General features: G+C 43.1%; 57 protein-coding genes and 1 tRNA gene (2 of these 58 cut by a window edge). 36 read left to right on the top strand and 22 right to left on the bottom strand.

Annotated elements, in window-relative coordinates; translation table 11 throughout:
- Positions 1-564: the beginning of a pyruvate kinase PykF gene (gene pykF, locus L4C32_RS03165; protein WP_428195398.1), read on the bottom strand. The gene continues 849 nt to the left of window position 1, outside the view; the window shows 564 of its 1,413 coding nt (coding positions 1-564); it begins with the start codon at positions 562-564; its stop codon lies beyond the left edge, outside the window.
- A 475-nt stretch (positions 565-1,039) separates the two neighbouring features.
- Here pykF and L4C32_RS03160 point away from each other — a divergent pair, with 475 nt between their 5' ends.
- Together L4C32_RS03160 and glmS are read left to right on the top strand one after the other, a co-directional pair.
- On the top strand, positions 1,040-1,807 hold the full coding sequence (locus L4C32_RS03160; protein ID WP_428195397.1) for a DeoR/GlpR family DNA-binding transcription regulator: 768 nt from the start codon (positions 1,040-1,042) through the stop codon (positions 1,805-1,807).
- A 43-nt stretch (positions 1,808-1,850) separates the two neighbouring features.
- The gene (glmS, locus tag L4C32_RS03155; RefSeq protein ID WP_428195396.1) at positions 1,851-3,686 is read left to right on the top strand and encodes a glutamine--fructose-6-phosphate transaminase (isomerizing); all 1,836 of its coding nucleotides are present in this window, start codon (positions 1,851-1,853) and stop codon (positions 3,684-3,686) included.
- 39 nt (positions 3,687-3,725) lie between these two features.
- Here the strand turns inward: glmS and L4C32_RS03150 are convergent, their stop codons facing one another.
- Positions 3,726-4,472: a 4'-phosphopantetheinyl transferase family protein gene (locus L4C32_RS03150; protein ID WP_428195395.1), complete on the bottom strand. Its 747-nt coding sequence runs from the start codon at positions 4,470-4,472 to the stop codon at positions 3,726-3,728.
- A gap of 83 nt (positions 4,473-4,555) precedes the next feature.
- The gene (locus L4C32_RS03145) at positions 4,556-4,954 is read right to left on the bottom strand and encodes a hypothetical protein (RefSeq protein ID WP_428195394.1); all 399 of its coding nucleotides are present in this window, start codon (positions 4,952-4,954) and stop codon (positions 4,556-4,558) included.
- A 302-nt stretch (positions 4,955-5,256) separates the two neighbouring features.
- Here L4C32_RS03145 and coxB point away from each other — a divergent pair, with 302 nt between their 5' ends.
- From coxB to L4C32_RS03125, 4 genes are read left to right on the top strand one after another with little or no spacing between them, the layout of a single operon-like run.
- The gene (gene coxB / locus L4C32_RS03140; protein ID WP_428195488.1) at positions 5,257-6,357 is read left to right on the top strand and encodes a cytochrome c oxidase subunit II; all 1,101 of its coding nucleotides are present in this window, start codon (positions 5,257-5,259) and stop codon (positions 6,355-6,357) included.
- A 9-nt stretch (positions 6,358-6,366) separates the two neighbouring features.
- Entirely contained in the window at positions 6,367-7,971 is a 1,605-nt protein-coding gene (ctaD, locus tag L4C32_RS03135) for a cytochrome c oxidase subunit I (protein ID WP_428195393.1), read from the top strand.
- A 2-nt stretch (positions 7,972-7,973) separates the two neighbouring features.
- Positions 7,974-8,552, top strand: coding sequence for a cytochrome c oxidase assembly protein (locus L4C32_RS03130; protein WP_428195392.1), 579 nt, complete (start codon positions 7,974-7,976; stop codon positions 8,550-8,552).
- The gene (locus L4C32_RS03125) at positions 8,536-9,411 is read left to right on the top strand and encodes a cytochrome c oxidase subunit 3 (protein WP_428195391.1); all 876 of its coding nucleotides are present in this window, start codon (positions 8,536-8,538) and stop codon (positions 9,409-9,411) included. Before L4C32_RS03130 ends, L4C32_RS03125 begins: the two co-directional genes overlap by 17 nt.
- A 2-nt stretch (positions 9,412-9,413) precedes the next feature.
- On the opposite strand, the gene L4C32_RS03120 is transcribed toward L4C32_RS03125, so the two are convergent.
- A complete protein-coding gene (locus L4C32_RS03120) occupies positions 9,414-9,647 on the bottom strand; it encodes a DUF2909 domain-containing protein (protein WP_428195390.1) in 234 nt (77 codons plus the stop codon).
- Between the two features lie 30 nt (positions 9,648-9,677).
- Here L4C32_RS03120 and L4C32_RS03115 point away from each other — a divergent pair, with 30 nt between their 5' ends.
- The 4 genes from L4C32_RS03115 to cyoE are packed head-to-tail and all read left to right on the top strand — an operon-like array spanning position 9,678 to position 12,922.
- Positions 9,678-10,433, top strand: a complete 756-nt coding sequence (locus tag L4C32_RS03115) for an SURF1 family protein (RefSeq protein WP_428195389.1) — start codon at positions 9,678-9,680, stop codon at positions 10,431-10,433.
- A 13-nt stretch (positions 10,434-10,446) separates the two neighbouring features.
- The gene (locus L4C32_RS03110; RefSeq protein ID WP_428195388.1) at positions 10,447-10,992 is read left to right on the top strand and encodes a hypothetical protein; all 546 of its coding nucleotides are present in this window, start codon (positions 10,447-10,449) and stop codon (positions 10,990-10,992) included.
- Positions 10,992-12,011, top strand: a complete 1,020-nt coding sequence (locus tag L4C32_RS03105) for a COX15/CtaA family protein (protein ID WP_428195387.1) — start codon at positions 10,992-10,994, stop codon at positions 12,009-12,011. The genes L4C32_RS03110 and L4C32_RS03105 overlap by 1 nt, the downstream gene beginning before the upstream one ends.
- Entirely contained in the window at positions 12,011-12,922 is a 912-nt protein-coding gene (gene cyoE, locus L4C32_RS03100; protein ID WP_428195386.1) for a heme o synthase, read from the top strand. Before L4C32_RS03105 ends, cyoE begins: the two co-directional genes overlap by 1 nt.
- 51 nt (positions 12,923-12,973) lie before the next feature.
- Here cyoE and L4C32_RS03095 read toward each other — a convergent pair whose 3' ends face one another.
- Entirely contained in the window at positions 12,974-14,521 is a 1,548-nt protein-coding gene (locus tag L4C32_RS03095) for a long-chain-fatty-acid--CoA ligase (RefSeq protein WP_428195385.1), read from the bottom strand.
- Positions 14,522-14,719: 198 nt separating this feature from the next.
- Between L4C32_RS03095 and L4C32_RS03090 the strand changes: the two genes are divergently transcribed.
- On the top strand, positions 14,720-14,863 hold the full coding sequence (locus tag L4C32_RS03090; protein WP_428195384.1) for a hypothetical protein: 144 nt from the start codon (positions 14,720-14,722) through the stop codon (positions 14,861-14,863).
- On the opposite strand, the gene L4C32_RS03085 is transcribed toward L4C32_RS03090, so the two are convergent.
- Positions 14,860-15,792 (bottom strand): YeiH family protein, encoded by a 933-nt coding sequence (locus L4C32_RS03085; RefSeq protein WP_428195383.1) that lies wholly within the window; start codon positions 15,790-15,792, stop codon positions 14,860-14,862. The two genes, L4C32_RS03090 and L4C32_RS03085, sit on opposite strands and share 4 nt — an antisense overlap.
- A 195-nt stretch (positions 15,793-15,987) precedes the next feature.
- On the opposite strand from L4C32_RS03085, the gene nsrR reads away from it, so the two are divergent.
- Entirely contained in the window at positions 15,988-16,428 is a 441-nt protein-coding gene (nsrR, locus tag L4C32_RS03080) for a nitric oxide-sensing transcriptional repressor NsrR (RefSeq protein WP_428195382.1), read from the top strand.
- A 66-nt stretch (positions 16,429-16,494) separates the two neighbouring features.
- On the opposite strand, the gene L4C32_RS03075 is transcribed toward nsrR, so the two are convergent.
- The 5 genes from L4C32_RS03075 to rpsU form a co-directional block, all read right to left on the bottom strand.
- Positions 16,495-16,571 (bottom strand) — tRNA-Ile (locus L4C32_RS03075).
- A gap of 164 nt (positions 16,572-16,735) precedes the next feature.
- The gene (gene rpoD, locus L4C32_RS03070) at positions 16,736-18,568 is read right to left on the bottom strand and encodes an RNA polymerase sigma factor RpoD (RefSeq protein ID WP_428195381.1); all 1,833 of its coding nucleotides are present in this window, start codon (positions 18,566-18,568) and stop codon (positions 16,736-16,738) included.
- Between the two features lie 152 nt (positions 18,569-18,720).
- Positions 18,721-20,481: a DNA primase gene (gene dnaG / locus L4C32_RS03065; protein WP_428195380.1), complete on the bottom strand. Its 1,761-nt coding sequence runs from the start codon at positions 20,479-20,481 to the stop codon at positions 18,721-18,723.
- A 107-nt stretch (positions 20,482-20,588) separates the two neighbouring features.
- Positions 20,589-21,032, bottom strand: coding sequence for a GatB/YqeY domain-containing protein (locus L4C32_RS03060; RefSeq protein WP_428195379.1), 444 nt, complete (start codon positions 21,030-21,032; stop codon positions 20,589-20,591).
- A gap of 25 nt (positions 21,033-21,057) precedes the next feature.
- Positions 21,058-21,273: a 30S ribosomal protein S21 gene (gene rpsU, locus L4C32_RS03055; RefSeq protein WP_428195378.1), complete on the bottom strand. Its 216-nt coding sequence runs from the start codon at positions 21,271-21,273 to the stop codon at positions 21,058-21,060.
- A 178-nt stretch (positions 21,274-21,451) separates the two neighbouring features.
- On the opposite strand from rpsU, the gene tsaD reads away from it, so the two are divergent.
- The gene (gene tsaD, locus L4C32_RS03050) at positions 21,452-22,471 is read left to right on the top strand and encodes a tRNA (adenosine(37)-N6)-threonylcarbamoyltransferase complex transferase subunit TsaD (RefSeq protein ID WP_428195377.1); all 1,020 of its coding nucleotides are present in this window, start codon (positions 21,452-21,454) and stop codon (positions 22,469-22,471) included.
- Between the two features lie 59 nt (positions 22,472-22,530).
- Here tsaD and plsY read toward each other — a convergent pair whose 3' ends face one another.
- On the bottom strand, positions 22,531-23,124 hold the full coding sequence (plsY, locus tag L4C32_RS03045) for a glycerol-3-phosphate 1-O-acyltransferase PlsY (RefSeq protein WP_428195376.1): 594 nt from the start codon (positions 23,122-23,124) through the stop codon (positions 22,531-22,533).
- A gap of 140 nt (positions 23,125-23,264) precedes the next feature.
- Here plsY and folB point away from each other — a divergent pair, with 140 nt between their 5' ends.
- Genes folB through L4C32_RS03030 form a run of 3 tightly spaced genes read left to right on the top strand, consistent with a single transcriptional unit; the run spans position 23,265 to position 24,909 of the window.
- Positions 23,265-23,618 carry a dihydroneopterin aldolase gene (gene folB, locus L4C32_RS03040; RefSeq protein ID WP_428195375.1) on the top strand — a complete coding sequence of 118 codons (354 nt, stop codon included), beginning with the start codon at positions 23,265-23,267 and terminating at the stop codon, positions 23,616-23,618.
- Positions 23,615-24,097, top strand: coding sequence for a 2-amino-4-hydroxy-6-hydroxymethyldihydropteridine diphosphokinase (folK, locus tag L4C32_RS03035; RefSeq protein WP_428195374.1), 483 nt, complete (start codon positions 23,615-23,617; stop codon positions 24,095-24,097). The genes folB and folK overlap by 4 nt, the downstream gene beginning before the upstream one ends.
- A gap of 8 nt (positions 24,098-24,105) precedes the next feature.
- On the top strand, positions 24,106-24,909 hold the full coding sequence (locus L4C32_RS03030; protein WP_428195373.1) for an undecaprenyl-diphosphate phosphatase: 804 nt from the start codon (positions 24,106-24,108) through the stop codon (positions 24,907-24,909).
- Between the two features lie 50 nt (positions 24,910-24,959).
- Here the strand turns inward: L4C32_RS03030 and L4C32_RS03025 are convergent, their stop codons facing one another.
- Positions 24,960-26,186, bottom strand: a complete 1,227-nt coding sequence (locus L4C32_RS03025) for a multifunctional CCA addition/repair protein (protein ID WP_428195372.1) — start codon at positions 26,184-26,186, stop codon at positions 24,960-24,962.
- A gap of 149 nt (positions 26,187-26,335) precedes the next feature.
- On the opposite strand from L4C32_RS03025, the gene L4C32_RS03020 reads away from it, so the two are divergent.
- On the top strand, positions 26,336-27,934 hold the full coding sequence (locus L4C32_RS03020; RefSeq protein ID WP_428195371.1) for an ExeA family protein: 1,599 nt from the start codon (positions 26,336-26,338) through the stop codon (positions 27,932-27,934).
- Positions 27,934-28,761 carry a general secretion pathway protein GspB gene (locus tag L4C32_RS03015; RefSeq protein WP_428195370.1) on the top strand — a complete coding sequence of 276 codons (828 nt, stop codon included), beginning with the start codon at positions 27,934-27,936 and terminating at the stop codon, positions 28,759-28,761. Before L4C32_RS03020 ends, L4C32_RS03015 begins: the two co-directional genes overlap by 1 nt.
- An 82-nt stretch (positions 28,762-28,843) precedes the next feature.
- Here L4C32_RS03015 and L4C32_RS03010 read toward each other — a convergent pair whose 3' ends face one another.
- The 3 genes from L4C32_RS03010 to L4C32_RS03000 all read right to left on the bottom strand — a co-directional run bounded on the left by L4C32_RS03010 (position 28,844) and on the right by L4C32_RS03000 (position 31,577).
- A complete protein-coding gene (locus L4C32_RS03010; RefSeq protein WP_428195369.1) occupies positions 28,844-29,455 on the bottom strand; it encodes a TIGR04211 family SH3 domain-containing protein in 612 nt (203 codons plus the stop codon).
- Between the two features lie 139 nt (positions 29,456-29,594).
- Positions 29,595-30,869 (bottom strand): inorganic phosphate transporter, encoded by a 1,275-nt coding sequence (locus L4C32_RS03005; RefSeq protein ID WP_428195368.1) that lies wholly within the window; start codon positions 30,867-30,869, stop codon positions 29,595-29,597.
- A gap of 27 nt (positions 30,870-30,896) precedes the next feature.
- Positions 30,897-31,577: a TIGR00153 family protein gene (locus L4C32_RS03000; protein WP_428195367.1), complete on the bottom strand. Its 681-nt coding sequence runs from the start codon at positions 31,575-31,577 to the stop codon at positions 30,897-30,899.
- Between the two features lie 188 nt (positions 31,578-31,765).
- Here L4C32_RS03000 and L4C32_RS02995 point away from each other — a divergent pair, with 188 nt between their 5' ends.
- The gene (locus L4C32_RS02995) at positions 31,766-33,280 is read left to right on the top strand and encodes a CYTH and CHAD domain-containing protein (protein ID WP_428195366.1); all 1,515 of its coding nucleotides are present in this window, start codon (positions 31,766-31,768) and stop codon (positions 33,278-33,280) included.
- A 60-nt stretch (positions 33,281-33,340) separates the two neighbouring features.
- Here L4C32_RS02995 and L4C32_RS02990 read toward each other — a convergent pair whose 3' ends face one another.
- A complete protein-coding gene (locus L4C32_RS02990; protein ID WP_428195365.1) occupies positions 33,341-34,120 on the bottom strand; it encodes a potassium channel family protein in 780 nt (259 codons plus the stop codon).
- A 129-nt stretch (positions 34,121-34,249) separates the two neighbouring features.
- Here L4C32_RS02990 and glnE point away from each other — a divergent pair, with 129 nt between their 5' ends.
- Together glnE and hldE are read left to right on the top strand one after the other, a co-directional pair.
- Positions 34,250-37,105, top strand: coding sequence for a bifunctional [glutamate--ammonia ligase]-adenylyl-L-tyrosine phosphorylase/[glutamate--ammonia-ligase] adenylyltransferase (glnE, locus tag L4C32_RS02985; protein ID WP_428195364.1), 2,856 nt, complete (start codon positions 34,250-34,252; stop codon positions 37,103-37,105).
- 65 nt (positions 37,106-37,170) lie between these two features.
- Positions 37,171-38,601 carry a bifunctional D-glycero-beta-D-manno-heptose-7-phosphate kinase/D-glycero-beta-D-manno-heptose 1-phosphate adenylyltransferase HldE gene (gene hldE / locus L4C32_RS02980; protein ID WP_428195363.1) on the top strand — a complete coding sequence of 477 codons (1,431 nt, stop codon included), beginning with the start codon at positions 37,171-37,173 and terminating at the stop codon, positions 38,599-38,601.
- Between the two features lie 70 nt (positions 38,602-38,671).
- Here the strand turns inward: hldE and L4C32_RS02975 are convergent, their stop codons facing one another.
- Complete coding sequence (locus tag L4C32_RS02975; RefSeq protein ID WP_428195362.1) at positions 38,672-38,821, bottom strand: hypothetical protein; 150 nt, start codon at positions 38,819-38,821, stop codon at positions 38,672-38,674.
- A gap of 173 nt (positions 38,822-38,994) precedes the next feature.
- Here L4C32_RS02975 and L4C32_RS02970 point away from each other — a divergent pair, with 173 nt between their 5' ends.
- Complete coding sequence (locus L4C32_RS02970) at positions 38,995-39,435, top strand: TetR/AcrR family transcriptional regulator (protein WP_428195361.1); 441 nt, start codon at positions 38,995-38,997, stop codon at positions 39,433-39,435.
- Positions 39,436-39,631: 196 nt separating this feature from the next.
- On the opposite strand, the gene tolC is transcribed toward L4C32_RS02970, so the two are convergent.
- A complete protein-coding gene (gene tolC, locus L4C32_RS02965) occupies positions 39,632-40,945 on the bottom strand; it encodes an outer membrane channel protein TolC (protein ID WP_428195360.1) in 1,314 nt (437 codons plus the stop codon).
- A 225-nt stretch (positions 40,946-41,170) separates the two neighbouring features.
- Here tolC and nudF point away from each other — a divergent pair, with 225 nt between their 5' ends.
- The 6 genes from nudF to parC all read left to right on the top strand — a co-directional run bounded on the left by nudF (position 41,171) and on the right by parC (position 48,021).
- Positions 41,171-41,815: an ADP-ribose diphosphatase gene (gene nudF, locus L4C32_RS02960; RefSeq protein WP_428195359.1), complete on the top strand. Its 645-nt coding sequence runs from the start codon at positions 41,171-41,173 to the stop codon at positions 41,813-41,815.
- Positions 41,808-42,233, top strand: coding sequence for a DUF1249 family protein (locus L4C32_RS02955; RefSeq protein ID WP_428195358.1), 426 nt, complete (start codon positions 41,808-41,810; stop codon positions 42,231-42,233). Before nudF ends, L4C32_RS02955 begins: the two co-directional genes overlap by 8 nt.
- 25 nt (positions 42,234-42,258) lie before the next feature.
- On the top strand, positions 42,259-43,083 hold the full coding sequence (gene cpdA / locus L4C32_RS02950; RefSeq protein ID WP_428195357.1) for a 3',5'-cyclic-AMP phosphodiesterase: 825 nt from the start codon (positions 42,259-42,261) through the stop codon (positions 43,081-43,083).
- A gap of 5 nt (positions 43,084-43,088) precedes the next feature.
- Positions 43,089-43,679 (top strand): esterase YqiA, encoded by a 591-nt coding sequence (yqiA, locus tag L4C32_RS02945; protein WP_428195356.1) that lies wholly within the window; start codon positions 43,089-43,091, stop codon positions 43,677-43,679.
- Positions 43,680-43,776: 97 nt separating this feature from the next.
- Positions 43,777-45,657 carry a DNA topoisomerase IV subunit B gene (parE, locus tag L4C32_RS02940; RefSeq protein WP_428195355.1) on the top strand — a complete coding sequence of 627 codons (1,881 nt, stop codon included), beginning with the start codon at positions 43,777-43,779 and terminating at the stop codon, positions 45,655-45,657.
- Between the two features lie 90 nt (positions 45,658-45,747).
- On the top strand, positions 45,748-48,021 hold the full coding sequence (gene parC, locus L4C32_RS02935; RefSeq protein ID WP_428195487.1) for a DNA topoisomerase IV subunit A: 2,274 nt from the start codon (positions 45,748-45,750) through the stop codon (positions 48,019-48,021).
- A gap of 91 nt (positions 48,022-48,112) precedes the next feature.
- Here parC and degS read toward each other — a convergent pair whose 3' ends face one another.
- The 3 genes from degS to zapG form a co-directional block, all read right to left on the bottom strand.
- The gene (gene degS / locus L4C32_RS02930) at positions 48,113-49,207 is read right to left on the bottom strand and encodes an outer membrane-stress sensor serine endopeptidase DegS (protein ID WP_428195354.1); all 1,095 of its coding nucleotides are present in this window, start codon (positions 49,205-49,207) and stop codon (positions 48,113-48,115) included.
- A 76-nt stretch (positions 49,208-49,283) separates the two neighbouring features.
- Entirely contained in the window at positions 49,284-50,651 is a 1,368-nt protein-coding gene (locus L4C32_RS02925) for a Do family serine endopeptidase (RefSeq protein WP_428195353.1), read from the bottom strand.
- An 81-nt stretch (positions 50,652-50,732) separates the two neighbouring features.
- Positions 50,733-51,179: a Z-ring associated protein ZapG gene (zapG, locus tag L4C32_RS02920; RefSeq protein WP_428195352.1), complete on the bottom strand. Its 447-nt coding sequence runs from the start codon at positions 51,177-51,179 to the stop codon at positions 50,733-50,735.
- Positions 51,180-51,317: 138 nt separating this feature from the next.
- Between zapG and zapE the strand changes: the two genes are divergently transcribed.
- The 8 genes from zapE to sspA form a co-directional block, all read left to right on the top strand.
- Positions 51,318-52,442 carry a cell division protein ZapE gene (gene zapE, locus L4C32_RS02915; protein ID WP_428195351.1) on the top strand — a complete coding sequence of 375 codons (1,125 nt, stop codon included), beginning with the start codon at positions 51,318-51,320 and terminating at the stop codon, positions 52,440-52,442.
- Positions 52,411-52,659, top strand: coding sequence for a hypothetical protein (locus L4C32_RS02910; protein WP_428195495.1), 249 nt, complete (start codon positions 52,411-52,413; stop codon positions 52,657-52,659). Before zapE ends, L4C32_RS02910 begins: the two co-directional genes overlap by 32 nt.
- A 42-nt stretch (positions 52,660-52,701) precedes the next feature.
- On the top strand, positions 52,702-53,130 hold the full coding sequence (gene rplM / locus L4C32_RS02905) for a 50S ribosomal protein L13 (RefSeq protein ID WP_428195350.1): 429 nt from the start codon (positions 52,702-52,704) through the stop codon (positions 53,128-53,130).
- Positions 53,131-53,143: 13 nt separating this feature from the next.
- Positions 53,144-53,536 (top strand): 30S ribosomal protein S9, encoded by a 393-nt coding sequence (gene rpsI, locus L4C32_RS02900; protein ID WP_428195349.1) that lies wholly within the window; start codon positions 53,144-53,146, stop codon positions 53,534-53,536.
- 403 nt (positions 53,537-53,939) lie between these two features.
- The gene (gene petA, locus L4C32_RS02895; RefSeq protein WP_428195348.1) at positions 53,940-54,530 is read left to right on the top strand and encodes a ubiquinol-cytochrome c reductase iron-sulfur subunit; all 591 of its coding nucleotides are present in this window, start codon (positions 53,940-53,942) and stop codon (positions 54,528-54,530) included.
- On the top strand, positions 54,530-55,795 hold the full coding sequence (locus tag L4C32_RS02890; protein ID WP_428195347.1) for a cytochrome b: 1,266 nt from the start codon (positions 54,530-54,532) through the stop codon (positions 55,793-55,795). Before petA ends, L4C32_RS02890 begins: the two co-directional genes overlap by 1 nt.
- Positions 55,792-56,529, top strand: coding sequence for a cytochrome c1 (locus L4C32_RS02885; protein ID WP_428195346.1), 738 nt, complete (start codon positions 55,792-55,794; stop codon positions 56,527-56,529). Before L4C32_RS02890 ends, L4C32_RS02885 begins: the two co-directional genes overlap by 4 nt.
- A gap of 89 nt (positions 56,530-56,618) precedes the next feature.
- A protein-coding gene (sspA, locus tag L4C32_RS02880) for a stringent starvation protein SspA (RefSeq protein ID WP_428195345.1) crosses the window boundary here: on the top strand, positions 56,619-57,020 show its 5' portion. Its footprint extends 237 nt past the window's final position; the window shows 402 of its 639 coding nt (coding positions 1-402); it begins with the start codon at positions 56,619-56,621; the stop codon falls past the right edge of the window.

Raw genomic sequence — 57,020 nt, 5'->3', positions numbered from 1 at the left:
AAAGTCTACGTTTTGCTCACAACCGAACTTAAGGTCAGCTTTATCTTTTTCAGCGAGTGCAGGCAGTTTAACTGCAACACCTGGAAGGTTAACGCCTTTGTTCTCACCAAGGTCGCCAGTGTTTAAGACTTTACACTTCACTTCTGTGTCTGTGGTTGAAATGACTTCCATCTCAATTAGGCCATCATCCACAAGGATGGTATTGCCAACAGACAGGTCATTGGCAAATCCAGGGTAAGTAACCGCAACGGTATTCACATTACCAACAACCGATACATCGGTGGTGAAGGTGAACTCTTGACCAGCGGTAAGAGTGACATCATCGCCATTATCCAATTTAATGGTGCGAATTTCAGGACCTTTCGTATCAAGTAGAACAGCAAGCTCTTTGCCTGTATTCTTCATTACGGTACGTAAGTTATTAATACGATTACCGTGCTCTTCAAAGTTACCGTGTGAGAAGTTCAGGCGCATTACATTCATGCCTGCATTAGCAAGTTCAGTTAGCTTCTCTACAGATTCAGTTTTAGGGCCAATCGTACATACGATTTTGGTCTTTTTCATGTCAGGACTCTCTCCGAGTAAAGTAATAATATTTGGGTATCAGTATATTGAGCAACGTTGATTAAAATTCGGTTAAATGTTGAAAAAAGACAACAAATTAAATCTTCAACATTTTTACCGTTTGCCGGTTCATCGTTCAATATTGGGTAAGTAAACTCTTGCAAGCATTGATTATATTGAGCTTATTCAGATTTATGCTGCTGAAAATATTACGTTAGAGTGAAAGTTACCATTCAAATTCTCTTCTATTGATAGTGCTTGATCACTCTAATTGCTCTCAATCTTGTAAAGTTCCGTTTTTTTGTAACAACTTAACATTCTAGCAGTAATTAGTGTCAATATCACGATCAGGATCAATCGAAAGTAAGTCAGTTATAAAGTTGAGAAATAATCAAAGAGGTAAAAAAGTAGACAGCATCGGTAATTTTGTTACTATACTTTCGAAACGAAACATAACAGCAGTCAAATGAAACTTATGATCAAAAGAAATACCCAACAGCGTCGTCATACTATCATCGCCCTTATCAATGAGATTGGGACGGTAAGCGTAGAAGAACTTTCAAAAAAATTTGAAACCTCTGAAGTGACAATACGCAAAGATCTCTCTGCTTTAGAGAAAAATGGTCTATTATTACGTCGATATGGCGGTGCTATTTCGATGCCTAAAGAGATATTGATCGCTGACGATGATGAAAAAGTTTCACTTCGTAAGTTAGCGATTGGTTCTGAAGCAGCAAAACATATTCGCGATCATAATAGAATTATCATCGACAGTGGCAGCACAACGGCAGCATTAATCACTAAGTTAGCCGACAAGCAGGGCCTGATTGTGATGACCAATTCACTCAATGTTGCGAGTGCATTAAATGAGCTTGAAAGTGAACCGACACTGCTCATGACTGGCGGAACGTGGGATGTTCATTCTGAGTCATTTCAAGGTCAGGTTGCTGAATCTGTATTACGTTCCTATGATTTTGATCAGCTCTTTATTGGAGCGGATGGTATTGATATAGAGAGAGGAACCACGACGTTTAACGAACTAGTTGGTTTAAGCAGAGTGATGGCTGACGTCTCTAGAGAAGTCGTTGTCATGATTGAATCAGAGAAAATCGGAAGAAAAATCCCCAACTTAGAATTGGCGTGGCAAGAGATTCATACATTGATCACTGATCAAGGCTTGTCCGATACCGTAAAACAACAGATCGAAAAACATGGAGTGAACGTCATTGTTGCTAATGACTAGCTTTCATTTTTTAAATAAATATTAATGATACAAGGATTTAATTATGTGCGGAATTGTTGGCGCGGTAGCGCAGAGAGACGTAGCTGAAATATTACTAGAAGGATTACGTCGTTTAGAGTACCGCGGTTACGATTCAGCTGGTTTGGCAATAGTAGATAGCGAAAATAACTTACAGCGAGTTAGAAAGCTAGGTAAAGTCAAGGTGTTAGCTAATAGTGTTGACCTTGATGTGATTAATGGCGGAACCGGTATAGCTCATACGCGTTGGGCAACACATGGTGAGCCATCAGAAAGCAATGCTCATCCACATATCTCTATGGATAATATTGCAGTTGTGCATAACGGCATTATTGAAAATCATGAAGAGCTTCGTGCCGAACTGAAAGAGCGCGGTTACCATTTTGAATCTCAGACTGATACTGAAGTGATTGTCCACCTTATTGAGTGGGAGCTAAGATCTGCTAAAACATTGGTTGAAGCCGTGCAAAAAACAACCGCTCAATTAGATGGCGCTTATGGCATGGTAGCGTTAGATAAACGAGACGCAGACTGTATCGTGGTTGCTCGCTCTGGCAGCCCGATTGTGATTGGACTTGGGGTTGGTGAAAACTTTTTAGCCTCTGATCAGCTAGCACTGCTGAATGTGACTCGTCGCTTTATCTATCTTGAAGAGGGAGATGTAGCGGAGATCACTCGTCGTGATGTATCTATCTTTGATTTGGGTGGTGAGCCAGTAACACGAGTGGTTAATGAAGCGAGTAGCGAACATGATGTGGCAGATAAAGGTCAATATCGTCACTATATGCAAAAAGAGATCTATGAGCAGCCTACGGCGCTTAAAGCGACGATGGAAGGACGTATTAACGGCGACAGTGTCATTGTAGAAAGTATTGGTGCTAATGCCTTAGAGATTCTTTCTAAGGTGGATAATGTTCAAATTGTTGCTTGTGGTACCTCATACAATGCAGGTATGACGGCTAAGTATTGGTTTGAAGCGTTGGCGGGCGTGAGCTGTGATGTCGAAATTGCTTCTGAATTCCGCTATAGAAAATTTGTGACTAGAGAGAACAGTCTATTAGTGACGCTTTCTCAGTCTGGTGAAACGGCGGATACCTTAGCCGCATTAAGACTGGCAAAAGAGAAAGGTTACATGTCAGCGATGACCATCTGTAATGTCGCTGGTTCATCATTGGTTCGCGAGTCTGACTTTGCCTTTATGACGCGCGCCGGAACCGAGATTGGCGTTGCTTCAACCAAAGCATTTACCACTCAGTTAGCGGCACTGTTAATGCTAGTTACGGCTCTGGGTAAGCAAAAAGGCACGATTAAGAAAACCCTTGAGTCAGAGATTGTTCAAGCACTGCACGAGTTACCTATTCAGTTAGAAAAAGCACTCTCATTTGATAAACCTATTGAAGAGCTAGCGACTGATTTTGCCGATAAACATCATGCACTGTTCCTCGGTCGTGGTGAGTTCTATCCCATTGCCGTTGAAGGCTCTTTAAAGCTGAAAGAGATCTCCTATATTCATGCAGAAGCTTATGCTGCTGGAGAGCTTAAACATGGACCTTTAGCGTTAATTGATGCTGAGATGCCGGTTATCGTGGTAGCACCAACCAATGATCTGTTAGAGAAGCTGAAATCAAACATTGAAGAGGTGCGAGCGCGTGGTGGTTTGCTGTATGTTTTTGCCGATGAAGATGCTGGCTTTACGGCTTCTGAAGGGATGAAAATCATCACCATGCCGAAGGTGAGCGATATTATTGCGCCAATCTTCTACACCATACCGATGCAACTGCTCTCTTATCATGTGGCTATTATTAAAGGTACCGATGTGGATCAACCAAGAAACCTAGCGAAAGCAGTGACGGTTGAGTAATTAACCCATTGATAGATGGAGACCTTCGACTAAGACGACTTAGTCGGAGGTTTTTTTATGGGTGAGAAGTATAGTCGTGACATGCTTGCCTTCAATGGCGTAACTGCCGGTGAACATATCTCCCTCTTGATATTGCTCAGATAATGTTTTGGTGAGCTTTAGGCTTATTTGTTGCCGTTCGGTTGAGAGCGACACAACTTCAGCACTATGAAAATCAAAGAACTTCTTCACTTCAGGGTATAAGGCTTTATATAAGCTCTCTTTCATTGAAAAAGTGGCCGTGAATGCATGTGAAAAAACGAGCTCACAGCGGGTCAGATATAACTTCTCTGCGCTACAAAGAATGGTATTACAGGTGCTTTTGATAACATTAGTCTCGATAACCTTTTCTACATCAACCCCTAAAACCTGCAGATTATAATAACTATCAACCACTGCGGCTGCCGAATCACAAACGTGTGAGATGGAACCTACGATGCTCTCTGGCCAACAAGGTGCTCTGCCAGTGCCTATTCGCAGCTCAAAGTTAGGAAACTGCTTATTGTCGAGTAGCTTCTTGGCGCAATAACGGCCTGCAAAATATTCGGCCTTACGTTTATTAATGGCTGTGGATAGTTGTATCGGTAGCTCAATGGAAAATTGCTCAAATAACTGATCACTATAGGCATCGGTATTAAAGTTAATTCGATAGAACTGGGTTGTGGGGCTATGGGTTAAGTAACCACTCTCTTCGCTCAGGAAAAAAGGTTGCTCGGAGGTGAGAAGTTGTTCAGGAATAGAAAACATAGGATATCGCTAATTGAAGAGTCCATGAATGAACGTTATCACACTAGACCCTTCGATAATGAAAAATACGTTAATGAGCGGTTCTAGTTCTCAATTGCGACATTATTTTTGAGTTTTTGCATTCCAGTAATCATTTTTATGAGCCAAGTCCCAATTGCAGCGAGTGAAATCACCAAACCAATAATGGGGATGAAGGAGTGCAGAGACTCTAAAAGTGAATTATGAACCCAGTATTCAAGGCCTGCGACCATACCACTCATCGTGGCAGATGTGACAGCAACCACCACAAAAAAAGTAAGGAATAAGAAGAAGTTTTTGATTAATGCATAGTAGTGACTCTGAATCACTTCATCCTCAGTTCCTTGATTCATTTTATAGCCCGCATAAATAATGGCGATTATGCCTGAAAGTAACAGGGTAAAAGGGGTGAGTAAGCTTGCAAAGTAGGCAAACCAAATCCCGTTTTTATTTTTTATCGCCATGATTAGATTCCGCAGGTTGGTGAACTCGCATCAATTATAGCACTTATCTATCTATTGTAAGAACTTGAAAAAAAAGAGATGTAACACTAATGTTAAATTTCAATAACAACGATATCTCTAAGATAGATTTTCTGTGCCATTGAGACGTTTTCAATTGAACTTTGAGTGTGTCGTTGCTTTTTTGGGAACTGAGAAGTTTGCATAGAGCGGAGATCTACTGTGTGACTTTTCTTTGTAGTTGCTAAAGCAATTAACAGAGGATGTGTCTTGTGAAGCAAAAGTTGGTTGATAAATTACTATTAATGTTGGTGCCTTGGGTTGCCTTTGAATCGTCAGCAGAAGAGATGCGATTCAATATGACCAAAGGGGTCACGGATATTAGCGGGCAGGTGTATGACCTACACATGACGATCCTCTATATCTGTATTGCGATTGCTGTGGTTGTGTTTGGTTTAATGATCATTGCAATGGTCAAGTTTCGTAAATCAAAAGGAGCGGTCGCTTCTACCTTTCATGAAAGTACCAAAGTTGAGATCGCATGGACGATCGTCCCTTTCATTATTCTGATCTTAATGGCGATACCGGCCACCAAAACCTTAATTGCGATGGAAGACACAAGCAGTGCCGATCTCACGATTAAAGTGACGGGTTCGCAGTGGAAATGGCACTACAGTTATTTTGACCAAGGTGTCGAATTTTATAGCTTTCTGGCAACGCCAACTAAGCAGATAGAGGGTAGTGAGAATAAAGGGGAAAACTACCTGTTAGAAGTCGATAAACCTTTAGTGATTCCTACCAATAGAAAAGTCCGTTTTTTAATGACCTCCGATGATGTTATCCACTCTTGGTGGGTTCCAGCTTTTGCGATTAAAAAGGATGCCAACCCCGGCTTCATTAATGAGACGTGGACCCGAGTTGATAAACCCGGCGTTTATCGTGGCCAGTGCGCCGAGCTCTGTGGTAAAGACCATGGTTTTATGCCGATCGTCGTTAAGGTATTAGAAGAGAGTGAGTTTGATGCATGGCTGGCAGAGCAAAAAGTGATAGCCAAAGCAGAAGCGAAAAAAGCGCAGGCTGCACTGGCGGTGACATTGACTTTAGATGAACTAATGAAAAAAGGAAAACCGCTTTATGAGAGTCGATGTGGAGCTTGCCATCAAGCGAATGGAGAGGGGATCCCCAATGTATTCCCTGGGCTGAAAGATAGCCCAATTGTAAAAGGTGCTATTTCAGATCATATAGAGATTGTGCTGAACGGTATGTCGGGTACTGCCATGCAAGCTTTTGCCAATCAGCTAACCGCTGAAGAGTTGGCTGCTGTTATTACCTATGAACGAAACGCATGGGGTAACAACACAGGCGATGCGGTTCAAGCATCTGATATTTATAGCCATGGCGAGTAGGGAAGAGAGATGAATTCAATAACTCAACAAGAGAAAGGAAATCAACACAATGAGCATGATCACCATGGCGATCATAAACCTGCTGGGATTATGCGTTGGCTGTTAACCACCAACCATAAAGACATTGGTACGCTCTACCTGTGGTTTAGCTTTATCATGTTTTTAACCGGTGGCGCGATGGCAATGGTGATTCGTGCTGAGCTGTTCCAGCCAGGGTTACAATTAGTCGATCCTAACTTTTTTAACCAGATGACCACTGTTCATGGCTTGGTAATGGTCTTTGGTGCGGTTATGCCAGCCTTTACAGGATTGGCGAACTGGTTAATCCCTATGATGATCGGCGCGCCCGATATGGCACTGCCAAGAATGAATAATTGGAGCTTCTGGATACTGCCTTTTGCTTTTTTCATTTTACTCAGTTCTCTATTTATGGAAGGTGGGGCGCCTAATTTTGGTTGGACCTTTTACGCGCCACTTTCGACCACTTATAGCCCAGACAGTACCGCTCTGTTTGTCTTTTCAGTTCATATAATGGGGATCAGCTCGATCATGGGGGCGATCAACGTCATTGTGACTATCGTTAACATGCGTGCACCAGGAATGAACTGGATGAAGCTGCCACTGTTTGTGTGGACTTGGTTAATTACCGCCTTCTTGCTGATAGCGGTGATGCCAGTGTTAGCGGGAGTTGTCACCATGGTATTAACCGATAAATATTTTGGTACCAGCTTCTTTGATGCTGCTGGTGGTGGTGATCCCGTGATGTTTCAACACATTTTCTGGTTTTTCGGTCACCCGGAAGTCTACATTATGATCTTGCCATCATTCGGTATTATTTCCGCCATTGTGCCGACCTTCAGCCGGAAAAGACTGTTTGGTTACTCCTCGATGGTTTACGCCACCGCCAGTATTGCTCTCTTATCCTTTGTGGTTTGGGCACACCATATGTTTACCACGGGTATGCCAGTCTTTGCGGAACTGTTTTTTATGTACTGCACCATGTTGATCGCCGTACCCACCGGGGTGAAAGTGTTCAACTGGGTAGCGACAATGTGGCGGGGTTCCATCAGTTTTGAAATGCCGATGATGTTTGCTATCGCCTTTATCATTCTGTTTAGCATCGGCGGTTTTTCAGGTTTGATGTTGGCCATTACTCCAGCGGATTTCCAATACCATGATACCTATTTTGTGGTGGCACACTTTCATTATGTATTAGTGACAGGAGCTGTGTTCTCTATTATGGCTGCGGCGTACTACTGGCTGCCAAAATGGACAGGCCATATGTATAACGAACGTTTAGCGTCTTGGCACTTTTGGACCTCCATCGTCTCAGTGAATGTCCTATTTTTTCCGATGCACTTTTTAGGGCTTGCAGGTATGCCACGTCGAATCCCTGACTATGCGATTCAATTTGCAGATGTGAATCAGATTGTTTCGATTGGTGGTTTCGCCTTTGGGTTGTCGCAACTGATTTTCTTAGCGCTAGTGATTAAGTGCATCAGAGGTGGAGAGAAAGCTGAAGCAAAACCGTGGGAAGGTGCAGAAGGGCTTGAGTGGAACATTCCAAGCCCAGCTCCGTACCATACCTTTAGTACACCACCAAAGGTGGATTGATTATGAGTGTTCAACAAAGCAATCGAAAACTGATTCGGCTCTTAGTGTTTGGCGCCGTAGGGATGTTTGGCTTTGGTTACGCCTTAGTGCCTCTGTACGACATTTTGTGTGAGCAATTAGGCATCAATGGTAAAACCAGCAATATCGCCAGCACCTATCAAGCGGTTACCGTCGATAAGAGTCGACTTATCACGGTGGAGTTCATTTCCAATGTGAGAAGTGATATGCCGTGGAAGTTTGAGCCGAAAGTGACCCAGATAGAGGTGAATCCTGGTGAGGTCGTTAGAACGCAGTTTCTTGCTACTAACCTCTCTTCTAAAGCGATGGTAGGTCAAGCTGTGCCATCAGTATCTCCGGGACAAGGCGCCACCTATTTTAATAAAATTGAGTGTTTCTGTTTTAATAATCAACCTCTCGGTGCACAAGCAGATGCCGAATTACCACTTATCTTCTATGTGGATCCTGCGTTACCGGAATCTATTTCAACACTGACCCTCTCTTATACTCTTTACAATATTACCGCGAGTGAGTCAGCGATAAACGTGGCTCAAGGAGCAGAAAACAATGACAACCAAACATGAAGCGTATTACGTACCTGAACAGAGTGCATGGCCTATTGTCGGGGCGATTGGTCTTTTCCTGATCGCTTTTGGCGCCGGTAATTTTGTGGTGCAACTGGACAGTGAAGATACCAGCGGAGGTTACACCCTGTTAGCGGGAATAGCGGTTATTCTGTTTATGCTAACTGGCTGGTTTCGGAACATCATTAGAGAGTCAGATTTAGGGCTTTATTCCGCACAGATGGACCGTTCTTTTCGTCAAGGCATGAGCTGGTTTATCTTCTCTGAGGTGATGTTCTTTGCCGTTTTCTTTGGAGCGCTGTTTTATGCACGCATGATCTCGGTACCGTGGCTGGGTGGCGCTTCTAATAACGCGATGACTCATATGGTGTTGTGGCCTGATTTTCAAGCCATGTGGCCACTTACGGTAACGCCAGATGGAACAACAACTCAGGCGATGGGTTGGGGGGGATTACCCTTGATTAATACTATGATTCTGCTGACTTCATCGGTCACGCTGCACAACGCACATGTCAGTTTAGAGCGTAATAAGCGTAACCCTCTTATTGCGTGGCTTGCGGTTACTGTGTTTCTTGGATGCGCTTTTTTATTGTTGCAAGTTCAAGAGTATGTTCATGCTTATCAAGGGATGGGGTTAACCTTAGAGTCTGGCGTTTATGGTAATACCTTTTTCTTATTAACGGGCTTTCATGGCATGCATGTCACCCTAGGCACCGTATTTTTATTGGTGTTGTTGTTTCGAGCTGCGAATGACCATTTTACCCCAGAGCGTCATTTTGCTTTTCAAGCGGGCAGTTGGTATTGGCACTTTGTCGATGTGGTTTGGCTCTGTTTGTTTGTGCTTGTTTATATCTTATAGCGTTAATAAGGTCGGTTGTTTGGATCAATGAAGCCGGATGTTAAGGCAATAACTAACACGATAACAACCAGCGCGGAGATAAGAACTCGACGACCAAGGAAGTGACTCATGGGCTTTTTTCCCGCTTCGGTTGGGTCGCCCCCCTTAACCAGTAGCAACAGAGCTCGACCTAAATTGAACACAATAAGCAGTAACAGCAGGACTAACGCAATCTTAAAAATAGTAGTGAGTTCCATAATCGTCCTTGACATAGGTAGGTGAAATCAGTGGTAAACCGATCTTGGTTGTTGGTAGCTATCTTTACTGTGGGTCTTTTTTTACTCATGGTCAAGTTAGGATTTTGGCAGTTATCTCGTGCCTCTGAAAAGGCGAGTTGGCAGCAAGAACTGCAGTTTCGGCAACAAAGAGCAGCGTTAACGTTTGAAGAGCTTCTCGCAACCAGAGAGGGAGATGTTATTACAGGGTTCCGTTCTGAGTTATCGATTGGTGCTGTCAATGCTGAGCTATCGGAGCAGCAGATTATTTTGATGGATAATCAAACGTTTGAAGGGACCGTTGGTTATCTTGCCTATCAAGCGGTAGAGGTTGCAGCGAATAAGCCTTGGATTCTCGTTGAGCTAGGGTTTGTTAAAGCGCCGACGAGACGAGATGAGTTACCTAACGTGGTTGGACTGCAGGGAGAACAGACGTTAATGGGGCGGTTGTACCAAAAAGAGGTCAATAGACTAAGTTCAGAGTTAATGGCTGAAGCAGGTTGGCCAAAACGAATTCAGAACCTGAACATGAGTGAACTTTCAGCACTATTGAAACAACCTCTGTTACCAATGGTATTTCAGCCAGACAGTATCAATCAGCAGATAGAGGGGTACCAGAATTTACCTCATCCGTGGAAACCGATACCTCTGTCAGCTCAGAAGCATCAAGGTTATGCGGTTCAGTGGTTCTCTATGGCGTTGGTATTAGCGCTAATCATGGTTGCGATAGCGATCAAAGAGTGGAAAAACAAACGGATCAACTCATGAACATGGAGTGGTTATGACGAGAAAAGCAGCCAAATCAAAAAAAGCCCTATTTGTACTTATTACTCTCTTTGCTCTGCCTGTTGTGGCTGCGAAGGTAATCCTATCTTTTAACCTGTATCAGGGCGGTGTGACTAACCAAGGTGATCTGCTTGAGCCCACGGTTAATTATCGTGAATTAGCGATGCAGAACCCACAGCCTAAAGAGTGGCAGTTAATCTATTTGTTACCTGCTGTTTGCAGCACAGAGTGTCAGAGCCGCCTCTATGTACTCAATCAAAGCCATATTGCCTTAGGTAAAGATCAATACCGAGTTCATCCCATTATTATGGTGAAAGCGGACAGTGATATTCAAGCATTAAAACCCTATACGTTTGCAACCACCTCTTCGACGACTGAGCTTGATGATTTTATGAAAGATCAGCAGATAGTGGTCGTAGACCCATTAGGTAATCTAGTCATGAGTTACCAACAGGTCATAGGAGAAAAAGCGCAATTTAAACAGGGAAAAGCGTTAGTGGTTGATGTGAGAAAGCTACTTAAGCTGTCGAGGATCGGTTAATGAAATTGACACTGTTACTCAAACTTAGCCTTGTGTTAGCAACTGTGGTGATTTTGATGGGAGCCTATACTCGGCTCTCTAATGCAGGTCTTGGCTGCCCAGATTGGCCTGGTTGCTACGGTACATTGACCGTTCCGTCGGAACATAATAGTGCGGCGCAATTGGCATTTCCTGAGAGAAAAATTGAGCCTAAAAAGGCGTGGTTAGAGATGATTCATCGTTATGTAGCAGGCTGCCTAGGCCTTTTAGTCGCTCTACTACTGATTGTTTCAATTAGAAATAACCGAGCTAATTGTGATGGGCCCAGAACCCCACAAAAACTCCCTCTTTTGATTGCCGCATTGATCTTCTTTCAGGCTCTTTTAGGGATGTGGACAGTCACCATGAAACTGATGCCAGTGGTCGTGATGGCACACTTGATTGGTGGCTATAGCTTAATCTCAATGCTCTTGATTCTCTACCTTCGCATTACCACTCAACGAGAGGGGGGGAAGCACAACGCATTATTATCACTATCCCCATTGGCGATGTTGGGTATTGGGGTTCTGATATTGCAGATTATGCTAGGCGGTTGGACCTCATCAAATTACGCGGCATTATCCTGTAGTCAGCTGCCTATCTGTGAAGGTGACTGGAGCAATAATTTAAACTTTACTCAAGCATTTTCCATTTTCCAAGGTGAACACAGCAGTTATGAGTTTGGGGTGTTGGACTACTACTCAAGAGTCACCATTCATGTCACTCACCGTATCGGTGCGCTGGTGACCGCTGCGGTTTTACTGTGGCTCGCTTGGAAGCTTATTCATCAGGAGGCGTCGAGTAAATTAAGGGTAAGTGGCATTGTGTTAATTGGTTTAATCATTTTACAAATCAGTTTAGGCATTTCAAATGTGGTGCTGCATCTTCCTTTAGGTGTTGCGGTTTCACACAATGGTGGAGCGCTACTATTACTGTTGATGATGGTTTTTATTAACTACCATCTCTACGGCATAAATAGAGAGAAAAAGAGGGATATATAATGGCAAAACTACTCACAGTAACGGAGTTTAAGGACAATCCACTCTCTCAGTGGCACGATTATTACGAGCTAACCAAACCTAAGGTTGTCGCCTTAATGTTATTAACCGTGTTAGTTGGGATGTGCCTTGCTCTTCCGGGAGCGCTGCCTCTACAAGCACTGATATTAGGGCTATTAGGCATCGGCTTGATGGCAGGATCTGCCGCAGCACTTAATCATGTGATAGATAGAAAAATTGATCATGAGATGGCGAGAACACATAGAAGGCCACTGCCCGAAGGAAAATTATCTCCTAAAAAGGCACTAATATTTGCCTTTTCGATCGGCATTATCGGCTTTGTTTTACTGTTTACCTGGGTCAACCCTCTCACTGCTTGGCTCACTTTTGCTAGCTTGATCGGTTATGCGGTGGTTTATACACTCTACTTAAAACGAGCCACGCCGCAAAATATTACCATTGGTGGGTTGGCTGGAGCCATGCCCCCACTGCTTGGCTGGACAGCGGTTACCAATGAGTTTCACGGCCATGCACTTCTGTTGGTGATCATTATTTTTGCTTGGACTCCTCCTCATTTTTGGGCTCTGGCGATTCACCGAAAGGAGGATTACGCTAAGGTAAACATTCCAATGCTTCCCGTCACACATGGTGTTGAGTTTACCAAAACGTGTATTTTGCTCTACACTCTGCTGCTTGCGGTCGCGACACTTTTCCCTGTGGTGGTCGGAATGAGTGGTTTTATCTATCTGCTTGGTTCAAGTGCGTTAAGCATGGGGTTTATTTATAAAGCTTGGCAGCTGAAGTATAGAGAGAGAGCGGGAATGGCGATGGGACTGTTTCGCTTTTCAATTTACCACTTGATGGTGTTGTTCGTACTTCTTCTGGTGGATCACTATTGGCTGATTACGCTGTAGAACGTGTGGCGTCAGATGATGCCACACATGATTAGGTGTTAGAAAGGCTCCTTACTTTAAGAGTCTTTTTAATATCTTACCAGTGGCTGTCATGGGCAGCTCAGTGACTATCTCTAAATACTTTGGACACTTATAGTCAGCCAGTCGTTCATGAGACCATTGAATCAGCTCTTTACTGCTCTCTTCTGCTCCCTCTTTAAGCATCACAAACGCTTTTACTTGCTCGCCAAATCTTGGGTGTTCGACACCAATAACCGCCACTAGATGAACGGAAGGGTGTGACATGTAAGTCTCTTCAATATCTCTAGGGTAGATGTTATAACCGCCACTAATGATCACCTCTTTTAAGCGATCGACAACAAAGAGGTAGTTATCTTCATCGGCACGAACGATATCGCCGGTGTGTAACCAGCCATCAACAACGGTCTTGGCGGTCTCTTCATGTTTTTTATAGTACCCTTTCATGACATTATGTCCGCGAATGAGTAGCTCCCCATTTTTGCCTGGTTCAACCTCTTTTCCCTGTTCATCCACAATTTTCATGGTGACACCGGGAAGGGGCTGACCAATGCTGCCGGGCTTTCTTTGGTATTCAAGGTGATTAAATGCCGCTACCGGAGAGGATTCTGACAATCCATAACCTTCAATGACCGGCACTTGAAGCTTCTCTTCAAATTGGCGAATAATCTCAACGGGCATGGATGCCCCACCAGAAATAGCCACTTTAAGATTTGCGGCAATCTCTTTCAAATACTCCCCTGGATGCTTTTCAGCAAAGGCAAGAAGGCCAATAAACATCGTAGGGACACCTGCTAAATGAGTGACGCCATGTTGGTGAATTTGTTGTAATACCGTTTTAGGAACAAAGCGGGGAATCAATACCAGTGCGCTGCCAGCTAGAATGGAGGTATTCATAATTAACGACTGACCAAAGGTATGGAATAGAGGCAATATCGCAATGCTGATATCGGTTCCCTTTTGGTTTGTTAACGCTTGGCAAGCTTGAGCATTACACAGCATATTACTTTGACTTAACTCTGCACCTTTTGCGGCGCCAGTGGTGCCAGAGGTATATAGAATGACACAGCTCTCTTCAGCACTACGGTAAATGGTAGAGAATTCCTTTTTATCGCTGGCTAACCATTGGTTAAAAAGCAGAGCGTCTTGAGGTGTCTCTTGATCCGGAGCTCCGGTTTCGATAAGAATAAAGTGCTGGCAGCTATTGGTTTGGTTAAACCCATCGTAACCATAAGTGCCAATAGGCATGGTGCTGTTGCCTTGATAGCAGATAAGTGTTTTCGCATCGGAGTCGTCTAAATGGTAGGCAATTTCACTGCCTTTGAGCATGACATTTAAAGGAACCACCACGGCTCCGACCTTTTGTATCGCATAATAGGCAATCACAAAATCAGGGGTATTGGGGCATGAGAGCGCGACTTTATCATTGGGTTTGGTACCAATAGCAACAAGATGATTGGCGATCTTGTTGACGGCTTGATTCAGTTCGGAATAACTCATTCGTTGCTCTTGAAAGATAAGCGCTATGTTATTAGGACGGTAGGTGGCATTGCGTTCCAAATTGGTAGCTAAGTTATACATTCAGGACCTTTCACTTAAATTTTATAGATGAGATTTGAAAAGTGAATATATCATTACTGTAAATAGCAGAGTAGATAAAGGGCTTCAAAATGAAGGCTTAGGCGATTTTGTTCTTTAATAGAGGCAAAGGGTATTTTATATACTTATAACAAACAGGAATAATAATCACATCAAGTACTCATAAAAGGAATAGAGTAAATGAATCGTTGGTTAGTGATTGCAATCGTAGCCGTGTTGGTCACGGCATCAGTGCTTACTACAGGTTTGGTTAGCGCGATGATTGATCTATCGGCATTTCTGTTACTGTTATGGACCGTACTGAAACTCAAAAAAGCAGGTTAAGAGAGTATCACTAATAACGAACCTGTGCCGATGATTAGCCATAATGTAATGCCTAGTAACAGAGGCTTAGGACCTGCCGCTTTTAATTTTTGAACGGTAATACCAGAGCCGATTAAAAAGAGACACACCACTAAACTTCGTTTTGAAATAGTAAAAATCCAGTCATAAATCTCGGCACCTTGTGGAATAAAGTGAGCCACTAATATGGCGAGACAGTAAAAGCCGATGAAGTAGGGAATAGAGATTTTTTTACTGTGGCTTTTAAACATCAATGCGCTGATAAAGGCGACGGGAATGATCCATAATGCTCTTGCCAGTTTGACTGTGGTCGCGGTTTTTAACGCTTCATCACCATAGGCAGAAGCGGCACCCACCACCGATGAAGTATCGTGAATCGCGATAGCACTCCATAAGCCAAAGTTATGCTGGCTCATTTCAAGCAGGTGACCAATGGCCGGAAAGACGAAAAGTGCGACAGAGTTGAGTAGAAAAACCGTGGCTAGCGCCAGAGTGGTTTGATCCTCTTTGGCATTGATGGCTGGAGCTACTGCGGCAATAGCGCTACCACCACAAATCGCGGTCCCTGCCGAAATTAGATGTCCGGTCTTATGTTCAACGTTAAACAGACGCGTCAGTAAGTAACCCACCACCATAGTGACGAAAATGGAACCGACAATAAGAGTGAAACTGCCGGTACTTGCCTCAATAGCCGAATCTAAGTTGATACCAAAACCAAGCCCGATGATTGAGTAAGAGAGCATTTTTTTCGTTAATGCTGCAATATTAATTCCTTTAGGTGTAATTCCCAAAGAAGCCAACAGTAGACCTAAAATAAGCGCAATCGGTGAAGAGATAATCGGAGTAAGGCAAATAATGGCAGTTAATGAGAATAGAATGGTAATCGTTCGTTGAGACAGGGTCGATGACATAGTGATTTCTTATTATCAGTGTGAAGTCTCAGTGTAACTGAATACCTCTATTCAATAAATTCAATTATATTTTCCATTTGGTTAAGTTTTATTTAATGAGTGCGTATGTTAAAGGTACAAAATTATTAACGCCATGCTGGTTGGTATCTTTTAGTCGGTAAGAGGATTAAAATAGCAATCAACTAAGGAGGCACTGTGCAGTTAACAACTTTTACTGATTATGGGTTAAGAGCTTTGATCTATTTAGCGACGTTACCAGAAGGTGAGTTAGCGAGTATTTCTCAGGTTACTGATGTATATAAGGTCTCTCGTAACCACATGGTAAAAGTGATCAATAAACTGGGACAGCTCGGCTTCGTTCAGACGGTACGCGGTAAAAATGGGGGAATTCGTTTAGGGATGCCTGCGGATGAGATTATTGTTGGTGAGGTAGTTCGAGCCATTGAACCTTTAAAGATTGTTGATTGCAGCGAAGGCTTCTGTCATATAACGCCATCCTGTAAGCTTAAAGGGATTCTAGGTAGTGCGAGAGAAGCCTTTTTGACTGAACTTGATAAGCATACCTTGCTCAGTATGGTGGAGAATAACTCTTCTCTGCTTAACCTATTAGAGGTGACTGAGTCTGAACACGGATAATCAAAGAGAACCGCCAGAAATGCAAAAGGCCTGAGAACATAATATGCTCTCAGGCCTTTCTGTATATGGTGGCCCCTCACAGACTTGAACTGTGGACCTAACGATTATGAGTCGTGCGCTCTAACCAACTGAGCTAAGGGGCCTTTGTAGGTGGACGATTATAAGGGAAGTTCTATGGGCTGTCTAGACTCTAACATGGTGAATTGCGTTCACTTTTTAGCCGTTTAAACCAAAACGGATAGTTAGAGACAAAAAAGGCGAGCATTTGCTCACCTTTTTAATCAATTTCCCTTTTTCACGCCTGTTATTACTCGTCTAGGAAGCTACGAAGAACTTCAGAGCGGCTAGGGTGACGCAGTTTACGAAGGGCTTTTGCTTCGATTTGACGAATACGCTCACGAGTAACATCAAACTGCTTACCAACCTCTTCAAGAGTATGGTCAGTGTTCATATCGATACCAAAACGCATACGCAGTACTTTCGCTTCACGAGGTGTTAACCCAGCAAGGACATCGTTGGTTGCAAACTTAAGGCTGGTAGCCGTTGCAGAGTCAACTGGAAGTTCTAGCGTGTTATCTTCAATGAAGTCACCTAGGTGCGAATCTTCATCATCACCGATAGGGGTTTCCATTGAGATCGGCTCTTTAGCAATCTTCAATACTTTACGGATTTTATCTTCAGGCATATCCATACGCTCTGCCAGCTCTTCAGGGATAGGCTCACGACCCATCTCTTGTAGCATTTGACGAGAGATTCGATTCAATTTGTTGATCGTTTCGATCATGTGAACCGGAATACGGATAGTACGTGCTTGGTCAGCGATTGAACGAGTAATTGCCTGACGGATCCACCACGTTGCATAAGTAGAGAACTTGTAACCACGACGGTATTCAAATTTATCTACCGCTTTCATCAAGCCGATATTACCCTCTTGGATAAGATCCAAGAACTGCAAACCACGGTTGGTGTATTTTTTCGCAATAGAGATAACCAGACGTAAGTTGGCTTCAACCATCTCTTTCTTAGCACGACGAGCTTTTGCTTCACCGACAGACATACGACGACTGATATCTTTAATCGTATCAACAGGTAGGCTAGTCTCTTCTTCAACCGTTTTGATTTTGAAAATGGCGCGACGAATCTCTTCATCGTAACGTGTCAGCTTTTCAGCGTATGGCTTGCCAGACGCTAATAGCGTATCGAACCATTCTTGCGAAGACTCATTACCAGAAAATGCGGTGATGAAGGTCTTTTTAGGCACTTTACAATGCTCAACACACATACGCAGGATCAGACGTTCTTGGGTACGAACTCTGTCCATGCTACCGCGCATTTCACGAACGAGGTAATCAAACTGCTTTGGTATTAGGCGGAATTCGCGGAATACTGTGGTCAGTTCGCTTGCTGCTGCACGAGAGTTTTTGTGAGCACGTCCATGCTCTTCAAACGCTAGCTGCATATTATGATACGTCGTGCGAAGCTCTGAGAATTTTTCTAGAGCAAGCTCAGGATCAATGCCTGTATCTTCCTCTTCTTCCTCATCATCTTCGGCTTCTTTATCTTCGTCTTCAAGCTCTGCGGTGCTGAGCTCTGAACCGATGTGTGTTGCAGTAGGTGCCGCTGAACCGTCATCATCTGGATCAACAAAACCTGAGATAATGTCAGTTAAACGAATCTCTTCTGCTTGAACTTTATCAAACTGATCAAGTAGGTATGAGATTGCGCCAGGAAATTCTGCAACAGAACATTGAACTTGGTTAATACCATCTTCAATGCGTTTAGCAATATCAATTTCGCCTTCACGGGTTAGAAGCTCGACCGTTCCCATTTCACGCATATACATACGAACAGGATCGGTTGTGCGGCCAATTTCACTCTCAACAGAAGAGAGTGCAGCAGCAGCAGCTTCTTCAGCGTCTTCATCAGCAACGCTCTCTTTCATCATTAAGTCATCAGCATCAGGTGCTGTTTCAACGACCTGAATGCCCATGTCATTGATCATTTGAATGATGTCTTCAATCTGATCGGAATCAACCATATCTTCTGGTAGATGATCATTGACTTCTGCGTAAGTCAGGTAGCCTTGTTCTTTACCTTTAACGATAAGTAACTTAAGCTGAGACTGCGGATTTTGCTCCATAGATGATATCCAACTTCTGGTCTAGGTGACGAATAATGTAGTATGCGCGATGCAAACCGCTAATATTATCAAATTTCTATGTTGTTGACTACTTACCCAATATATATAGTTAAAGCTGTGGCTTTTGCCTACTTTTAATAGATATTTTGGTATTAATTGGGACGATTAATCGATAATTGATTTAATTCCCATTTCTCTTCGACTGATAAGCCGACGCTTCTTGATTTCGTCTTCAACATTTCCATTCGCTGTTCGATACACTGGTTAAGGATATTATCCAATGCGTCGGTAAAAACATCTTGTTGATTATCTTGATCTAATGGCAAGTCCCAGCCTGCCAGTCGAGATAATAGTGCTTCATTTTTATGACCACGCCAATATTCTAATAATCGGCCTGTGGATATATGGGGGTTCTCTCTGCATATATCAAGTAGTTCAGTAAATAAACTTAGTCCAGGCACTGATAACTGACCAACTTCAGATAGGTCAGGAACCCATTCCGATAACCCCGGATTTTGCAGTAATAGGGTGATCGCCTCTCTCATTGGCGTGCGTTTTATCTCTGGTTGTGGCCTGCGTTTTACATCGGCATCTTTAGGTTTTGATAACAGCTGTTCTAGCTGTTTCTCATCGGGAACACCAAGCAGTACACCTAGACGTTTTAATAAGTGTATTTTCAAAGTCTTACCAAGTACTTTATCGATTAGTGGAACCGCTAATACCTGTAATTTAGCCAATGCTTCTTTACTGTTACTGTCCACTTGTTTGAGAAGGTTACTGTAGAAAAACTCGATCAATTCTGTGGCATCTATTACCTGTTGCTCAAACGTCTCTTTACCAAATTTTCGGATATAAGTATCCGGATCTTCACCATCGGGTAAAAACATAAATTTAAGTTGTTTACCATCGTTTAAGTATGGCAAAGCATTTTCCATTGCGCGCCAAGCGGCCTCTCTACCTGCATTATCACCATCGTAGCAACAAACGACGGTACTGGTTTGACGAAATAGAGTTTGTATGTGATCACCTGTGGTGGACGTCCCCAGTGAGGCAACCGCGTAATCAACATCAAACTGGCCGAGAGCAACAACATCCATATAGCCTTCAACCACCAATATTTTTGGCGGTTCTCGGTAGGCTTGAAGTACCTCATACAATCCATAAAGCTCTTTGCCTTTATGGAAAATAGGGGTTTCAGGAGAGTTTAAGTATTTGGGTTTTTCATCGCCAAGAACACGGCCACCAAAGGCGATAACTCGGCCTCGACGATCGCGAATTGGAAACATAATACGGCCACGAAAACGGTCGTAGCGATGGCCTTTATCGTTTTCAATTAACATCCCACCGGAGACCAGTAAATCTTGGTTGTTTTTCTCTTGACCAAAATTACTGCGAACTAAGTCCCACTCATCAGCCACATAACCAATGCCGAACTTCTGAACGATTTCTCCTGAAAGGCCTCGGTTTTTCAAGTAAGTAATGGCTGCACTGTTAGCGGAGGATTTTAATTGGGAACGATAAAATTGACTGATGCTATTCATCAAATCATAAAGATCGCGCTTTTCACTCTTATTTGCCGTGGGTGCCGTCGAAGTTGGGCCACCTACGGTCTGCTCTCTTGGTACCTCTAATCCGAATTGTTGTGCGAGATCTTCAATCGCTTCAACAAACTCTAAACGGTCAAACTCCATAATGAAGTCAATGGCATTGCCATGAACGCCACAACCAAAACAGTGATAGAACTGTTTCTCTTGGCTGACGGAGAAAGAGGGGGTCTTTTCATTATGGAAAGGGCAACATGCGCCGTAATTTTTCCCTTGCTTTTTCAGTTTTACACGCGCATCAATGAGGTCGACTATGTCAACTCGTGCGAGTAAATCATCAATAAAACTACGGGGAATAAGACCGGCCATAACCACCTAGATGTTAATTACCAATAATAGGTATGAGTGTATTTTGAATACAAACAAGCCGTGCATACCAGTAAAGGTAGCACGGCTTGTTGTAAATTAGGTTAGGTTTAAGACAGTTTAGCTTTCACTAGCTGGCTTACTTTACCCATGTCAGCACGACCTTGAAGCATAGGTTTTAATACACCCATTAACTTCCCCATATCTTGCATGCTAGCAGCACCTGATTCAGTGACGGCCTTGTCTAAACACTCGGCAATCTCTTCATCGGTTAATGCTGTTGGCATAAATTCATCAAGAACGGCAATTTCTGCAGTCTCAATATCGGCAAGATCGGTACGACCTGCTTTCGTGAACTGATTAACAGAATCACGACGTTGTTTGATCATTTTTGTCAGAACCACAATGATTTCATCGTCAGTCAAGGTCACTCGATTGTCGACTTCACGCTGCTTAATTTCTGACAAAGCCAAACGAATAGTACCAAGACGAGCTTTCGCCTTGGCCTTCATTGCTGACTTTTGCTCGTCTTTGAGTTGATCAATTAGAGCCATAACTAAATCCTTGTAGGTTCAGTTATTAGTACATACGTACGCGACGAGCATTCTCGCGAGACAGCTTCTTAGCGTGACGCTTTTGAGCTGCTGCTTTAGCGCGTTTGCGAACAGTAGTTGGTTTTTCATAGTGCTCACGACGACGCACTTCAGAAAGAACACCTGCTTTTTCACAAGAGCGTTTGAAGCGACGTAGAGCTACGTCAAATGGTTCGTTTTCACGTACTTTAATTACTGGCATATGCCTTTCACCTCAGGGGTTATTATTTGCTGGCGGTTATATGACCAGCTTGTTTAAAAATGGTGCGAAATTTTAATCTGATCTTGGGGTATTTGTAAAGCATTCTTACCTAAGATCTGGTTAATTTCTTTTTTGAGCTGTAACATTAGCCCTAAATGGACCATAAACAGAGAAAATAATGAAAATTTTAGGCATCGAAACTTCATGTGATGAAACAGGTGTTGCCATTTTCGATGAAGAAAAGGGGCTGTTAGCTCATCAATTGTACAGTCAGATAAAACTTCACGCAGATTATGGTGGTGTTGTACCAGAATTAGCGTCTCGTGACCATGTAAAAAAGACCATTCCATTGATAAAAGCGGCGCTGGCGGATGCAAATCTGACCTCTGATGACATTGATGGCATTGCTTACACTGCTGGCCCAGGCTTAGTTGGAGCGTTATTGGTTGGCGCTACAATTGGTCGTAGCTTAGCTTATGCGTGGGGAGTTCCTGCGGTGCCTGTGCATCATATGGAAGGTCACCTTCTGGCCCCAATGCTTGAAGATAACCCACCAGCCTTCCCATTTGTGGCTCTATTGGTCTCTGGGGGACACACCATGATGGTTGAAGTGAAAAAGATAGGCGAGTATCGCATTCTTGGCGAATCGGTTGACGATGCCGCTGGTGAGGCTTTTGATAAAACGGCTAAATTGATGGGGCTGGATTACCCGGGCGGTCCACTGTTATCTAAACTGGCAGAAAAAGGCACCAAAGGACGCTTTGTCTTTCCACGTCCAATGACCAATCGTCCAGGCTTAGATTTTAGCTTTTCCGGATTAAAGACGTTTGCGGCAAATACAGTACGCGCTAATGACGATGATGACCAAACTCGAGCGGATATTGCGTATGCTTTTCAAGAGGCTGTTGTTGATACATTGGCAATAAAATGCAAACGAGCACTTAAAGAGACTGGCTTTAAGCGCTTAGTCATTGCTGGCGGAGTGAGTGCGAACAAATCGTTAAGAAAAGAGCTTGAAAATACGATGAAAAAGCTGGGGGGAAAGGTGTTCTACCCTCGTACCGAGTTCTGTACAGATAATGGCGCTATGATTGCCTATGCGGGTATGCAGAGACTAAAAAATGGTGAAAAAACAGATCTAAGCGTTACGGCTAAACCGAGGTGGCCAATTGATGAGTTAGAACCTGTTATTGATTAACATCGATAAGTAATAAAAATGTGTGATTAGAGAGGCCTGATGAGAATCAGGCTTTTTTATTACTTTTTTTTCTGCCAAATTTTAGGTTCTACCCCATCAATAAAGCGTTTGATATTCTCGTGATGCCTAAACACAATTAAGCAGGAGAGCATGGAGACAGGAATGGTGTACTGAGGTTTGATAAACCAAGTGAACAGTGGGGCAAGCAGTGCGGTGCTCATTGAGGCCAATGATGAGTAACCTGTCACAATCACGGTGGTTAACCAGGTCGAAAATAACATACCAGTAAGGTCTAAACCAATTGGCGCCATTGCTCCCAACGCAGTAGCAACGCCTTTGCCCCCTTTAAAATGAAAAAAGAGAGGATACATGTGACCTAGACAGGCGGAAACGCCAAGCATACCGAGAATAAAGGGATTAAAGCCTAAATAGTAACCACTCCAGACTGGAATCATTCCTTTAAGGATGTCGCACAGCAATACCAAACCGGCAGCGCCCCTTCCGCCCATACGCAATACATTGGTCGCCCCTGGATTATTTGAACCAGAAAGACGAGGGTCTGGAAGACCTCTTAATCGGCAGATCAATACGGCACTCGATATCGAGCCTAGAAGGTAGGCACAAATGATCATGGTAAGAGCGAGTGGGGTCATCTCTTTTATTTTCCTTGCAATGAGCTTAGAAATCTATGCTGATTGAGTTGTTTTATAGTATATTTCTATTCCTTTCAAGGATACTACGTGTTTTTCATGTTGTTGGGTATCCGACCTGTTATAAAAAAGTGTGGATAAAAATGGATTTAGTATTTATTGAACAACTTGAAGTTATTACCACGATTGGTGTTTATGATTGGGAACAGCAGATTAAACAGAAATTAGTGCTGGATTTAGAGATGGCACATAATAATAAACCCGCAGCTGAGTCCGATGATGTCGCCTTTGCCTTAAACTATGCGGCCGTCAGTGACGCAGTGACAGAGCATATTGCTACGGGGCGCTTTCTATTGGTTGAACGAGTTGCTGAAGAAGTGGCAGAGTTGATTATGAGTCAGTTTAGTGTGCCTTGGATTAAGGTTCGATTGACTAAACCTGGTGCTGTAGTGAACGCCCGTGGTGTTGGCGTAGTGATTGAACGCGGCCAGCGATGAATACGGTATATATTGGCATTGGTTCCAATATAGAGCGGCATTATCATGTCGTTGCGGCCCTTGAAAAGTTGAGAGGTATTGATTCAGCACTTCGTCGCTCAACGGTCTATGAAGCGGAACCTGTTGGTTTTTGCGGTAATAGTTTTTTCAATTTGGTGGTTGAATTAACCACATCATTGTCACTTTCTCAACTGTCATCAAAGCTTAAAAAAATTGAAGTAGAGTTAGGTCGGAGAGCGGACGCAAAGAAAAATGAAGATCGAACCATTGATCTGGATATCTTGTTATTTGGTGAGCAGATTGTCACTTCTCCTAAGATACCAAGAGATGATATCTATAAGTTCGCTTTTGCATTATGGCCGTTATTTGAGCTGTGTCCGCATCGTGTGATCCCAGGTGATGGGCGCACAATCTCCGAATTATGGCACTCTTTTGAGCATGAACAGCTTCTCCGAACTGTCGAAGTTGATAATATTTAAGGTTAGTAATGAGTTATTTTGAAGCATTCTTTCTCGCTTTGATTCAAGGGTTAACGGAGTTTTTACCGGTCTCCAGTTCTGCGCATTTAATATTGCCTTCTCAACTGTTTGGCTGGGAAGATCAAGGTTTAGCCTTTGATGTCGCGGTGCATGTCGGCACGTTAGCAGCAGTGATCATCTATTTTAGAAAAGAGGTGGTGACGTTACTTTCAGCGTGGGTAGAGTCGATTTTTAGATCGAAGCATAACAAAGAATCAAAGCTAGCTTGGATGATCGCATTGGCGACAGTTCCAGCCGCTTTATTTGGTTTGCTGATGAAAGACTTTATTGAGTTGTATCTCAGAAGTATGTGGGTGATCGCAGCCACAACGATCATTTTTGGTCTGCTGCTTTGGTGGGTTGATAGACAGGCCAAACAGACAGAAAATGAGTACCAAACTGGGTGGAAAAAAGCGCTGTTCATTGGTGTCGCTCAAGCCCTAGCCATGATACCTGGGACATCACGTTCAGGTGCTACGATTACGGCGGCGCTCTATTTAGGGTTTACTCGTGAGGCCGCTGCTCGTTTTTCATTTTTAATGTCAATACCAATCATTACCTTAGCCGGAAGTTATTTAGGTCTTAAACTTGTTACTGGTTCTGAACCTGTGCATGTGGGGTTCTTGCTGGTTGGTATTGTGACCTCATTTTTAAGTGCCTATTTATGCATTCATCTGTTTCTAAAGATGATCACTAAAATGGGTATGACGCCGTTTGTCATTTATCGACTGTTACTCGGTGTTGGGTTGCTTATTTTACTGTCAACTCAATAGAAGATACTGTTTATCGGACGTCATAATTAAGGAGCCCAATGGCTCCTTAATTATGACGTTAACAGTTTAAATTGTTTTACTGCTTCAATGCGCCGTTTCGTTAATTCAGTTCTGATGTCAGCCCCTTTCACCCCACTTGCTACGATCTCTTTTACTTCAACAGATAAGGCGGCTTTAAACGCGTTACGCAGTGTGTCGGCTTGGGTATAGGTTTTGTGTTCAAACCCTGTCCTGCCTTTAAAGTCGGCGGTACAACATAGGGCGAGTTGCTCGACTCGTTCTGGCTTTCTCCATGCATCAATCTTGTCAAACAGCTTCACAAAGGTAGTGGCTTTTAGCTCATTCGCATGATGCACATTGGTGTGATGTTCGCACACGATGAGAGCCAAATCTCTGCAATCATTAGGAACTTTGACTCGCTGACAAAGAGTCTTAATCACGTCTAATCCTCGTTTCTCATGCATTTTATGGCTAGGGAGAATTGATTTAGGGGTCAACGCTTTTCCAAGGTCGTGTAACTGAGAAGCAAATCGAATCAATACCAATGGGCTTAATCGTGCCGCTTGTTCAGCCACCATGGCTGTGTGTACGCCAGTATCAATCTCTGGGTGCCACTGCTCGGGTTGTGGAACGCCATAAAGCGCATCGATTTCAGGCAGTACAACTTTAAGCGCGCCGCACTGTCGTAATACCTTTAAAAACTGTTGGGGGTTGTCATAAGTCAGGGATTTTTGCCACTCTTGCCACACACGCTCTGGGGTTAACTCCGTAAGCTCGCCACTCTGCGCAATGTGACTCATTAGTGCGAGAGTTTCATCGGCAATAGTAAAGCCTAAATGATGGAAGCGTGCAGCAAATCGTGCCACTCGTAATACTCTGAGTGGATCTTCAATAAACGCAGGTGAAACATGACGTAAGACTCGCTGTTCAATATCAGCTAGGCCGTTATAAGGATCAATCAGGCGGCCCTCTTCATCCTGCGCGATGGCATTGATGGTCAGGTCTCGACGGATCAGATCTTGTTCTAAAGTGACATCAGGGCTTGAGTAGCAGGTAAATCCTTTGTAACCTCTACCCGCTTTTCTTTCCGTGCGAGCAAGGGCAAACTCCTCTTTGCTTTTGGGGTGCAAAAAAACAGGAAAATCTTGACCTACGGTTTGGTAACCCAAAGCAGTCATCGCTTCAGGTGTTGAGCCGACAACTACCCAATCACGGTCTTTTACTACTAAACCAAGTTGGGCGTCTCGAACCGCGCCCCCGACTAGATAGCTCTTCACTATTCATTCCTTACTGACAGTTGGTAAATACATTGAGTACTATACAAGATTGACAGATCTTTCTTTACTTTCCAACGTTCAATGTTAATTTGCCTGTATCATGCTGGTTAATAAATCGATTCAATAACGGAATAGCGCAAGAAGGCAAAATGTATAAGGACTTTTATCAGTTTACCGAGTCTCCATTCTCAATTGTTCCTAGTGCTCGATTTCTTTTTTTAAGCCATCGTCATCGTGAGGCTTTAGCTCAATTGCAGTCTGGCCTATCTAATGGTGGGGGGTTAGCGCTACTTACTGGCGAAGTAGGCACCGGGAAAACGACCGTATCCAGAGCGCTGTTAGCTGGGCTTAACAGTGACGTACAAGCTGGGTTAATCTTAAATCCTACCTTTACTCGCCAAGAGCTGCTTGCCAGCATTTGTGATGAGTTTTCGATCTCGTATCAAGCTGAAGAGAGCGTAAAACAACTCAGTGATGCGATCTACCACTTTTTACTGAGTAATCACGCTAAAGGCATTCAGACGCTGCTCGTTATTGATGAAGCACAGCATTTAACGCCTGATGTCCTCGAACATTTGCGATTATTAACCAACCTGGAGACCGATAGCCAAAAGTTGCTTAAGGTATTGTTGATTGGTCAGCCAGAGCTTCAACACCACCTTCAGCAAGATAACCTGCGCCAATTAGCACAGCGGATCACTGCCCGTTACCATCTACTGCCATTGACGGCTGATGACGTAAGCCGATACATCACCTTTCGTCTTCAGGTGGCAGGCTGCCATCAACCCATTTTTAGTACCAGTGCGATGCATTCTATTGCCAAGCTTACTGGCGGCGTTCCACGGCTGATTAACTTAGTGTGTGATGAGTCTCTGCAATTGGGGTATCGAGAAAATAGCAGAACAATCAGTAAAAAACAGGTGGCGACCGCAGGACAAAAAGTGATGGAGTGGCAAGGTGCTAAGAAAGCTAACCCTAAGCGGCCCATACTTCTAAAGTCAGTTGTTTTTTCTTTTGTCAGTTTACTGCTGGCCACGTTGAGTTACACATTGTTCATTGCACCGAAAGAGGCTGCCCCTACCATCGAGGCTGAGATTATTGAACCGGCAGTCATTGAGAATATTGACAGACCAGACTACCTCTCAGATGGTGAGATTATGGCGTTGGTTCAACAGTCAGGAGACACAGCTGTTGCCATGCAAACCCTATATCGCATATGGGGTTATGAGGTTGATATTGACAGCGCCCAATGCCGTAATGGTATTGAGGCTGACCTCTACTGTATGCAAGGTAATAAAGGCCTAAATGATTTGCGGGAGTTCAATCGTCCGGCGATGGTTACTTTAACTGTCTTGCAGCACCCTTTTTATGCGGTACTGTTTGCGCTTGATGGAGATGCTGTTGAGTTATTAGTGGCGGATCAGAGGGTAAAAATTCCTCTAGAGTGGTTTGAAGCGCACTGGGGAGGGGAGTTTACGTTGTTGTGGCACTCACCTATAGGCAGTGACAAAGTACTGAAGTATGGTCAAAAAGATGACAAAGTGATGCAGTTTGATCTGTTATTAGCCTTAGTGATGGGAGAGAGAAGTATCAATACAGACCATTTTAGTGAAGCATTACTTGAGCGAGTGAAAATTTTTCAGCAGCAAGAGGGGTTAGAACCTGATGGGATGGTAGGATTGAAAACCTTGATTGCGTTAGATCGTTTGCTGAATCTACAAGCCCCCAAATTGGAGGCGATGCAGTAATGTCGAAGATCCTTAATGCGCTTAATCATTCAGAGCAACAGTTTAAGCAGCAACAGAGTCTAGAAGGAATGGCTGGGCACTATTCTTTTTTAGAAGAGAAAAAAAGCATCAATCTCTACCTATTGTTCTCCCTGTTGGTATGTGTCCCTGCTGTTGTTGTTATGGTTATTGCTATTATCATCAATCCAATGCCCGCTAAGCAGTTTATAGAGCGATATTTTTCGCTAAATATCAGTAACATTGTATCTGTAAAAAGTGTCATACCAGTGAGTCAACAGGCGTCCATCGTCGTTGCAGAAGCATCTTCAGGGTGGCTCATTCTTGATTACCCGCATTTTGAGACTCAACCATTACCCAAAGCACAGCTAATCGTAAGTAGTGACCCTTTGCCTTCAAAAAAGGTCGTGAACGTTAACGTAGAGAGTGTAGCTGAGCGAGATGAGAGTGAGGTGGACTTGCATCAGTTAGATATGAGTGAGCTCTCCCCAGAGATTGCTGCGCGTTTAAAAAGCATTATGCAGAATCAATCGCCGCAGCCAACACGCCAACCAGTATCTGACGGCCCTAGGCTGGCAGAGTATGGAACCATTGTTCTACCTAGGCATAGTGCAGAGTTTGTCGGAAAGCTGCCAGCCATGAATTTTCAAACCCATATTTATGCCAGCCAAGCAGATAGGCGCTGGGTTAAAGTGAATGGCGTTGAAGCGACTGAGGGAGATGATATTGCATTGGGCGTGAGGTTATTAGAGATAAAGCCAAGAGAAGTGATAGTGGACTTCAGAGGAGAAACTCTATCCATTCCATCATTGTATGAGTGGGGCGGGTAAACGTATTTTGAATAGCTTCTGTTAAATAGATAGCAAACAAAAAAACCAGAACGTAAGTTCTGGTTTTTTTTATCTGTTTTGCTTATGCCCAGCCGTTCTGTTTTTTCTTACGGCTCGGGATAATATGAGGAAGTATTAGGCCAAAGAGAAGACCAATACCAGCAACGCCACCGCCATACATGAAGTATCTAAGTAGCAGGTCCTCTTTTTGTGTGTCTAACTTAGCACGAAGTTCACGAACCTCAGCTTGAGAAGCCGTTAACTGATTGTTCATTTCACTGTAGTTCTGCTCTAACTCTTGAATCTGGGTGTTTCGTTGAGCCAGGGAATCAGACATACCTGCTTTTTCATCATTCGCGGCAGTACGAGCATTGGATAGTTGCTCTTTCACCGTTTTAAGCTCGTTTTCAAGCTGTGGAAGTCGAACTGCCATACTCGCTCTGTTTGATACGTACTTACTTTCGACCCAACCTTTACGGCCACGTGGGTCTAAGATTTGAGTGAAACCAGTACTTTTATCCGACGTTAGGTAAGTGATTTTATCACCAGCATTAACACTGCCAATGATCTTAAACTGATTACTTGGCCCTGAATGCATATAGGTAAATAGATTGTCGGCAATATAGCGAGTTTGCGCTTGAGTTGGAAAAGCCATGGTGGCGACAATCATGACTAAGCTAAGAAGATACTTCACTGTAGAATCCTTTATTGGCATTAAATAATAGTTCACTGACTAAAGTGAATATTAAAAACTTTCTTACGATGGTGCAAGGGAAGTTATCAATAAAAAAAGGAAAGCCAAGCTCTCCTTTTTCTTTGATCTTCACTATTAATTAGCTAGCTAAAGATTGCATTATATAGAAGAAAATAACGGCAAGCAGCGCACCAGCGGGTAAGGTTACAACCCATGAGGCAACGATATTACGTACTACACCAAGGTTTAGTGCCGCTATACCTCGAGCAAAACCAACCCCTAATACGGCACCCACTAAAGTTTGAGTCGTTGAAATTGGCAGACCGGTTCCAGACGCCAAAACAACGGTAGTTGCCGTTGCAAGCTGAGCGGCAAAACCGCGACTCGGTGTCAATTCTGTGATACCTGTTCCAACGGTTGCCATTACTTTATGCCCCATTGTCGCAAGACCCACTACGATACCGATGCCACCAAGAGGTAGAATCCACCAAGCAATTTTACTGGTTGCAGTAATCTCGCCCATGTTTTCGATGGTTGAAGCTATGGCAGACAAAGGACCAATGGCGTTGGCTACATCGTTTGAGCCGTGCGCGAATGCCATAGCACAAGCGGTAATAACCATTAAGGTACTAAAGATTCTCTCTACCCCACCAAAACCGCGGCTGTCTTTTTCATTATCGTCAGTTACGTTAGCGAATTTACGGTTGATGTAGTAGTAACCACCCACCATCACTAGCGTCGAAAGCACCATTGATACTATCCAAGCCTCACCAGATGAAAGGTGTAAACCAATGTGCTTAAGTCCTTTCTTAATGGTGACAAGCGCAATCACCATGGTGGTAATAAACATATAGATAGGAACAAAACGCTTAGCATTGAATAGTGGCACTTCGGTATCGAATATCAAACGTTGTGCACTGGTGAAGATCATATAGGCGAATAGGCCTGATATGAACGGGGTGATTAACCAACTTCCGACAATTCCTTGAACTGAGCCCCAATCAACTGCTTCTGGTCCAACGGAGATGCAAGCAAAACCTATGATGGCACCAATGATTGAGTGAGTGGTAGAGACCGGCCATCCCATGTAAGAAGCGAGTAATAACCAAGTACCTGCAGCCAGTAGTGCTGACATCATACCGAAAATTAATACGTCAGGTTGAGATGCAAACAGTGAGGTGTCAATCACCCCTTTTCGGATTGTATCTGTGACTTCACCGCCTGCTAAATAAGCACCGGCAAATTCAAAGATCATCGCAATGATGATCGCTTGTTTTACAGTAAGAGCTTTAGAACCAACTGATGTACCCATAGCGTTAGCTACATCATTCGCACCAATACCTATGGCCATTAAAAAACCAAAAGCAGCGGCAACGATAAGCAGTAAAGTACCGTAATTCGCAATGATATCCATTGTATTACCTGTTAATGAAAAAACTGATTAAGAGCGAGATAACATGAGTTCAAGTCTAGCGCCAACACGCTGAGCTTGATCTGCTATGCCACCAACCCACTCAAGAATTTTGTAGAGGAACATGATGTCGATTGGATTGTATTTAGATTCAATCGCCATCAATTGTTGACGAAGAACAACCTGAAGGGCATCAGTGTCATCTTCAATAATGTCTAATTGGTGGATCATTTCAGCAACGAGAGTTACTTCACGGCCTTTAAAGCCAGTCTCTAATAGCTCATCGAGTTCATTGATCACCTTTTGAGCTTGTTTTGCCGCATCTAAACAGCGAATAACATACTCAACAAATCCCTTTTGCATTGATGATGGGATTTGAAGTTGGCGACCGTAAACTCGACCTGAAATATCTTTTGCAAGATTGGCAAGTTTATCTTGTTGAGTCAGTAGCTCTAACATATCGCTACGATCAACAGGCATGAAAAGACCGCGAGGAAGTTTTAAGCGGATTTCACGTTTAAGAACGTCAGCTTCTTTTTCTAAGTGCGAAATCTGTTCACGCATTTCACCGGCTGTTTCCCAGTCATCGCTAGAGCACGCTTCAAAAAAAGGTATCAGTAGAGAACAACATTCGTTGACACAGACTACATGACGTTGCAAAGGCTTAATTGGGGACTTTGCAAATAACCCCATAATTGTATTTACTGGCATGGTTTCTAAACCTAATTAAACAAAGACCGAAATTGGTGTTTTGTTAAGCGATGGCCATAAAGGCGCGAATGTTAACCCAATCACTGTTGTAATAAAACTATTTTAGATCATGAATTGGTGATATTTCAGACTTGCCGTCGTGAACTTTTGGCAATATCCTTGATTAGTCACTCGTTAAAGGGTTAATCATGGAAACTGAGATAGAGCTAAAATTTTTTGTTTTGCCTGAATTTTCTAATATTTTACAGTCGAAAATTGCGGATGCAAAGATTTTACAACAAAGTAGCAAAAACCTTGGGAATATCTATTTTGATACTCCTAACCAGTTATTAAGAAAACATGATATTGGGTTTCGTATTCGGCGATTTGATAATGTGTATGTTCAAACTCTGAAAACCTCAGGTCGAGTGGTTGCAGGTTTACATCAAAGGCCGGAATATAATGCAGAGCACGACTCTAACCATCCTGATGTGTATCTACATCCAGTCGATGCTTGGCCTGAACAGATTAATCTGTCTCAATTGCAACAGGAGTTAGAACCACTATTTTCTACTAATTTCGTTCGTCAACAATGGTTGATCGCTATGCCTGATGGTAGCCATATTGAGTTAGCTTTTGATCAAGGTGAAGTCATTGCTGGTGAAGACGTCGCATTGATTTGTGAAGTTGAATTGGAGCTTAAATCTGGACAGACCGATGCGCTCTTTACCTTAGCGAGGACACTGTCGGAAGAGGGGGGGATGCGATTAGGTAACCAAAGCAAAGCGGCGAAAGGTTATCGACTAGCCGGGGGTCAGTTAAGTGATGAGATAAAGTCACTCTCTACGGTTAAGGTATTACCGAGTGATTCTGTTGAGGCGTGTTTTATTGCCTCTTTAGAGCATGCATTAGCGCACTGGCACTATCATGAACAGATATACATTGAACGCTCTGGCGCTCAAGCACTGCAAGAGATCAGTACAGCGATCTCTTTTATCCGTCAGATTCTAGCCGCATTTAGTGACGTAATTCCAAGACGTGCGAGTGCCGTTATCCGGCAAGAACTGAAGTGGCTCAATGAAGAGTTCACTTGGTTGGATCAGGCGAAATATATTACGGCGTTGACAGAAGACAAAGGACAGCCCTTACGACGTCTCGATGCTCAAAAACAGATAGTCAGTAACCTGACTTCGCAATTTGAAAATCTCCCCGACAGAGAGGATTGCTTAGCACTGCTGCAATCTTCTCGGTACTGCGGCTTATTACTTGATATGAGTCGTTGGATCTTAACTAAAGGATGGCAACCATTTTTGGATCACCCTGCGAAAGAGATAATGGAAACGCCTATTGAGGGATACTCGAAAGAGCTGCTTAATAATACTTGGCAGCAACTGCTTGATGCATTTCCAGTGGGGGCGAGTTTGCACTGTGAAGACTATGTCGTTCAGAAATCCTGTTTAAGCCGTAATCTTATGACTGGGATCTGTTTTGCTGACATCTATGAAGAAGATCGTCGAAGTAAGTTCCGTATGCCATGGGAAGACCTGTTAGCGGGCATTGACGATCTGGAGATGTTAGAACCGCTAAGAGTACAAGTTGAACTGCTTGATGGAGAAGAGAAAGAGCAGTTGATCCGTTGGATAGAACGGCAAGAACGTTCGTTATTGCATGCAATGGATCAGACGAGAAATGCTGGAGTGGACATCCCCCCTTACTGGCAGTAGCTAGACAGGGATAAGAACGTAAAGCCGCAGTGTAGAGTCAATACTGCGGCTTTTTTAGTTCTACTTACTTTTATCATCTTCTATTCTCTTTTCAATAGAGTCCAGACGGTCTAGTAGCTGTTTCTGTTGTAAAATAAGTTGATCCCACTGTTGGTTTTTCAGGCGACGTTGCTGCTCTTTTTCTCTATCAATATGATTCTGTTTTGGTTCCGTGATGACAGAGCTGATTAAACCTGAAATCATACCGAACATACCGACACCACATATGATAATAATTGAGGCGAGAAGTTTTCCACTAGCACTCACCGGATAATGGTCGCCATAACCGACTGTCGAAATAGTGACAAAAGCCCACCATAGCGCATCACCACCATCTTTAATATTGGCATCAGGGTGCTGACTCTCAATCATTAACATCAGACCTGAACCGATAGTGATTAAAATGATCATAATTAAAAATATCGAAGCCAGAGTCGCCTCACGACGATAGGTTTTCAGTTGATGCAAGATCAATTTACTGGATTTAAGAATACGGATCAGTCGGAAAATCTGAAAGATTCGCGCATAACGAAACACCTCAATGACCGGCAAGCTGGCAAGAAAATCAATCCAGTGCGTTTTCATATAATCGAGTTTGTTGCTGCTACGAGTTAAATCCAAGGTAAGCTGAAAAAGAAACACAGAACATATGAGTGTATCAATTCCGATTAGAAGCTGGTGAACCTCTGCGTTTACTGGCGCAAAGAGCAGTATTGAGATAATGATTAATGAGATGAACGACAAGAATAACGACATCAAACTCATTGGTTTTAAGTCGGTTCTGGTAGAGTGGATAGGCATTATTACCTCTTAAATAGAGCGTGAAACATATCAATAGAACCATCATGTTGAAAAATAGGGTGGTTAGTCAAATAAAGATGACAATAGATGACTGATTTTGCTCAGTGTTGAACAAGTTAAGGATAAAAGATGCTACTGACCCCCCTTTTAAAAGAGACTTGCCAAGTGGCGGTTGAAAATATTGAAGCGCTATCACCGGACTGTTTTTCAACATGGTCAACGGCGCAGATCAAACAAAGAGACCGTGTTCTTGCGGGCAGTGACTTTGTTGCGGAAGCCCTACGGTTCGATCTGGAGTTAGTGCGAATACTGCCGTCGATGTTAGCTGACGAAAGCCGTCAGGATCACTACCGTTCTCGACTCGCACACCTTTTAGAAGCCTGTAAAGATGAAGCTTCTTTTATGCGTGCACTGAGAGCATTTCGTCGTCGAGAAATGAGCTATATTGCATGGCGCGATTGTGTCTCGTCATGGGAGTTAACCGAGAGTTTAGAACACCTATCAGAGCTTGCCGAAGCAATGATTTTTGAGGCCTACTCTTGGTTGTATACGCAGTGCTGTGCTGAGATGGGGACTCCTATGAACAGTGAGGGTGTACCACAGCCTATGCTTATCATTGGTATGGGGAAACTCGGTGGCAGAGAGCTTAATTTCTCATCTGATATTGATCTGATATTCACCTATCCAGAAAACGGAGAAACACAAGGTGCTCGACGCAGTATTGCCAATGCTCAGTTTTTTACCCGCTTAGGTCAGCGCTTGATTAAAGCGTTGGATCAACAGACTTTTGATGGTTTTTGTTATCGAGTCGATCTGAGATTACGACCCTTTGGAGAAAGTGGGCCGTTAGTGATGAGTTACGCGGCTCTTGAAGATTACTATCAAGAACAGGGGCGAGACTGGGAACGTTATGCGATGGTAAAAGCACGTGTAATGGGCAAAGAGATGTACAGTCAGTATGAAGAGTTAAGCCAAATGCTGCGACCATTTGTATTTCGTCGATATATTGATTTTAGTGCCATTCAGTCTCTGCGCCGTATGAAGTCGATGATCAACAGTGAAGTTCGTCGTCGAGGGTTAAGCAATAATATTAAGCTAGGAGCTGGTGGCATTCGAGAGATTGAATTCATTGCTCAGGTGTTTCAACTTATTCGAGGAGGACGTGAACCGTCGCTTCGTGGTCGTGGCTTATTAAAAACACTTGATGCCATTAAGCAGCTCTCTCTACTGCCTGATGATGACGTCGATACCTTACAAAGCAGTTATGTCTTTTTACGACGAATAGAGAATCTGCTGCAAGCGATCAATGACAGTCAAACTCAGACCTTGCCCGACAGTGAGCTTGATCAACAGAGACTAGCATTTGCCCTCCACTTTGAAGGTTGGCAGCAACTTTTAAAAGAGATTGAGCGAGTGATGATCAGTGTTGATCTTATTTTCCAGCAACTCATTGGAGAAGAAGAGCAAGAGGATGACAGTAAAGTCTCACCACACTTCCAAGAGTTGTGGGCCATGGCCAGAGAAAAAGAGGTCTCCGTTACGATTTTAGAGGAGTTAGTTGGGGATAAAGCGGAATCATTAAGCGATCAACTTTATCAATTTAAAACCGAGCTGAGTAAAAAAACATTGGGCCCACGCGGAAGGGAGGTACTTACTAACTTAATGCCAAAGATCCTTCATGTGATTCTGCCACGTCGCGATGCTCATGATACGCTCCCCCGAATTACCGCACTGCTATTGAAGATCGTTACACGTACTACCTATTTAGAGCTGTTAGATGAACATTCTGGCGCGCTGCAGCATTTGGTTCGTTTGTGTGCTGCTAGCCCCATGGTGGCTGAACAGTTAGCTCGTTATCCGGTACTGCTGGATGAACTGTTAGATATTCAACAGCTCTATAACCCTATTGCAATCAGTGATTATAAAAGTGAGCTTCATGAATTTTTAGCTAGGATCCCTGAAGATGATATGGAGCAGCAGATGGAGGCGCTGCGGCAGTTCAAACAGATTGCTCTATTAAGAATAGCGGCTGCAGACATCGCAGGGGGATTATCTGTGATGACGGTGAGTGACCACTTAACCTATCTGTCAGAAGCGATCATTGAATCTGTGGTCCATCAAGCGTGGTTGCAGGTCACTGAGAAGTTTGGTGAGCCAGAATACTTGAGATCGCGCAGCGGTAAAGGTTTTGCCGTGGTTGGTTATGGAAAAGTGGGCGGTTGGGAATTGGGGTACAATTCAGATTTGGATGTGGTCTTCTTACATGATTGCCCGGCAAATGGGGTGACTGATGGAAAGAAACAGATTGATGCAAGACAGTTTTATTTACGATTAGCCCAGCGCATTATTCATATTTTCTCCGTAAGAACTACGTCGGGCATCTTGTATGAGATTGATACCCGTTTAAGGCCATCTGGAGAGTCGGGTTTGTTGGTTTCTCATATCGACGCATTTGAAGAGTACCAACAACAAGAGGCATGGACTTGGGAACATCAGGCATTAGTTCGAGCTAGGGTAGTTTTTGGTGATGAACCGTTAACCACAGCGTTTAATGCCACTCGACATAACGTTGTTAGTCAGGCGCGTGATCCACTACAATTACAGAGTGATGTGGTCTCTATGCGTCATAAAATGCGAGGCCAACTGGGAAGTAAAGAGGGCAGTCATCAATTTAAATTGAAAGAGGATAAAGGCGGTATTACTGACATTGAGTTTTTGGCGCAATACCTCGTTCTAAAAGAGAGTGACCAAATTTCAGAGTTAACTGTATGGTCGGATAATGTACGTATTTTTGAGTCTATGGCGAAGTATAATGTGATGTCCAATGAGTTAGCGACAGCGCTTTCCAATGCCTACTGTGTGATGAGAAATGAGATCCACCATCTGAATTTATTGGGTCTCTCTGCTGAAGTGGAGGATTCACAGTTCACCGAAGAGCGAGAGACTGTCACCCAAGCCTGGCAGCAGTGGCTAAAAGATGTTTAATTTTTAATTGGATAGGCGTCACCCTGTGATAAAATCGTGATGCAATTATATTCTCGGAGAAAACTATGAAACCCACTCTTCCAAATTATCAGCAGTCAGGTGTTCTTATTGTTGGTGATGTGATGTTAGACCGCTACTGGACAGGTTCTACCGGACGTATCTCACCCGAAGCGCCAGTTCCTGTTGTTAAAGTCGAAAATAATGAAGAGCGACCAGGTGGGGCGGCAAACGTCGCGATGAATATTGCTGCTTTAGGTGGTACCGCGCATCTTATTGGTATGACAGGGGTTGATGAACCTGCTCAAGCGTTGTCAGATAAGTTGACCACTCTGAACGTTAATTGTGATTTTATTGCGCTAAAAGAGTATCCAACCATCACCAAACTTCGAGTATTAAGTCGTGGTCAGCAGCTCATTCGTTTGGATTTTGAAGATGGCTTTCATGATGTAGAACCTGAAGCGGTTCTTTCTCGCATTGAAACTTCTCTACCTAAAGTCAGCGCGATGATCCTATCGGATTATGCCAAAGGGGCGCTAGAGCACTCTCGATTAATGATCGCTCAAGCACGCGAAGCTGGTATTCCGGTATTCATTGACCCTAAAGGCGCAGATTTTGAGCGTTATCGTGGTGCGACGCTACTGACGCCAAATATGTCCGAATTTGAAGATGTTGTCGGTAAAGTAAAAGATGAACAAGAACTGGTAGAGAAAGGGCTGGAAATTATTGAAAAATATGATTTTGAAGCGCTGCTGGTTACTCGAAGTGAACATGGCATGAGTTTACTTAGAAGAGCACAAGAACCTCTGCATCTGCCTACATTAGCAAAAGAAGTGTTTGATGTTACAGGGGCTGGAGATACGGTGATCTCTGTATTAGCCGCCTCCGTTGCTGCGGGTAAACCACTGGATCAAGCGTGTGCATTAGCAAATGCGGCGGCAGGTGTTGTCGTTGGTAAGCTGGGCACCTCTACGCTCTCCACCATTGAATTAGCAGAGGCGATTCATGGCGGACAAGATACTGGATTTGGTGTGATTGGTGAAGATCAACTTATTGTAGCCGTGAAAGATGCTCGCGCTCGTGGTGAAAAGGTGGTGATGACTAATGGTTGTTTTGATATTTTGCACGCAGGGCATGTCTCCTACTTAAACGAAGCGGCAAAACTGGGGGATCGCCTTATTGTTGCAGTGAATTCAGACAGTTCTGTTCAAGGGCTAAAAGGGCCTGGACGCCCTGTTAATCCGGAAGATCGACGCATGGCAGTGCTTGCAGGGCTGGGTGCGGTTGATTGGGTGGTTGATTTCAGTGAGCAAACCCCTCAGCGATTGATTTCAAAAGTATTGCCGAGTTTACTGGTAAAAGGTGGAGATTATAAACCTGAAGAGATTGCTGGTGGTACAGAAGTGATTGCAGCTGGTGGCGAAGTTAAAGTTTTGAATTTTGAGGATGGCTGTTCAACGTCAGAAATTATCGAAGCGATTCGTGGAGGGAAAGGTTAATCAGTGATGTGGTTAACTATGCCGACTCCCTGTCGGCAACTTTCTCTTCTGATGAGAGAGAGTTAACTCTTTATTTCTTTGTATAGGTTACTTTAGATTCAAACTGCTTAGCAATAGAGTTAGATATGCCATATGCTTGTTTTTTAGTTAATTTGTTACTAACAACAACAGGTAGCCACTTGTTTAGCCATGGGTCAAACCACGTTACTTCATAAATCATTATGTCACTTCCTCGTTTAACGATTGATTTGTGTGCATTGTATAGCCATAATTAATAAAAATAAAGTACACAATACTTTATTTTTACGTGGTATACGTTGTAGTGGCGTTTATGAAATTGAAATGTTTATTTGAATTTCATATTATTGAGGATAAATACAATGGAAGATCATTATGCCTAGAGTTAGTCAAAAAGTAGCCCAAGAGACACGCCGCCGAATTATTCGTACCGCTTTTAAGATGATTCTTGATGAGGGGTTTGAGTCTCTAACTTTTACCAATATCGCTAAATGTGCCAAAATCAGTCGCTCAGGTATCAATGCGCACTTTAAAAAGAAAGAGGATTTGATTCACGAGATTGAACCGTTAATGGTTAACTTAATTGTGACTCGGCTTGATTTCACTTCGGCCAGTAACTTTTGGAACTCTTGGGTTGATCAAGTTGACAATGCAAAGGATTTTCAAAATGTTATCTTATGCAGTATCGAGTTTAGTTATAATAAAACGGGCTTCAATAACTTAACAAACGCGATACAGGGTGATAAAGAGGAGTGTACAAAAGTGGCTTATCAAGCCGTAGGTTATGCTCAAATACACCTAAATAGTGTTGAATAACCCCTCCTTGTCAAATTCCATTGCGTTGATGAATAACTCTGCATAGCATGGTTGGCTTGAGCTGATACCCGAACCGTACTTGAAAATCATGTTAGTTGATGACGAATAAGGCTGTAAGTGATAACCAGCAGACGTTCCTCTTAAAAAAAGCCCCGAACAAGAGATGTTCGAGGCTGATTATTGTCGAGGCGATTTGTTATTTTATTTTCTCAATCAACGAATTATTGATATCTAAGATATCCTGCTCATTCAATGTACCCACAGCCAATTTAAGGTTTAGAACACTTAAAATGTAGTCGTAACGAGCATTTGCTAGGTTACGGTTAGAGTCATATAAACGGCGTGTAGAATCCAATACATCAACAATAGTACGAGTTCCTACATCAAATCCTGCTTCAGTCGCTTCTAAAGCTGATTGTGCAGAAAGAACAGATTGCTTATAGGCCTTTAATGCGCCAATGGAGGCATTAATGTTGTTGTTATAACCACGAACGGCTTTAACGACACTACGGTAAGTTGCTTCAAGATCTTCACTGGCTGCGACATAGGCAAATTGAGCCTGGCTTTCTAACGAACTGGTATTGCCACCTGAATAGATAGGTACCACTAGGTTGATTCCTGCCTTCAGATCGTTAGCATCATGATTTAGACCCGTGTTATTAATATAATCATAATCGGTATAACCGTATGAGGCATCAAAAGTCAGCGATGGAAGGTGGCCAGAGCTGGCTAACGAGATGTTATCTTTGGCGATATCTTGATTAATTCGCGCCGCTAACAGACTCAAGTTTTTCTGTTGAGCTTCATCAACAAGGGCTTGGCTTGAGCTTTCCGGAGTACGTGCTGAAAAACGTTTTGTATCTAATATACTTAATGTTTTATGCTCTTGTCCGGTAATTTCACGTAGGCCTTCATAACTGTTTACCAGTGCATTTTCAGACAGAATTTCATCCGCTAATACCCCATCATATTGCGCCTGAGCATCGTGGACATCAGTAATGGCAGAGAGACCAACATCAAAACGCTGTTTAGTTTGCTCTAGCTGGCGAGCAACGGAGGCTTTTTCTGCACGAACAAACTCTAAATTATCCATGGCACGCAGAACTTCAAAGTAGGCTTGAGCAACACGAAGAATAACGTCTTGTTGTTCAGCGGCGTAAGCAGAGTCAGACTGTCGCGCTGTTTTTTCTGCGGTGTCTAAACTGATCCAACTTGAACGTTGATACAACTCTTGCTGTAATGAGATACCAGCGTTAATAATATTATTTTCATTGGAGTCGTAATTTGAGCGGGTCATATTATAGCCCGCTGTTAAATTAATCTGTGGTAGCAATGAACTTTGAGTAGAGTTGATCGCTTCAAATGCAGCGTCTTTTTGCGCAGCTGCTCTTAGTAACTGTGGATCATTCTCTTTAGCTTGATTATAAATGTCGGCTAAGTTGTCGGCCATAGCTAGTTGAGTAAAGCTACCAAGAGCCATACTGATAACAAGAGGAAGCAATTTTTTCATGAGAGCTGTACCTGCATTTTGAGTATATTAATCATTAGTTAGTAGTAGAGTTTAACCTAACTCAGACATGAATTGCTTGAAAGATTACGTTTTTTTACGTTTTGATTGAACAATAATCAATCAAATTGGCTGTCAGAGATTAATAAAATGAAGCATTATCCATTCTAATTTATAGTTTGGGTGCTTCTGAGCGTAATAAGTTCATTTTCAAAAGGCACTATTCTTATGTTCGAACAGAAAAAGATGGAAAAAAAATCAGAAACCTTCAATAAACAAGATGTTGAAATTGTGTCAAAAAAATCACTGTTTAATGGTTTTTTTAGTATGGTGAAATACACATTTCGTCATCGCCTTTTTTCGGGAGGGTGGAGTCATAACATTGAAAGGGAGATGTTTGAGCGTGGACACGCCGCGGCACTGCTGCCATATGACCCTATACTGGATAGAGTGGTGTTAATTGAGCAGATCCGTGTAGGGGCACTTGAAGATAGATCGCCTTGGCAGTTTGAAATTATTGCAGGAATGATAGATAAAAATGAGTGCGCTGAAGAGGTGGTTCACCGTGAGAGTATGGAAGAAGCGGGGTTAACTGTGATATCGACCGAAAAAATCACAAGTTATTTTCCGTCATCAGGCGCTTGTTCTGAACGATTAGATCTGTTTGTTGGCATCGTTGATAGTCGTCAAGCTGGTGGTATACATGGCTTAGAAGAGGAAGGGGAAGATATTAAAGTTCATATTGTGAATAGAGAACTCGCTTACTCAATGTTGATTAGTGGTAAAATTGAGAATTCGGCCTCAATTATTGCATTGCAATGGTTGGAATTGAATAATTCACGTTTAAGATCACTGCATTCAAATTATGAATAAGAGACAATATCATGTCGATCTAGCGGATCTTATGCGGGTTTATGAAACCAATTACGCAAAGTTGAGTTCCTTGTTACCAAGAAGCAACAACGTAGATGATCAATGCTGTTATCAAGTTGAAAAACAGCGTTATCAGATAAAAATTATTGAAGTAACGGTTTATACAACTCTGATCGATATTTGGCAGGTTGAGGGTGATGCTCAATACCCCCTTCCAAAATTAACGGTAAGACTCTACCACGATGCTAAAGTAGCAGAAGTGTGTGCAGCCGAAAGTCTTTCCAGAGTGAAGCCTCGCTACCAATATCCAAATGTAAAAATGCTTCAAAAAGATGAAAAGCTGCAGTTGAATCGATTCTTAGGGGATTGGTTAACCTTCTGTCTTAAACGTGGTGTGACTGGAACACTGATAATTTAATATTTACAACAGGGTTATTGACGTTTTGCAACCTGATTTATTGCCATTAGAACATTCTGAAAATACAGTGTTATTTCAAGTAACGGATACCCATTTGTATGGTAATACAGATGGTGCGTTGCTTGGTGTAAGGACATTAGACAGCTTCCATGCTGTTGTTGACAGTATTGTTGAGTCAAATCTTAATTGCGATGCGATCTTAGCGACTGGTGATATCTCTCAAGATCATTCCACCCTCTCTTATCAACGATTTGCTGATGGGATCTCGGCAATTAATAGCCCTTGTTACTGGCTGCCAGGTAACCACGACTACAAACCAAGCATGGGGGCGGTATTACCTTCAGAGCAGATCAAACCAAGCACTCACGTATTACTGGGTGATAACTGGCAAATGATTCTGTTGGATAGTCAGGTTGAAGGGGTTCCTTATGGTGAACTGAGTCAATGGCAACTCGACCAACTTGATGAGCAACTGTCACAGTATCCTGAGCGTCATACTCTTGTATTGTTGCATCACCACCCGCTACCAGCCAACAGCGCTTGGCTTGATCATCATCAACTTCATAATAAAGATGAGTTGTGGTCAGTGCTTGCAAAGCATAACAATGTGAATGCCATCTTATGCGGACATATCCACCAAGCGCTAGATATTGAGATGAATGGTGTAAGAGTGATGGCAACACCCTCTACGTGTGTACAGTTCCTGCCTAATTCCAATGATTTTGCTGTAGATCAACAAGCTCCGGGTTGGCGACGATTAGAATTATTAGCCACGGGAAAAATAAAAAGTGATGTATTTCGATTAACTCATAACCACTTCCTGCCTAATTTAAACTCATCTGGGTATTAATAATTATGGCTGTGTTTAAACCCAGTATGCTTCTTTATATTCACGGCTTTAATAGCTCTCCCTTATCACACAAAGCTCAAGTGATGACCACATTCTGTCAACAACACCGTTCTGACATTCGAGTGGAGGTACCACGTCTACCTTGCTTTCCTCGTGATGCCGCATTCATGTTGAAAAGCATAGTGGAACAGCATAAAAATGATTATCATATTGGCTTGGTTGGCAGCTCGTTAGGGGGCTATTTGTCAACATGGCTTAATTCTCTCTATGGCTATAAAGCCGTGTTAGTGAATCCTGCGGTTCGTCCCTATGAGTTATTGGCTGATTATCTTGGCCCACAAGTTAACCCCTATACCGATGAAGAGTACCTACTTTCATCGCAGCATATTAATGAACTCCGTGAATTGGATGTTATTGAAATAGCGCAACCAGATGATTTTTGGTTGTTGCAACAACAAGATGATGAGGTATTGGATTACCGTCAAGCTGTCGCCAAATATGTTGGTGCAAAACAAACAGTTGAAGCGGGAGGAGACCATAGTTTTATTGACTTTGAGCGTTATCCTTCTCAAATAATCCAGTTTTTAAACCTTTGATAGGTTATCACAAATTGATAGTTTCCCAGCGTATGCGACTTGACATTGATTCGCCGCTTTCAGACTATGTAATCAAACTTTAAGTACCTTCAGAGATATGACAGAACAATATAATGCAGGAGCCATTGAGGTTCTAAATGGCCTTGAGCCAGTACGTCGCCGACCAGGCATGTACACCGATACCGTTCGACCTAACCACTTAGGTCAAGAGGTTATTGATAACAGTGTTGATGAAGCTTTAGCTGGCCACGCGAGTAAAGTTCAAGTCATATTGCATCCAGATCAATCCCTTGAAGTGATTGATGATGGGCGAGGCATGCCCGTCGATATCCACCCAGAAGAGAAGATGTCTGGTGTTGAGCTGATATTTTGTAAACTTCATGCTGGTGGTAAGTTCTCTGGAAAAAACTATCAGTTCTCTGGAGGCCTTCACGGTGTTGGTATCTCCGTGGTTAATGCGTTATCTAAACGTGTTGAAGTGACGGTTAGGCGCGGTGGTGAAGTTTATGAGATGGCATTTGAGAATGGTAATAAAGTCTCTGAGTTAGAGGTGACGGGCACATGTGGACGTCGAAATAAAGGGACTTCCGTTCACTTTTGGCCTGATGGCAGTTATTTTGACTCAGCGAATTTTTCAGTCTCTCGTTTAATTAACAACCTAAAGGCAAAAGCGGTATTATGCCCGGGTCTTGAAATCACCTTCAGTGACAAGGTTAACGGCAATGAGCATAAGTGGTTTTACGAAGATGGATTGAATGACTATCTTGCTGAAGGTGTAAAAGGATTTACATTACTGCCTGAAACACCTTTTACGGGTGTATTTAGCGGAAACAGCGAAGCGGCTGATTGGGCGGTGATTTGGTTACCTGAAGGGGGAGACTTAATCACTGAAAGTTACGTGAATCTGATCCCAACAGTACAAGGTGGTACTCATGTTAATGGAATGCGCCAAGGCCTATTAGATGCCATGCGCGAGTTTTGTGAGTTTAGAAGTTTATTGCCTCGCGGGGTGAAGTTAACCGCCGATGATATTTGGGAGCGTTGTGCCTATGTGTTATCGGTTAAAATGCAAGACCCACAGTTTGCAGGCCAGACCAAAGAACGCCTCTCTTCACGCCAGTGCGCTGCTTTTGTTTCAGGTGTCGTGAAAGATGCCTTCAGTTTGTGGTTGAATGAAAAACCGCAAATCGCTGAATTACTCGCTGAAAGTTGCATTGCTAACGCGCACCGTCGTATGCGTGCCAGCAAGAAAGTTGTACGTAAGAAGATTGCTTCCGGCCCTGCACTTCCGGGGAAATTAACCGACTGTTCAGTTCAAGATCTTAACCGTACAGAACTCTTCTTAGTGGAAGGGGACTCTGCGGGCGGTTCTGCAAAGCAGGCGAGAGATCGTGAGTTTCAGGCTGTGATGCCACTGCGCGGAAAAATCTTGAACACCTGGGAAGTCTCAGCGGATCAAGTGCTTGCCTCACAAGAAGTGCACGATATCTCAGTGGCATTAGGTATTGATCCAGACTCAGAAGATTTGAGCGGTCTGCGTTATGGTAAAGTCTGTATTCTTGCCGATGCGGACTCCGATGGGCTGCATATTGCGACATTATTGTGTGCTCTCTACTTGAAACACTTCAAGTCATTAGTGCGTGCTGGCCATGTCTATGTTGCTATGCCACCACTGTTTCGAATCGATTGCGGTAAAGAGGTTTTTTACGCTTTAGATGAATCGGAAAAAGAGGGGATCTTAGATCGCCTAACGAACAAACGTTCGAAAGTTAATGTTCAGCGATTCAAAGGACTGGGTGAGATGAACCCACTTCAACTGCGCGAAACGACCATGGATCCCAATACGCGTCGTTTGGTGCAGCTAACCATCGATGATGATGAAAAAACGGATGAGATGATGGATATGTTACTGGGGAAAAAACGCGCGGATGACCGCCGTACCTGGTTACAGTCTAAAGGCGACTTAGCCGACGTTTAACTAACAATTTTGTAAGCTACATAAGCTTGCATGTATCGATTACTGCTCAATCGTTTTATTGAGCAAGTAGAGAATGAATGGATTAAGTCAATGACCGATCTCTCTTTAGAAGGTGTAGAGCAGCTTCCACTGCGAACGTTTACCGAAGACGCCTATTTAAATTACTCCATGTACGTAATCATGGATCGCGCTTTACCTTATATCGGTGATGGCCTTAAACCGGTACAGCGTCGTATTATTTATGCGATGTCTGAGTTGGGTCTGTCTGCTAACGCAAAGTACAAAAAGTCAGCTCGTACCGTAGGTGATGTGTTAGGTAAATATCACCCTCACGGTGATTCAGCTTGTTATGAAGCGATGGTCTTAATGGCTCAGCCTTTCTCATACCGCTATCCATTAGTCGATGGACAAGGGAACTGGGGAGCGCCAGATGATCCTAAATCATTTGCTGCAATGCGTTACACCGAATCAAAGCTATCAAAGTTTGCAGATGTACTGTTAGGTGAGCTGGCACAGGGCACGGTAGAGTGGCAGCCAAATTTTGATGGCACCATGAACGAACCTGTTATGCTACCGGCCCGTCTGCCGCATATTCTGCTAAATGGCATTACAGGTATTGCAGTGGGCATGGCAACCGATATCCCACCTCACAATGTTCGTGAAGTGGCCAATGCAGCGATTCACTTGATAGATAATCCGAAAGCGGATCTCGAGCAGGTGATGGAGCATGTTAAGGGACCTGATTACCCAACCGAAGCTGAAATCATCTCTCCTGACACTGAACTTAAAAAGATTTATCGTACCGGTCGAGGCAGCATCAAAATGCGTGCCGTTTGGCACAAAGAGGGGACGGATGTTGTTATAACCGCGCTTCCTCATCAAGTGTCAGGCTCTAAACTGCTAGAACAAATTGCCAATCAGATGCGAGCTAAAAAGCTTCCAATGGTTGATGATTTGCGTGATGAATCTGATCATGAAAACCCGACTCGAATTGTTGTGGTACCCAAATCCAATCGAATTGATTGTGATCAGCTTATGAATCACCTATTTGCTTCAACTGAGCTTGAGAAAAGCTTCCGAGTAAATTTAAACATGATTGGCTTAGATGAACGTCCGCAGGTGAAGAACTTGGTGATGATTCTGAATGAGTGGATTGAGTTTCGTCGTGGAACAATTCGACGCCGTTTACAGCACCGTTTAGATAAAGTACTTGCTCGGTTACACATCTTGGATGGTTTGCTGGCTGCTTACCTGAATATCGATGAAGTGATAGAGATCATTCGAACTGAGGATAACCCTAAACAGGTATTCATGGACCGATTTGGTTTATCTGCGATTCAATCTGAAGCCATACTTGAGATTAAACTTCGTCAGTTAGCAAAACTGGAAGAGGTGAAAATCCGCGCTGAGCAAGATGAACTGGCGACTGAACGCGATAAACTTGAAAAGCTATTAGGCTCTGAGCGCCGCTTGAATACGTTAATGAAAAAAGAGATTCAAGCAGATGCCGACAAGTTCGGTGATGAGCGTCGCTCACCAATTATCGAGCGAGCAGAAGCGAAAGCGTTGACTGAACGAGATCTGATTCCAAGTGAAGCGATCACTGTTATTTTGTCTGAAAAAGGTTGGATTCGACATGCGAAAGGTCATGACGTCGATCCGGAAACACTGAATTATAAATCAGGTGATGAATATTTAGCGCACGCGAGGGGAAAGAGTAACTTCCCTGCGGTATTTATTGGCTCAAATGGCCGAAGCTATGCGTTAGAGTCTCACTCTCTTCCTTCAGCAAGAAGTCAAGGCGAGCCAATTACGGGGCGCTTAAATGTCACTGCTGATAGCTCTATACGTCAAGTGGTGATGGGCAGTGAAGAGCAAGCGTGGTTAATGGGCTCTGATGCGGGTTATGGGTTTGTGTGTAAAGGCAGTGACATGCTGTCAAAAAACAAGAGTGGTAAGGCGCTACTATCACTTCCTGAAAACTCAAACATTATGCCGCCAGAACAAATTGGGGATTTGAATCAAGATGAGATTCTTGCGATTACCAATGAAGGTCGGATGCTGCTGTTCCCAATTAAAGATTTACCTCAATTGGGTAAAGGGAAAGGGAATAAGATCATTAACATTCCTGCAGCGCGCTCTAAAGCGAGAGAGGAGTTTTTATCTCACCTGATCCCACTGCCTCAAGGTGCGACGGTTACTCTGTTTGCAGGTAAACGCAAGCTTGGGTTAAAAGTCAGCGATCTTGACAATTTCCGTGGTGAGCGTGGTCGACGAGGTAGCCTATTACCGAGAGGGTTACAGCGTGTGACTCGAATTGAAGTTGAACTAACTCATACAGAGACTGTTGAATCTCAAGAGTAACCGTTACCGGTTAAAGTTAGACTCAATAAATAAACAAAAAGCCCTCAATAATTTAATTGAGGGCTTTTTTAATTCTACCTTAGAAAGAGTATTACTCTTGGGTATCTTCTTCGATAGTGACCGATAACGTCATTTTTTCCCCGTCCCGAATGATGTCCATTGGCACGGTGGTTCCTGGCCTCAATGCAGAGACGATATCAAGAACGCTTTGTCTGCCCGTCACTTTTTTATTATCAATAGCAATCAATAGATCCTGAACATGAAATCCGGCTTTCTCGGCTGGACCATAAGGGGCCATACCCACAACCAATATGCCACTTATCTGTTCGGTATTCATTAAACGAGCCATAACTGGGTTAATATCTCGACCATCAATACCGATGTAACCACGGATTACGCGCCCATCCGCAATGATCTTCTTCATCACGGTATCAGCTAATTTATAGGGAATAGCAAAAGAGATGCCGTAAGTTTCTAGATCGGTGGCCTGTTGAAATGAGGCGGTATTAATACCAACCAGTTCGCCATTTGAGTTAACCAGAGCCCCGCCTGAATTACCTTGATTGATCGCTGCATCTGTTTGTATGAAGCTCTGTCTCCCCCATGAACTCAGCCCGTTTCGACCTGTCGCAGAGATGATTCCAAATGTAGTCGTTTGACCCAAGTTATAGGGGTTTCCTATGGCCAATACTACATCACCGATCTCAGCATTATAAGCAGGATTAAGTGGGATCACTGGGAGGTTACTGTCATTAATGCGAAGCAGAGCTAAATCAGTACGTTTATCTTTCCCGACTAGCTGAGCATTAAAGAATCGACCATCTTGTAGGGCAGCAATCACTTGATCAGCGTCAGCCACCACATGGTAGTTGGTAATGATGTAACCATTTTTGCTGACAATCACTCCTGAACCTAATCCTTGGGTATCCAGTTGCAATCGATCATCGTTACTGTATTGACGGCTGTATATATTAACGACGGCAGGAGCTGCTCGCCGCACCGCTGAGTTGTAGGAGTGGTGCGACTTTGTGGCGGCGACCTCTTCAGTGACCGTCACGCTATTACGTAGGTTTGGGATAGTGATAAGCAGCAATGCAGCCGTAACAATACCGATGACAATTGAACGGATTAAAAATGCCAAGTTATTTCCTCTAAACAGTTCAGATAAGGTGGAGTAGAGAGTCATTACGCCAGAGAAGAGAATAGCATTGAACAGAAGGGAAAAATAGTGAAGAGGGGGGACCTCTTCACTAACAAGGGGGTTAACGAACGACTAAGTAGAGAGTTTGTTCACCTCGTTGAATATTCAGTGCAAGAACACCTGGTTTCTCTTCGAGGACCTCCCTCAATTGCTTAAGGTTTTTGACTCGCTGTCTATTGATGCCAATAATAATATCACCGCTTTTCAGGCCATATTTTAGTGCTGCTGAGCCGTCTGCAACATTAGCTACTTTGACACCTTTTACTTGGTCGTCGTGGTTACTATTGACTAACTCAGCACCCGCTAACCCAGAGTGTAGTTTATCTGCTGCGGTTTTCTGCTCTTCAAGTGCCTGTAATACAACTGAGTATATTTGCTCTTTGCCATCACGGATAACACCAAGGGAAATGGTTTTTCCAGCTCCAAGAGTGGCAACTTTAGCTCTGAGTTCGCTAAATGTACGAATGCTCTTATTGTTGACAGATATAATGATATCACCGGCCTTTAAACCCGATTTTTCAGCCGCACTTTCTGGCATGACTTGGCTAACGAACGCACCATGGTTGGTTTTGTAACCAAACGCCTCAGCAAGCTCAGCCGTTAATTCACCGCCTTGTACCCCGAGTACCCCTCGTTTTACTTGGCCGTACTCGATAATCTGCTCTGAAAGATTTTTGACCATATTGGCTGGAATCGCAAAACCGATACCAACATTGCCACCATTTGGCCCTAGTATGGCAGTATTGATGCCGATTAACTCACCATTCAAATTCACTAGAGCGCCCCCGGAGTTACCACTATTAATGGCGGCATCGGTCTGAATGAAGTTTTCAAAGTTTTCTATGTTCAATCCACTTCTGCCAAGTGCAGAGATAATGCCGGAGGTAACAGTTTGGCCCAATCCGAAAGGGTTACCAATAGCTACCGCAAAATCGCCTACTCTTAGTTGGTTTGAGTCAGCTAATGTTATTTCCGTTAGTTTGGCTTCGCTTTTGATTTTAACAATGGCGATGTCTGACATCTCGTCTCCGCCAATCAATTCTGCCTCTTTTTCTCGGCCATCATGAAGTTGGATACGAATACTGTCCGCATTATTAATCACGTGAAAGTTAGTGACGATATATCCATTTTCAGCATCAATAATTACACCAGACCCTAACCCTCTAAATGGTCGCTCTTGAACCTGCTCTGATGGGAAGTTTGGACCGAAAAAGTCGCGAAATTGTTCAGGAAGTTGACGGGTTGATACTTGCTTTCCCTCTACTGCAATACTGACAACCGCCGGAGTAACGCCCTCAAGCATAGGAGCTAGGCTCGGTAATGATTGGCCACTGATCGTTAGGGGGAGAGAAGCGTAAGTGGAAATTGGACTAATAAGAGCGCTGATACTTAAGGTAACAGCGCTAAGGATTAGTAATGGTTTCTTCATTGAATCGATACTCCAAATGTTGATGCTTAAAACAAAACTTTGAATACTCAATTATGACAAAAAAAACATCGGTTGGTTCCGTTAGGAAGCCGTGGCGCTTTGAGGCTTCTCTTTATAAGTGGTTTTAATCTCGTCTTTTAGTAGACCCGTTGCACCTTTAGCGTAATCTTTTGGTTGGTTCTGTTCATCAGTACTTTCGGTTTCGTCGCCCGATGTTTTTGACATATCTTCAATCTGTTCTGAAAAAGGATTGTCTTGTTGAGGTAAATTTGGCATCAGTTCTGACGAGGTTGTTGCCATGTGTTGATACAGTTTAGCGAAATCTTTAGATAAGGTATCTAACAGGCCTGCACTGGATGCAAAATGGTCGACAAGCTCCTGACGATACTGCTCTAACTCATATTGAGATTTCTCGAGTTCTTTTTGCAGATCTTTTTGCTGTTTAAACTGCGGGTGAGTAAAACGGGCAATCAGAAAGCCAACGCCAACACCGACAAGCAAAAATACAAATCCATAAGTTAAAGCCATAAATACTCCTTAAATTTGAGTCTGAATCTTTCGTTCATTAAGTTTACTTTCTTACTATACCATGCTCTTTCCATTGCATGGTACTATCAAAACAGGAACCAAGTAAGAATCAATGTAACCTAGAGAAGTGTGGTAGGCATGACGCCAATAGAAAAGTATCAAATTGATTTAACAACAAATGATTTTCAGTACGATGCGGCGCAAGAGCATGCCGTTCAATGTTTAAATGATCTTTACCTGCGTGTTGAGCAGTTACAAACCAGTCCCCTTAGTGGGAGTACAGCACCCTCTCAAGGTTTATTATCCCGACTGTTTAAAAAGAAAACCGCCACAACAACCGTAGAGCCCCTTCAAGGCCTCTACTTTTGGGGGGGAGTCGGACGTGGCAAAACCTATTTAGTGGATACCTTTTACGAGAGCTTAACCAGCGACCGTAAAATGCGTGTGCATTTCCATCGTTTTATGCAGCGGGTCCATGATGAGTTAACGGCGCTTGAGTATCAGTCGGATCCGTTACTATTGGTTGCAGACAAGTTTAAATCTGAAGCGGATATTATCTGTTTTGATGAGTTTTTCGTATCAGACATTACTGATGCGATGATATTAGGAACGCTTTTTGAAGCGCTGTTTGCCCGGGGAATCACCTTAGTCGCCACCTCTAATATTCCACCACATGATCTGTATAAAAATGGTTTGCAAAGAGCCCGCTTTCTCCCGGCAATAAAGTTGATTGAACAATATTGTGATGTCGTGAATGTCGACAGTGGTATTGATTACCGTCTTCGTACCTTAGAGCAGGCTGAGATTTATCACTACCCACTGGATGAGCAGGCGTCAAAAAATATCAATACATACTTTGAGCAGCTCTCATTTGAACCAAGGAATTATCAGCAGAAAATTGAAATTAATCACCGACAGTTACCTTGCTTAGCCGAGTCTGATGGAGTGGTTCATTTTAATTTTGAACAATTATGTCAAAGTGCGCGCAGTCAGAAAGATTACATTGAGCTTTCGCGAATCTATCATACGGTTCTGCTCTCTGATGTTACGATGATGAGTCGAGATTCGGATGATGCTGCAAGGCGCTTTATTGCAATGGTTGATGAGTTCTATGAACGTAATGTAACACTGATTATCTCAGCGGAAGTTGCACTGGAATCTCTCTACTCACAGGGCTCACTAGAGTTTGAATTTAAACGCTGCCAGTCACGTTTGATTGAGATGCAGAGTCATGAGTACCTCGGCAAGGACCATCTTCCTTAATAATGTAGAGATTGGTAATAGAAGCAAAAATGGCGTTAATTACTCTGTTTTTGCTTCAAATAGAGAAAAGTGGCTTTTTTTTCAGAAAATAGGTGATTTTTTCGTTCTGCTTCTCTATAATCCTGCGACCCACCGTTACTGTAATGGCAATTTGCCAGAGTGCCAACCACTCGAAGGGGTGATGACTGGGCTCAAAAACAGTGAGTTCATGCAATAGCATGTTCTTAAAGTGAACTATTTTAATACGGGTATTTTTAGCATGAAAACTTTCGTTGCTAAACCAGAAAGCGTAAAACGCGACTGGTATGTTGTTGACGCTGAGGGTAAAACTCTTGGCCGTATCGCAACTGAAATTGCATCTCGCCTACGTGGCAAACATAAACCTGAATACACTCCTCACGTAGATACTGGTGATTACATCATCGTTATCAATGCTGAGAAAGTGACGGTAACTGGTAACAAAGCTGCTGGTAAAATTTACTACAGCCATACTGAGTTCCCAGGCGGACTAAAATCAATTTCTTTCGAGAAACTGATTCAACGTAAGCCAGAAATGGTTATCGAACACGCGGTTAAAGGTATGCTTCCACGTGGTCCTCTAGGCCGTGCTATGTACCGTAAACTTAAAGTTTACGCGGGCGCTGAGCATAACCATACTGCTCAACAACCACAAGTACTAGACATCTAAGGGGATTATTGCAATGGCAGAGAATCAATATTACGGCACTGGTCGCCGTAAAAGTTCAGCAGCTCGTGTTTTCATGAAACCGGGTACTGGCAACATCGTAATCAACAAGCGTAGCCTTGACGTTTACTTTGGTCGTCCAACAGCACGTATGGTTGTTAACCAACCACTTGAGCTAGTTGAAATGACTGAGAAACTAGACCTATTCATCACTGTTAAAGGTGGTGGTATTTCTGGTCAAGCTGGTGCGATCCGTCACGGTATCACACGCGCTCTTATGGAATATGATGAATCTCTACGTCCTGTTCTACGTGCCGCTGGCTATGTTACGCGTGACGCTCGTTGCGTTGAACGTAAGAAAGTTGGTCTACGTAAAGCACGTCGTAAACCACAATTCTCAAAGCGTTAATTTTACGCGCCAGTTTACTGGTTTTATTGTGGAAAAAGCTCAGCATATGCTGGGCTTTTTTATATCTGTAAAATAGATAGTTGTTAACGTCCCTCCTCATAAGCACTTCAAATAGCCTTAATTATTGTTAATGAAATGTTACCCCATGCTTGGTAACAATGCCCCTTGAAATAAAAAGGCCATATATCTCACAAATGTTGCAAAAAAGTAGCTTTATCTTGTCATAAAGTGAGCTTTTCTTTATCATTTAGCGGTTGTGAAGTGACGACACCAAATGCGTCCCAATTTTGTTCACTCAGAAGCCATCATCTTGATTTCTGTGTAACCGTACCCTTGGGCATTGGTCGTAACTTATAAAATGGAAATAATAAAAATAACGCGAAAGCGATAGTGGAGAATGTGGATGAGCAATGCGCCAGTGAATAACGGTCGACGCCGCTTCCTGACCGCAACGACAGCTGTTGTTGGGGGGCTAGGTGCAGTAGGTGTAGCTGTTCCTTTTATTAAATCATGGAATCCGAGTGAAAGAGCTAAGGCTGCTGGCGCTCCGGTTGAAGTGGATGTTAGTAAAATTGAAGATGGTCAAATGGTTCGCGTTGAGTGGCGTGGTAAACCAGTATGGGTTGTTCGTCGCAGCCAAGCCATTTTAGATGTTTTAGATGGTCTTGGTGATCAGTTGCGTGACCCTGAGTCAGGTGAACCTCAACAGCCAGACTATGCACAAAATCAGTATCGATCTTTGAAACCAGAAATCTTTCTTGCAGTAGGTATCTGTACGCATCTAGGTTGTTCTCCTACTTATCTACCTGACAGTTTTAGTGAGCAGGTTGAAGGTGTTAGTTCTGGTTTCTTCTGCCCATGTCACGGTTCTAAATTTGATATGGCAGGTCGTGTATTCCAAGGCGTACCTGCTCCATTGAATCTAGTTATCCCGCCGCATCAATATTTGAGTGATACTCGAATTATTATCGGCTCAGATGGAGGAGATGCATAATGGAAGCATTACTCGGCTGGATTGAAAAACGTATACCTATGATGAATGCTTATAAAAAGCATTTGTCTGAGTACCCAATGCCAAAGACGTTTAACTTTTGGTATTTCTTCGGTTCTTTAGCGATGTTGGTGCTGGTCAACCAAATTCTAACTGGCATCTGGCTTACAATGAACTATGTACCGTCTGGCGAAGCGGCTTTTGCTTCGGTTGAATACATCATGCGTGATGTTGAGTACGGCTGGTTACTGCGTTATATGCACTCTACAGGCGCTTCGGCATTCTTTGTTGTTGTTTATCTGCATATGTATCGTGGCCTTATCTATGGCTCGTACCAGAAGCCTCGTGAATTGTTATGGCTCTTTGGTATGTTAATCTTCCTTGTGTTGATGGCTGAAGCATTCATGGGATATCTACTGCCATGGGGCCAGATGTCTTACTGGGGCGCTCAGGTAATTATCTCACTATTTGGTGCGATTCCGTTTATTGGCGATGATTTAACATTGTGGATCCGTGGTGATTACGTTATTTCAGGCGCGACACTAAATCGATTCTTTGCTTTGCATGTAATTGCTCTGCCTATCGTACTATTGCTCCTCGTGGTTTTACACGTATTAGCACTGCATGAAGTGGGTTCAAATAACCCAGATGGTATCGAAACCAAGCTACCAAAAGGCAGCCAAGGTGATGACTACCAGACACAATTCAAGTTCCATGAAGATTACACCAAGAAGTATGACATCATTGACTCTATTCCTTTCCATCCATATGGAACGGTAAAAGATATGGTGGGTATTGCTGGTTTCTTATTCCTGTTCTGTTATGTGTTGTTCTTTAATCCTGAAATGGGTGGTTACTTCTTAGAAGGGCCAAACTTTGAAGCGGCGAACTCACTGAAAACACCAGAGCATATTGCTCCAGTATGGTACTTCACACCATTCTATGCCATCTTGCGTGCGGTTCCTGATAAGTTATTAGGTGTTGTAGCAATGGGTGCGTCGATTGTTCTTCTGTTCTTATTGCCTTGGTTGGACCGTTGTAAAGTGCGTTCGTACCGTTATCGCAGTAAGATCCATCTGTTTAATATTGCTCAATTTACGATTAGCTTTATTATCCTAGGTGTATTAGGAACTCTTCCTGCTACTGGTTTGTACACGATTTTAGCTCAGATATTCAGTCTCTGTTATTTCATGTTCTTCGTGCTGTTATTTTTCTATAGCAAAAACGAAAAAACACAACCACTACCAACAAGGGTGACTTATAAATGAAAAAGTTGATTGTAATACTTTTTACTTTGCTGCCATCTCTTGTAATGGCGGCCGGTAGTAATGTTGCTCTAGATAAAGCAAACAATGATTTAACCGACAAAGCATCGCTGCAAAATGGTGCTAAGTTATTTGTAAACTACTGTTTAGCTTGTCACTCAGCACAGTATCAACGTTATAATCGTGTTGCCAAAGATCTGGGCATTCCTGAAGATCTGATGATGGAAAACATGGTGTTTGATCCTGATGCTAAGATCGGTGACCTCATGGTCAGTGCGCTTCCTCAAGAAGAAGCGGCTAAATGGTTCGGTGCTCCACCGCCGGATCTGACTATGGTTGCCCGAGTACGTGGAACGGATTGGTTATACACTTATCTTCGTTCTTTTTATGTTGATGCGAGTCGTCCATTTGGTGTGAACAATACTGTTTTCCCAAGTGTGGGGATGCCACATGTACTTGAAGAGTTGCAAGGTGTTCCAACGGCTGTTTATGAAACAGAGATGGTCGATGACGTTGAGCATAAAGTGATTGTTGATATCACCACTGACGGTTCAGGTGAATTAAGTGGCGGCGAATATGACAAAGCGGTTCTCGATCTTGTTAACTTCTTAGAATATTCCGGTGACCCTAGTAAACTTGAGCGTCAAAGCATTGGTTGGTGGGTAATGGGCTTCTTAGTAATATTTGCAATAGTTTCTGTGTTGTTGAAGAAAGAATATTGGCGAGATGTCCACTAATCGTGCTATCCTAATGCGCTATTAGTTATGCAATGGAGGCTATTATGCCTCCATTTCTTTTTTAAATATCCGTATATACTGGAGGCCCAATGGCTGTTGCTGTTAATAAACGCTCGGTTATGATCTTATTTTCGGACGCGTCTGATATTTATAGTCATCAAGTTCGTATCGTGCTTGCCGAAAAGGGTGTAAGCGTTGATATTGAATTGGTAGATCCAAGTAAGCTACCTGCTGAATTAGTTGAGTTAAACCCGTATAAAACGGTTCCGACTCTAGTGGATCGTGAGTTAGCTTTATATAACTCAAACATCATTATGGAATACTTAGATGAGCGTTTCCCTCATCCACCATTAATGCCTGTTTACCCAGTAGCTCGTGGTAATAGTCGTTTAATGATGTACCGTGTTGAACATAACTGGTACTCATTGGCTGAAAAAATCATGAAAGGTGCAATTAACGAGGCTGAAGCGGCTCGTATTAAACTTCGTGAT

It is taken from the genome of Aliivibrio kagoshimensis, from assembly GCF_050337105.1.
GTDB lineage: Bacteria > Pseudomonadota > Gammaproteobacteria > Enterobacterales > Vibrionaceae > Aliivibrio_A > Aliivibrio_A kagoshimensis.
This window is presented reverse-complemented; position numbering and strand designations above follow the sequence as displayed.

What these genes read in the sequence shown, in the direction of transcription:
- L4C32_RS03160 (WP_428195397.1), top strand. Translation starts at nt 1,040, where the DNA reads ATGATCAAAAGAAATACCCAACAGCGTCGTCATACTATCATCGCCCTT.
- glmS (WP_428195396.1), top strand. Translation starts at nt 1,851, where the DNA reads ATGTGCGGAATTGTTGGCGCGGTAGCGCAGAGAGACGTAGCTGAAATA.
- L4C32_RS03150 (WP_428195395.1), bottom strand. Translation starts at nt 4,472, where the DNA reads ATGTTTTCTATTCCTGAACAACTTCTCACCTCCGAGCAACCTTTTTTC.
- L4C32_RS03145 (WP_428195394.1), bottom strand. Translation starts at nt 4,954, where the DNA reads ATGGCGATAAAAAATAAAAACGGGATTTGGTTTGCCTACTTTGCAAGC.
- coxB (WP_428195488.1), top strand. Translation starts at nt 5,257, where the DNA reads ATGTTGGTGCCTTGGGTTGCCTTTGAATCGTCAGCAGAAGAGATGCGA.
- ctaD (WP_428195393.1), top strand. Translation starts at nt 6,367, where the DNA reads ATGAATTCAATAACTCAACAAGAGAAAGGAAATCAACACAATGAGCAT.
- L4C32_RS03130 (WP_428195392.1), top strand. Translation starts at nt 7,974, where the DNA reads ATGAGTGTTCAACAAAGCAATCGAAAACTGATTCGGCTCTTAGTGTTT.
- L4C32_RS03125 (WP_428195391.1), top strand. Translation starts at nt 8,536, where the DNA reads ATGACAACCAAACATGAAGCGTATTACGTACCTGAACAGAGTGCATGG.
- L4C32_RS03120 (WP_428195390.1), bottom strand. Translation starts at nt 9,647, where the DNA reads ATGGAACTCACTACTATTTTTAAGATTGCGTTAGTCCTGCTGTTACTG.
- L4C32_RS03110 (WP_428195388.1), top strand. Translation starts at nt 10,447, where the DNA reads ATGACGAGAAAAGCAGCCAAATCAAAAAAAGCCCTATTTGTACTTATT.
- L4C32_RS03105 (WP_428195387.1), top strand. Translation starts at nt 10,992, where the DNA reads ATGAAATTGACACTGTTACTCAAACTTAGCCTTGTGTTAGCAACTGTG.
- cyoE (WP_428195386.1), top strand. Translation starts at nt 12,011, where the DNA reads ATGGCAAAACTACTCACAGTAACGGAGTTTAAGGACAATCCACTCTCT.
- L4C32_RS03095 (WP_428195385.1), bottom strand. Translation starts at nt 14,521, where the DNA reads ATGTATAACTTAGCTACCAATTTGGAACGCAATGCCACCTACCGTCCT.
- L4C32_RS03090 (WP_428195384.1), top strand. Translation starts at nt 14,720, where the DNA reads ATGAATCGTTGGTTAGTGATTGCAATCGTAGCCGTGTTGGTCACGGCA.
- L4C32_RS03085 (WP_428195383.1), bottom strand. Translation starts at nt 15,792, where the DNA reads ATGTCATCGACCCTGTCTCAACGAACGATTACCATTCTATTCTCATTA.
- rpoD (WP_428195381.1), bottom strand. Translation starts at nt 18,568, where the DNA reads ATGGAGCAAAATCCGCAGTCTCAGCTTAAGTTACTTATCGTTAAAGGT.
- dnaG (WP_428195380.1), bottom strand. Translation starts at nt 20,481, where the DNA reads ATGGCCGGTCTTATTCCCCGTAGTTTTATTGATGATTTACTCGCACGA.
- L4C32_RS03060 (WP_428195379.1), bottom strand. Translation starts at nt 21,032, where the DNA reads ATGGCTCTAATTGATCAACTCAAAGACGAGCAAAAGTCAGCAATGAAG.
- rpsU (WP_428195378.1), bottom strand. Translation starts at nt 21,273, where the DNA reads ATGCCAGTAATTAAAGTACGTGAAAACGAACCATTTGACGTAGCTCTA.
- tsaD (WP_428195377.1), top strand. Translation starts at nt 21,452, where the DNA reads ATGAAAATTTTAGGCATCGAAACTTCATGTGATGAAACAGGTGTTGCC.
- plsY (WP_428195376.1), bottom strand. Translation starts at nt 23,124, where the DNA reads ATGACCCCACTCGCTCTTACCATGATCATTTGTGCCTACCTTCTAGGC.
- folB (WP_428195375.1), top strand. Translation starts at nt 23,265, where the DNA reads ATGGATTTAGTATTTATTGAACAACTTGAAGTTATTACCACGATTGGT.
- folK (WP_428195374.1), top strand. Translation starts at nt 23,615, where the DNA reads ATGAATACGGTATATATTGGCATTGGTTCCAATATAGAGCGGCATTAT.
- L4C32_RS03030 (WP_428195373.1), top strand. Translation starts at nt 24,106, where the DNA reads ATGAGTTATTTTGAAGCATTCTTTCTCGCTTTGATTCAAGGGTTAACG.
- L4C32_RS03020 (WP_428195371.1), top strand. Translation starts at nt 26,336, where the DNA reads ATGTATAAGGACTTTTATCAGTTTACCGAGTCTCCATTCTCAATTGTT.
- L4C32_RS03015 (WP_428195370.1), top strand. Translation starts at nt 27,934, where the DNA reads ATGTCGAAGATCCTTAATGCGCTTAATCATTCAGAGCAACAGTTTAAG.
- L4C32_RS03005 (WP_428195368.1), bottom strand. Translation starts at nt 30,869, where the DNA reads ATGGATATCATTGCGAATTACGGTACTTTACTGCTTATCGTTGCCGCT.
- L4C32_RS03000 (WP_428195367.1), bottom strand. Translation starts at nt 31,577, where the DNA reads ATGCCAGTAAATACAATTATGGGGTTATTTGCAAAGTCCCCAATTAAG.
- L4C32_RS02995 (WP_428195366.1), top strand. Translation starts at nt 31,766, where the DNA reads ATGGAAACTGAGATAGAGCTAAAATTTTTTGTTTTGCCTGAATTTTCT.
- L4C32_RS02990 (WP_428195365.1), bottom strand. Translation starts at nt 34,120, where the DNA reads ATGCCTATCCACTCTACCAGAACCGACTTAAAACCAATGAGTTTGATG.
- glnE (WP_428195364.1), top strand. Translation starts at nt 34,250, where the DNA reads ATGCTACTGACCCCCCTTTTAAAAGAGACTTGCCAAGTGGCGGTTGAA.
- hldE (WP_428195363.1), top strand. Translation starts at nt 37,171, where the DNA reads ATGAAACCCACTCTTCCAAATTATCAGCAGTCAGGTGTTCTTATTGTT.
- L4C32_RS02975 (WP_428195362.1), bottom strand. Translation starts at nt 38,821, where the DNA reads ATGATTTATGAAGTAACGTGGTTTGACCCATGGCTAAACAAGTGGCTA.
- L4C32_RS02970 (WP_428195361.1), top strand. Translation starts at nt 38,995, where the DNA reads ATGCCTAGAGTTAGTCAAAAAGTAGCCCAAGAGACACGCCGCCGAATT.
- tolC (WP_428195360.1), bottom strand. Translation starts at nt 40,945, where the DNA reads ATGAAAAAATTGCTTCCTCTTGTTATCAGTATGGCTCTTGGTAGCTTT.
- nudF (WP_428195359.1), top strand. Translation starts at nt 41,171, where the DNA reads ATGTTCGAACAGAAAAAGATGGAAAAAAAATCAGAAACCTTCAATAAA.
- L4C32_RS02955 (WP_428195358.1), top strand. Translation starts at nt 41,808, where the DNA reads ATGAATAAGAGACAATATCATGTCGATCTAGCGGATCTTATGCGGGTT.
- yqiA (WP_428195356.1), top strand. Translation starts at nt 43,089, where the DNA reads ATGGCTGTGTTTAAACCCAGTATGCTTCTTTATATTCACGGCTTTAAT.
- parE (WP_428195355.1), top strand. Translation starts at nt 43,777, where the DNA reads ATGACAGAACAATATAATGCAGGAGCCATTGAGGTTCTAAATGGCCTT.
- parC (WP_428195487.1), top strand. Translation starts at nt 45,748, where the DNA reads ATGACCGATCTCTCTTTAGAAGGTGTAGAGCAGCTTCCACTGCGAACG.
- degS (WP_428195354.1), bottom strand. Translation starts at nt 49,207, where the DNA reads ATGACTCTCTACTCCACCTTATCTGAACTGTTTAGAGGAAATAACTTG.
- L4C32_RS02925 (WP_428195353.1), bottom strand. Translation starts at nt 50,651, where the DNA reads ATGAAGAAACCATTACTAATCCTTAGCGCTGTTACCTTAAGTATCAGC.
- zapG (WP_428195352.1), bottom strand. Translation starts at nt 51,179, where the DNA reads ATGGCTTTAACTTATGGATTTGTATTTTTGCTTGTCGGTGTTGGCGTT.
- zapE (WP_428195351.1), top strand. Translation starts at nt 51,318, where the DNA reads ATGACGCCAATAGAAAAGTATCAAATTGATTTAACAACAAATGATTTT.
- L4C32_RS02910 (WP_428195495.1), top strand. Translation starts at nt 52,411, where the DNA reads ATGAGTACCTCGGCAAGGACCATCTTCCTTAATAATGTAGAGATTGGT.
- rplM (WP_428195350.1), top strand. Translation starts at nt 52,702, where the DNA reads ATGAAAACTTTCGTTGCTAAACCAGAAAGCGTAAAACGCGACTGGTAT.
- rpsI (WP_428195349.1), top strand. Translation starts at nt 53,144, where the DNA reads ATGGCAGAGAATCAATATTACGGCACTGGTCGCCGTAAAAGTTCAGCA.
- petA (WP_428195348.1), top strand. Translation starts at nt 53,940, where the DNA reads ATGAGCAATGCGCCAGTGAATAACGGTCGACGCCGCTTCCTGACCGCA.
- L4C32_RS02890 (WP_428195347.1), top strand. Translation starts at nt 54,530, where the DNA reads ATGGAAGCATTACTCGGCTGGATTGAAAAACGTATACCTATGATGAAT.
- L4C32_RS02885 (WP_428195346.1), top strand. Translation starts at nt 55,792, where the DNA reads ATGAAAAAGTTGATTGTAATACTTTTTACTTTGCTGCCATCTCTTGTA.